The organism is Caulobacter sp. GW456-12-1-14-TSB4, from assembly GCF_059424195.1.
The window spans coordinates 1-56097 of record NZ_JBWKZF010000026.1; the positions used below are offsets into that span (position 1 = coordinate 1).

52 protein-coding genes and 1 pseudogene are annotated in these 56097 nt (G+C 68.1%); 32 read left to right on the forward strand and 21 right to left on the reverse strand.

From position 1 onward, the window contains the following. Positions 1-732: helix-turn-helix transcriptional regulator (locus AC07YH_RS20260; protein WP_494748761.1), on the reverse strand; the 732-nt coding region annotated here is incomplete at its 3' end. Positions 733-824: 92 nt separating this feature from the next. On the opposite strand from AC07YH_RS20260, the gene AC07YH_RS20265 reads away from it, so the two are divergent. Further along, the gene (locus AC07YH_RS20265) at positions 825-2009 is read left to right on the forward strand and encodes an acyl-CoA dehydrogenase family protein (RefSeq protein ID WP_494748762.1); all 1185 of its coding nucleotides are present in this window, start codon (positions 825-827) and stop codon (positions 2007-2009) included. On the opposite strand, the pseudogene AC07YH_RS20270 reads toward AC07YH_RS20265, so the two are convergent. Beyond that, positions 2005-2119 (reverse strand): annotated as a pseudogene (locus AC07YH_RS20270) (hypothetical protein); the annotation flags it as partial. The gene AC07YH_RS20265 and the pseudogene AC07YH_RS20270 sit on opposite strands and share 5 nt — an antisense overlap. 90 nt (positions 2120-2209) lie before the next feature. On the opposite strand from AC07YH_RS20270, the gene AC07YH_RS20275 reads away from it, so the two are divergent. After that, positions 2210-4639, forward strand: a complete 2430-nt coding sequence (locus tag AC07YH_RS20275; RefSeq protein WP_494748763.1) for a TonB-dependent receptor — start codon at positions 2210-2212, stop codon at positions 4637-4639. A gap of 180 nt (positions 4640-4819) precedes the next feature. Here the strand turns inward: AC07YH_RS20275 and modB are convergent, their stop codons facing one another. Together modB and modA are read right to left on the reverse strand one after the other, a co-directional pair. Further along, positions 4820-5494 carry a molybdate ABC transporter permease subunit gene (gene modB / locus AC07YH_RS20280; protein WP_494748764.1) on the reverse strand — a complete coding sequence of 225 codons (675 nt, stop codon included), beginning with the start codon at positions 5492-5494 and terminating at the stop codon, positions 4820-4822. A gap of 2 nt (positions 5495-5496) precedes the next feature. Continuing rightward, positions 5497-6246 (reverse strand): molybdate ABC transporter substrate-binding protein, encoded by a 750-nt coding sequence (gene modA, locus AC07YH_RS20285; protein WP_494748765.1) that lies wholly within the window; start codon positions 6244-6246, stop codon positions 5497-5499. A 39-nt stretch (positions 6247-6285) separates the two neighbouring features. On the opposite strand from modA, the gene AC07YH_RS20290 reads away from it, so the two are divergent. Continuing rightward, positions 6286-7074 carry a TOBE domain-containing protein gene (locus tag AC07YH_RS20290; protein ID WP_494748766.1) on the forward strand — a complete coding sequence of 263 codons (789 nt, stop codon included), beginning with the start codon at positions 6286-6288 and terminating at the stop codon, positions 7072-7074. On the opposite strand, the gene AC07YH_RS20295 is transcribed toward AC07YH_RS20290, so the two are convergent. Beyond that, a complete protein-coding gene (locus AC07YH_RS20295) occupies positions 7071-7520 on the reverse strand; it encodes a MarR family winged helix-turn-helix transcriptional regulator (RefSeq protein ID WP_494748767.1) in 450 nt (149 codons plus the stop codon). The two genes, AC07YH_RS20290 and AC07YH_RS20295, sit on opposite strands and share 4 nt — an antisense overlap. Positions 7521-7620: 100 nt before the next feature. On the opposite strand from AC07YH_RS20295, the gene AC07YH_RS20300 reads away from it, so the two are divergent. Together AC07YH_RS20300 and AC07YH_RS20305 are read left to right on the forward strand one after the other, a co-directional pair. Continuing rightward, the gene (locus AC07YH_RS20300) at positions 7621-9075 is read left to right on the forward strand and encodes an FAD-dependent oxidoreductase (RefSeq protein ID WP_494748768.1); all 1455 of its coding nucleotides are present in this window, start codon (positions 7621-7623) and stop codon (positions 9073-9075) included. A 38-nt stretch (positions 9076-9113) separates the two neighbouring features. Continuing rightward, entirely contained in the window at positions 9114-9722 is a 609-nt protein-coding gene (locus AC07YH_RS20305) for a hypothetical protein (protein ID WP_494748769.1), read from the forward strand. An 11-nt stretch (positions 9723-9733) separates the two neighbouring features. Here AC07YH_RS20305 and mtgA read toward each other — a convergent pair whose 3' ends face one another. Then, positions 9734-10432, reverse strand: a complete 699-nt coding sequence (gene mtgA / locus AC07YH_RS20310; RefSeq protein WP_494748770.1) for a monofunctional biosynthetic peptidoglycan transglycosylase — start codon at positions 10430-10432, stop codon at positions 9734-9736. A gap of 85 nt (positions 10433-10517) precedes the next feature. On the opposite strand from mtgA, the gene AC07YH_RS20315 reads away from it, so the two are divergent. Continuing rightward, complete coding sequence (locus tag AC07YH_RS20315) at positions 10518-11180, forward strand: nitroreductase (RefSeq protein ID WP_494748771.1); 663 nt, start codon at positions 10518-10520, stop codon at positions 11178-11180. Here AC07YH_RS20315 and AC07YH_RS20320 read toward each other — a convergent pair. Next, positions 11177-12211, reverse strand: coding sequence for a WD40 repeat domain-containing protein (locus AC07YH_RS20320; protein WP_494748772.1), 1035 nt, complete (start codon positions 12209-12211; stop codon positions 11177-11179). The two genes, AC07YH_RS20315 and AC07YH_RS20320, sit on opposite strands and share 4 nt — an antisense overlap. Before the next feature lie 263 nt (positions 12212-12474). On the opposite strand from AC07YH_RS20320, the gene AC07YH_RS20325 reads away from it, so the two are divergent. Further along, a complete protein-coding gene (locus AC07YH_RS20325; RefSeq protein ID WP_494748773.1) occupies positions 12475-12924 on the forward strand; it encodes a biopolymer transporter ExbD in 450 nt (149 codons plus the stop codon). A gap of 148 nt (positions 12925-13072) precedes the next feature. Beyond that, a complete protein-coding gene (locus AC07YH_RS20330) occupies positions 13073-13510 on the forward strand; it encodes an ExbD/TolR family protein (RefSeq protein ID WP_494748774.1) in 438 nt (145 codons plus the stop codon). 63 nt (positions 13511-13573) lie between these two features. On the opposite strand, the gene AC07YH_RS20335 is transcribed toward AC07YH_RS20330, so the two are convergent. Continuing rightward, positions 13574-14704: a CobW family GTP-binding protein gene (locus tag AC07YH_RS20335; RefSeq protein ID WP_494748775.1), complete on the reverse strand. Its 1131-nt coding sequence runs from the start codon at positions 14702-14704 to the stop codon at positions 13574-13576. Positions 14705-14744: 40 nt separating this feature from the next. Continuing rightward, the gene (locus AC07YH_RS20340) at positions 14745-15374 is read right to left on the reverse strand and encodes a hypothetical protein (RefSeq protein ID WP_494748776.1); all 630 of its coding nucleotides are present in this window, start codon (positions 15372-15374) and stop codon (positions 14745-14747) included. A 203-nt stretch (positions 15375-15577) separates the two neighbouring features. Here AC07YH_RS20340 and rplU point away from each other — a divergent pair, with 203 nt between their 5' ends. The 3 genes from rplU to AC07YH_RS20355 all read left to right on the forward strand — a co-directional run bounded on the left by rplU (position 15578) and on the right by AC07YH_RS20355 (position 17168). Then, positions 15578-16144, forward strand: a complete 567-nt coding sequence (gene rplU / locus AC07YH_RS20345; RefSeq protein ID WP_494748777.1) for a 50S ribosomal protein L21 — start codon at positions 15578-15580, stop codon at positions 16142-16144. Between the two features lie 31 nt (positions 16145-16175). Next, positions 16176-16445, forward strand: a complete 270-nt coding sequence (gene rpmA / locus AC07YH_RS20350) for a 50S ribosomal protein L27 (RefSeq protein WP_099581738.1) — start codon at positions 16176-16178, stop codon at positions 16443-16445. Positions 16446-16634: 189 nt separating this feature from the next. Beyond that, complete coding sequence (locus AC07YH_RS20355) at positions 16635-17168, forward strand: GNAT family N-acetyltransferase (protein WP_494748778.1); 534 nt, start codon at positions 16635-16637, stop codon at positions 17166-17168. Positions 17169-17295: 127 nt separating this feature from the next. Here the strand turns inward: AC07YH_RS20355 and AC07YH_RS20360 are convergent, their stop codons facing one another. Further along, on the reverse strand, positions 17296-18255 hold the full coding sequence (locus AC07YH_RS20360; RefSeq protein WP_494748779.1) for a hypothetical protein: 960 nt from the start codon (positions 18253-18255) through the stop codon (positions 17296-17298). Positions 18256-18472: 217 nt separating this feature from the next. Here AC07YH_RS20360 and obgE point away from each other — a divergent pair, with 217 nt between their 5' ends. The 9 genes from obgE to AC07YH_RS20405 all read left to right on the forward strand — a co-directional run bounded on the left by obgE (position 18473) and on the right by AC07YH_RS20405 (position 27529). Beyond that, the gene (gene obgE / locus AC07YH_RS20365; RefSeq protein ID WP_494748780.1) at positions 18473-19537 is read left to right on the forward strand and encodes a GTPase ObgE; all 1065 of its coding nucleotides are present in this window, start codon (positions 18473-18475) and stop codon (positions 19535-19537) included. Then, entirely contained in the window at positions 19534-20664 is a 1131-nt protein-coding gene (gene proB / locus AC07YH_RS20370) for a glutamate 5-kinase (protein ID WP_494748781.1), read from the forward strand. The genes obgE and proB overlap by 4 nt, the downstream gene beginning before the upstream one ends. An 11-nt stretch (positions 20665-20675) precedes the next feature. After that, positions 20676-22205: a UbiD family decarboxylase gene (locus tag AC07YH_RS20375; RefSeq protein WP_494748782.1), complete on the forward strand. Its 1530-nt coding sequence runs from the start codon at positions 20676-20678 to the stop codon at positions 22203-22205. A 47-nt stretch (positions 22206-22252) separates the two neighbouring features. Beyond that, positions 22253-22819, forward strand: a complete 567-nt coding sequence (locus AC07YH_RS20380; RefSeq protein ID WP_494748783.1) for a hypothetical protein — start codon at positions 22253-22255, stop codon at positions 22817-22819. Between the two features lie 58 nt (positions 22820-22877). Further along, the gene (locus tag AC07YH_RS20385) at positions 22878-24638 is read left to right on the forward strand and encodes a M14 family metallopeptidase (RefSeq protein WP_494748784.1); all 1761 of its coding nucleotides are present in this window, start codon (positions 22878-22880) and stop codon (positions 24636-24638) included. 89 nt (positions 24639-24727) lie between these two features. Next, a complete protein-coding gene (locus tag AC07YH_RS20390) occupies positions 24728-25129 on the forward strand; it encodes an MAPEG family protein (protein WP_492836449.1) in 402 nt (133 codons plus the stop codon). 38 nt (positions 25130-25167) lie between these two features. Then, positions 25168-26499 carry a TldD/PmbA family protein gene (locus AC07YH_RS20395; RefSeq protein ID WP_494748785.1) on the forward strand — a complete coding sequence of 444 codons (1332 nt, stop codon included), beginning with the start codon at positions 25168-25170 and terminating at the stop codon, positions 26497-26499. Beyond that, the gene (locus AC07YH_RS20400) at positions 26496-27275 is read left to right on the forward strand and encodes a 3'(2'),5'-bisphosphate nucleotidase CysQ (protein WP_494748786.1); all 780 of its coding nucleotides are present in this window, start codon (positions 26496-26498) and stop codon (positions 27273-27275) included. The genes AC07YH_RS20395 and AC07YH_RS20400 overlap by 4 nt, the downstream gene beginning before the upstream one ends. 20 nt (positions 27276-27295) lie before the next feature. Then, positions 27296-27529 (forward strand): DUF4170 domain-containing protein, encoded by a 234-nt coding sequence (locus AC07YH_RS20405; protein ID WP_492102113.1) that lies wholly within the window; start codon positions 27296-27298, stop codon positions 27527-27529. A gap of 124 nt (positions 27530-27653) precedes the next feature. Here AC07YH_RS20405 and AC07YH_RS20410 read toward each other — a convergent pair whose 3' ends face one another. Next, positions 27654-28319, reverse strand: a complete 666-nt coding sequence (locus AC07YH_RS20410) for a fused DSP-PTPase phosphatase/NAD kinase-like protein (RefSeq protein ID WP_492815649.1) — start codon at positions 28317-28319, stop codon at positions 27654-27656. A gap of 144 nt (positions 28320-28463) precedes the next feature. Here AC07YH_RS20410 and AC07YH_RS20415 point away from each other — a divergent pair, with 144 nt between their 5' ends. From AC07YH_RS20415 to lpxK, 5 genes are read left to right on the forward strand one after another with little or no spacing between them, the layout of a single operon-like run. Next, complete coding sequence (locus AC07YH_RS20415) at positions 28464-30269, forward strand: ABC transporter ATP-binding protein (RefSeq protein WP_494748787.1); 1806 nt, start codon at positions 28464-28466, stop codon at positions 30267-30269. Further along, positions 30266-30967: a lysophospholipid acyltransferase family protein gene (locus AC07YH_RS20420; protein WP_494748788.1), complete on the forward strand. Its 702-nt coding sequence runs from the start codon at positions 30266-30268 to the stop codon at positions 30965-30967. The genes AC07YH_RS20415 and AC07YH_RS20420 overlap by 4 nt, the downstream gene beginning before the upstream one ends. A 31-nt stretch (positions 30968-30998) precedes the next feature. Then, positions 30999-31994, forward strand: coding sequence for a cation diffusion facilitator family transporter (locus tag AC07YH_RS20425; RefSeq protein WP_494748789.1), 996 nt, complete (start codon positions 30999-31001; stop codon positions 31992-31994). Next, on the forward strand, positions 31964-33229 hold the full coding sequence (locus AC07YH_RS20430; protein WP_494748827.1) for a 3-deoxy-D-manno-octulosonic acid transferase: 1266 nt from the start codon (positions 31964-31966) through the stop codon (positions 33227-33229). The genes AC07YH_RS20425 and AC07YH_RS20430 overlap by 31 nt, the downstream gene beginning before the upstream one ends. Beyond that, on the forward strand, positions 33226-34233 hold the full coding sequence (gene lpxK / locus AC07YH_RS20435) for a tetraacyldisaccharide 4'-kinase (protein ID WP_494748790.1): 1008 nt from the start codon (positions 33226-33228) through the stop codon (positions 34231-34233). Before AC07YH_RS20430 ends, lpxK begins: the two co-directional genes overlap by 4 nt. 111 nt (positions 34234-34344) lie before the next feature. On the opposite strand, the gene AC07YH_RS20440 is transcribed toward lpxK, so the two are convergent. Both AC07YH_RS20440 and AC07YH_RS20445 read right to left on the reverse strand, forming a co-directional pair. Continuing rightward, entirely contained in the window at positions 34345-35646 is a 1302-nt protein-coding gene (locus tag AC07YH_RS20440; RefSeq protein ID WP_494748791.1) for a metal-dependent hydrolase family protein, read from the reverse strand. 5 nt (positions 35647-35651) lie between these two features. Then, positions 35652-36734, reverse strand: coding sequence for a phosphotransferase (locus tag AC07YH_RS20445; protein ID WP_494748792.1), 1083 nt, complete (start codon positions 36732-36734; stop codon positions 35652-35654). 153 nt (positions 36735-36887) lie between these two features. Here AC07YH_RS20445 and AC07YH_RS20450 point away from each other — a divergent pair, with 153 nt between their 5' ends. Further along, positions 36888-37271, forward strand: coding sequence for a hypothetical protein (locus AC07YH_RS20450; RefSeq protein WP_494748793.1), 384 nt, complete (start codon positions 36888-36890; stop codon positions 37269-37271). 12 nt (positions 37272-37283) lie between these two features. Here AC07YH_RS20450 and purD read toward each other — a convergent pair whose 3' ends face one another. Both purD and AC07YH_RS20460 read right to left on the reverse strand, forming a co-directional pair. Beyond that, positions 37284-38567 carry a phosphoribosylamine--glycine ligase gene (gene purD, locus AC07YH_RS20455; protein ID WP_494748794.1) on the reverse strand — a complete coding sequence of 428 codons (1284 nt, stop codon included), beginning with the start codon at positions 38565-38567 and terminating at the stop codon, positions 37284-37286. Positions 38568-38615: 48 nt separating this feature from the next. Further along, positions 38616-39278: an HNH endonuclease gene (locus AC07YH_RS20460; RefSeq protein WP_494748795.1), complete on the reverse strand. Its 663-nt coding sequence runs from the start codon at positions 39276-39278 to the stop codon at positions 38616-38618. Between the two features lie 123 nt (positions 39279-39401). Here AC07YH_RS20460 and AC07YH_RS20465 point away from each other — a divergent pair, with 123 nt between their 5' ends. The 4 genes from AC07YH_RS20465 to AC07YH_RS20480 all read left to right on the forward strand — a co-directional run bounded on the left by AC07YH_RS20465 (position 39402) and on the right by AC07YH_RS20480 (position 43679). Continuing rightward, positions 39402-40085 (forward strand): DUF2306 domain-containing protein, encoded by a 684-nt coding sequence (locus AC07YH_RS20465; RefSeq protein WP_494748796.1) that lies wholly within the window; start codon positions 39402-39404, stop codon positions 40083-40085. 23 nt (positions 40086-40108) lie between these two features. Further along, positions 40109-40921 carry a LytTR family DNA-binding domain-containing protein gene (locus AC07YH_RS20470; protein ID WP_494748797.1) on the forward strand — a complete coding sequence of 271 codons (813 nt, stop codon included), beginning with the start codon at positions 40109-40111 and terminating at the stop codon, positions 40919-40921. Between the two features lie 112 nt (positions 40922-41033). Continuing rightward, positions 41034-42674: an ATP-binding protein gene (locus AC07YH_RS20475; protein ID WP_494748798.1), complete on the forward strand. Its 1641-nt coding sequence runs from the start codon at positions 41034-41036 to the stop codon at positions 42672-42674. Positions 42675-42788: 114 nt separating this feature from the next. Continuing rightward, a complete protein-coding gene (locus AC07YH_RS20480; RefSeq protein WP_494748799.1) occupies positions 42789-43679 on the forward strand; it encodes a DUF3800 domain-containing protein in 891 nt (296 codons plus the stop codon). A gap of 159 nt (positions 43680-43838) precedes the next feature. Here the strand turns inward: AC07YH_RS20480 and phoB are convergent, their stop codons facing one another. From phoB to pstC, 5 genes are read right to left on the reverse strand one after another with little or no spacing between them, the layout of a single operon-like run. After that, positions 43839-44531: a phosphate regulon transcriptional regulator PhoB gene (gene phoB, locus AC07YH_RS20485; protein ID WP_492102126.1), complete on the reverse strand. Its 693-nt coding sequence runs from the start codon at positions 44529-44531 to the stop codon at positions 43839-43841. 21 nt (positions 44532-44552) lie between these two features. Further along, positions 44553-45245 (reverse strand): phosphate signaling complex protein PhoU, encoded by a 693-nt coding sequence (gene phoU, locus AC07YH_RS20490; RefSeq protein ID WP_494748800.1) that lies wholly within the window; start codon positions 45243-45245, stop codon positions 44553-44555. Between the two features lie 16 nt (positions 45246-45261). After that, on the reverse strand, positions 45262-46104 hold the full coding sequence (pstB, locus tag AC07YH_RS20495) for a phosphate ABC transporter ATP-binding protein PstB (protein WP_494748801.1): 843 nt from the start codon (positions 46102-46104) through the stop codon (positions 45262-45264). 58 nt (positions 46105-46162) lie between these two features. Beyond that, positions 46163-47461 carry a phosphate ABC transporter permease PstA gene (gene pstA, locus AC07YH_RS20500; protein ID WP_494748802.1) on the reverse strand — a complete coding sequence of 433 codons (1299 nt, stop codon included), beginning with the start codon at positions 47459-47461 and terminating at the stop codon, positions 46163-46165. Beyond that, on the reverse strand, positions 47454-48887 hold the full coding sequence (gene pstC, locus AC07YH_RS20505) for a phosphate ABC transporter permease subunit PstC (protein WP_494748803.1): 1434 nt from the start codon (positions 48885-48887) through the stop codon (positions 47454-47456). Before pstC ends, pstA begins: the two co-directional genes overlap by 8 nt. A 386-nt stretch (positions 48888-49273) precedes the next feature. Between pstC and AC07YH_RS20510 the strand changes: the two genes are divergently transcribed. Then, positions 49274-51055: a methyl-accepting chemotaxis protein gene (locus tag AC07YH_RS20510; RefSeq protein WP_494748804.1), complete on the forward strand. Its 1782-nt coding sequence runs from the start codon at positions 49274-49276 to the stop codon at positions 51053-51055. Between the two features lie 6 nt (positions 51056-51061). Here AC07YH_RS20510 and AC07YH_RS20515 read toward each other — a convergent pair whose 3' ends face one another. Continuing rightward, positions 51062-52474, reverse strand: a complete 1413-nt coding sequence (locus tag AC07YH_RS20515) for a sensor histidine kinase (RefSeq protein WP_494748805.1) — start codon at positions 52472-52474, stop codon at positions 51062-51064. Between the two features lie 162 nt (positions 52475-52636). On the opposite strand from AC07YH_RS20515, the gene AC07YH_RS20520 reads away from it, so the two are divergent. Beyond that, positions 52637-55894, forward strand: coding sequence for an autotransporter family protein (locus AC07YH_RS20520; protein ID WP_494748806.1), 3258 nt, complete (start codon positions 52637-52639; stop codon positions 55892-55894). The last annotated feature ends 203 nt before the right edge of the window (positions 55895-56097 follow it).

A 56097-nucleotide genomic window follows, 5' to 3' on the forward strand; every position in this document is an offset into this window, starting at 1 on the left:
GATATACCCCAGCCCCGCCGCGCGGTGGATGGCCTGCGCCCTCCCCGCCACCCGCAGCTTCAGCGCCGCGTTCTGGACGTGGAAGCGGACGGTCGGGCCTGAAATGCCGATGATCTGGGCGATGTCGGCGTCGGTCTTGCCGGCCGCCGCCCATTTCAGGCACTGGACCTCGCGCTTGGTCAGCCGCACCGGCGGAGCGTCGTCGCCCAGGCCGTCGCGATAGGCGCAGACCAGCCGCAACGCCGCGCCGTGCAGCTCATCCGCCCGCGCCGCGTACAGCGCCGGCAGGTCCGCGACCGGCTTGGACGAGGCCCAGACCACCGCCCCGATCACCCCGCCGGTTAGGTAGGTCGGCGCGATGATCGCCGCCTCGATGCCGAAGGCCTGGGCCGCCTCGCGCACCTCGATCGCCTCCAGCCGCGCCAGAGGCCGCCAGCTGGCGAACCGGCCCTCGTGATAGAAGAACGGCTCAGCCGAGTAGCGCGCGGCCAGGATGAACGGGGCCCGCAGCGCGAAGGCCCGGTCGCGCCAGTAGCGCACCGCGTTGTCCAGCCACTCGAAGGTCGTCTCGGCCAGAGGCTTGCCGTCCGCGCCCAGCATCGGCTCGGGACTGGAGATGTCGGCGCTGGCCGCCACGTACGGCAGACCGATTTCGGCCCCGAGGTCGCGGACCCGCTCGGCCAGGATCGTGACCCGTTTCAGGCGTTCGATGTCGTCCGCCTTGCTGAGCATCGAGACCGCTTCCCCTATCGGTTCCGATAGCTTGCGCGCCGCCCCCGCCCCTCCGCAAGTTTCCCCGACGATGCTGGCGGAAGGAAACGCGGGTGGATCTGGAACTGTCGCCTGACGACCTGGCCTTTCGCGACGAGGTCCGCGCCTTCCTGGATGCGAACCTGACGCCGCCGCTGCGCGAGGCCGGCCGGCGGATGACCAGCGTCTTCTGCGACAAGACCCATAGCCTGGCCTGGCAGAAGATCCTGCACGCGCGAGGCTGGGCCGCCCCGACCTGGCCAGTCGCGTACGGCGGCCCCGGCTGGAGCGACATCCAGCGCCACGTCTTCTTCGCCGAGTGCGCCCGCGCCGGCGCGCCGAACCTGGCGCCGATGGGCCTGCGGATGGTCGCGCCGGCGATCATGGCGTTCGGCACGCCCGAGCAGAGGGCTCGCTACCTGCCGCGCATTCTGTCGGGCGAGGACTACTGGTGCCAGGGCTATTCCGAGCCGGGCTCGGGGTCGGACCTGGCGTCCCTGCAGATGCGCGCCACGCCCGACGGCGACGACTACCTCCTCAACGGCTCGAAGATCTGGACCACCCACGCCCACTGGGCCAGCCACATGTTCTGCCTGGTCCGCACCTCCGCCGAGGGCAAGCCGCAGGCCGGCATCACCTTCCTGCTGATCGCGATGAACCGGCCGGGCATCAAGGTCGATCCGATCGTCACCCTGGCTGGCGAGCACGAGGTCAACCAGGTGTTCTTCGACGACGTCCGCACGCCCCAGGTCGACCGCCTGGGCGCGGAGAACCAGGGCTGGACGGTCGCCAAGCACCTCCTGGAATTCGAACGCGGCGGCGGCTACGCGGCCGGGCTGCACGCGGGGCTGGAGCGCCTGCGGAGCATGGCGCAGGCGGAAGACATCCTCGACGACGTCCACCATCGCCGCCGCCTAGCCGAGGCCGAGATCGGAGCCCTGGCCATCGATATCACCGAGCGCCGGGTGCTCTCCGCCCTGGCCGCCGGCGGCAAACCCGGCCCGGCCTCGTCGATCCTCAAGCTCCAGGGCTCAGAGCAGCTCCAGCGCCTGGATGAACTGGGCGTCGAGGCCCTGGCGACCTACATCGCCCCACACCAGCCCAAGGCCCGCGAGGCCGGCTCGAACGAAAGCCCCGTCGGCCCCGAGCACGGCCTGACGACCATGGCCCGCTACCTCAACAACCGCGCGGCCTCGATCTATGGCGGCTCCAACGAGATCCAGCGCGACATCATCGCCAAGCTGGTCTTGGGGCTCTGAGGGGCCGCCCTCGTCCTTCGACAGGCTCAGGATGAGGGCTACTGAAGCGCTCGAGTAGAAACCTCATCCTGAGCTTGTCGAAGGACGAGGTTTCGGTCCGTCCCTATCATTTCCGATAGCTTGTTACGCGAGTAAGGGACCCGCACGCTCCCCGATAGAGCCAACGCCCAATGCAGGCGCGGCCAAGAGGGAGGTAGACGATGCCAGGACCCACGCGCCTGACTGTGAGCGTGTCGGCGCTCGCCCTGCTGATGGCGGCCCCCGCCATGGCGCAAACCCAGGCGCAAAAGCCAGACGACAGCCTGACGATCGACACCTTGGTGGTCACGGCCCAGCGCCGCGAGGAAACCGCCAACAGCGTCGGCATGCCGATCCAGGCCTTCAGCGGCCAGGCCCTGCAGCAGCTGCGGGTCACCGACCCCAAGGACCTCTCCACCGTCGCCCCCAGTTTCACGGTCAGTCAGAGCTATCAGGGCGTGCCGACCTATACGCTGCGCGGCATCGGCTTCAACACCATCAACCTGTCGGCCACCTCGACCGTCGGCACCTATTGGGACGAGGTCGCCTACGCCTATCCGTTCATGAACACCGGCCCGATCTTCGACCTGGAGCGGGTCGAGGTGCTGAAAGGCCCGCAAGGCACGCTCTATGGCCGCAACACCACCGCCGGCCTGATCGACTTCGTGACCAACAAGCCGACGCAGGAGTTCGAGGGCGCCCTCACGGCGGAAGTCGGCAACTACAAGACCCACAATTTCGAGGGCATGGTCAGCGGCGCGCTGGGCGAGCGTGTCCAAGGCCGCCTCGCCTTCCGCACCGAGGACAGCGACAAGGGCTGGCAGGTCAGCAACACCCGCGGCGAGCACCTGGGCGAGAACCACCGCGACGGCTGGCGCGCCTCGCTGGCCTTCCAGCCGACCGACAAGGTCGACATCGACCTCTCGTACTCGGGCTGGCGCAACAAGTCCGACACCGTCGCCGCGCAAGGCATCGGCTTCACGCCCGCCACCGCCGCCAGCCCGTTCAACGCGCCCGGCATCGTCAGCTACATCGCCAATAACAAGCCGACCAAGGCCAGCCAGGCCGACTGGGCGCCGCTGTCGGTGCGCGGGACGGACGCCGGGGCAGGCGTCGGCATCCGCGATCCCTACCGCGAGGACGACAAGTTCGACGCCGGCAAGCTGCGCATCGCCTGGGACGTCGCCGACCATGTCACGCTCGTTTCGCTGACCAGCTACAACAAGCTGACCCGCGACGCGGTCTTCGACTGGAGCGGCGCGCCCTACGAGATCCTGATCCAGAAGGCCCACGGCGAGATCGAGTCGACCGCCGAGGAGCTCCATCTGGAAGGCGTCACCGACAAGGGCTCGTGGCTGGTCGGGGGCTATGTCGCCCACGACAAGATCCTCGACATGAACCGCACCCTGCTGGGCCAGAACGCCAATGTCGGCACGATCCGCTATGTCGGCTCGACCCTGCTGGCCACGCCGTTCAACAGCTTCGGCTACACCGCCCTGCAGATGAGCCAGGCGTTCCGCACCTATGAGGACGTCGGCAATATCGAGACCGACACCTGGAGCCTGTTCGCCAACGCCGACCGCCAGCTGGCGCAGGACCTGAAGCTGACCCTGGGCATCCGCTACAGCCAGGACAAACAAGACTATGTCGGCTGCTCGCGCGACTACAACGGCTCGATGCTGGTCAACGTCAATGTCGTCAACCGGGCCCTGTTCGCCGGCGCCTATGGCCTGGTGGCGCCGATCACGACCAACGGCTGCAACACCTTCGACCCGGCGACCAAGAGCTTCGGCCTGGTGAAGTCCAAGTTGGATGAGGACAACCTCGCCTGGCGCGTGGCCCTGGACTGGACGGCCTCGGAGACCGTGCTGGTCTACGGCTCGGTCTCGCGCGGGGCCAAGGCCGGCGCGACCCCGATCAACGCCGCCAACATCTCGACCCAGAACGCTCCAGCGACGCAGGAAATGCTGACCGCTTACGAGGTGGGCGTGAAGGCCGGCCTCTTCGACCGCCGGGTCCAGGCCAACCTGTCGGCCTTCTATTACGACTACCAGGACAAGCAGCTGTCGGTCTATTTCGCCGACCCGATCTATACCGCCCTGGCGCGGCTGGCCAACGTGCCCAAGGCCGAGGCCCATGGCCTGGACGGCGACATCACCTGGCGCGCCAGCCGGGCCCTGACCTTCATCGCCTCGGCCACCCTGCTGCACACGGAAGTGAAGGGCTACACGGGCATCAACGCCGCTGGCCAGACCCAGAGCTTCGACGGCGCGCCGTTCCTCTACAGCCCGAAGTTCCAGGGCGGGTTGACGGCCCTCTTCCACCAGCCGATCGGCGGCGGACTGGAGCTGAACGCCGCCCTGAACGGCCGCTACCAGTCCAAGTCGCAGGCCGATCTCGACGGCAATCCGCTGTTCGTGATCGACAGCTACGGCCTGCTGAACGCCAGCCTCGGTATCGGCAATCCCGACAAGGGTTGGGACCTGTCGATCTGGGGCCGCAACATCACCGACGAATATTACTGGAGCGCGGTGAGCAGCAACGCCAACGTCGTCGTCCGCTTCCCCGGCAAGCCGACGACCTGGGGGGCGAGCCTCAACTGGAAATTCTGATGAGCCGGAAACCTCGTCCGGAGTTCATCCTCGGGCCGACCTTCGGTCGGACCCGGGGGACAGGCTCAGGATGAGGTTTCCTACTGAACCGCCGTAGTCCTCACCCTGAGCTCGTCGAAGGGCGAGGACGGGCCCTCGATCTCGGTCCCTGGAGCGCGGCGGCGACGTCGCGCTCCTTTTTTACGTCCGGGTCCGCAGCAGGATCTTGGACCGGGCCTCGAGCCCCAGCAGCGTGAACAGCACCACGAACGCGAAGGCCAGCAGCAGCAGCGACAGGCGATGCGCCTCGCCCCACTCCAGCCCCTCGACCAGACGGAAGATCTCGGTCGACAGTACAGTCGTCTCGCCGGGGATATTGCCGCCCAGCATCATCACCACCCCGAACTCGCCCACCGTATGGGCGAAGACCAGGATCGCGGCGGCGACATAGCCCGGGATCGACAGCGGCAGGGCCACCCGCCAGAACCGCTGCCAGGGCGTGGCCCCCAGACAGGCGGCGGCCTCCAGCGGCTCGTCGCCGATGGCCAGGAAGGCGTTACGCAGCGGCTGCACCGCGAACGGCAGCGAATAGATCAGCGAGCCGATGACCAGGCCCTCGAAGGTGAAGGCCAGGGTGCGGATTCCGAACGGCTGGAACAGCACCATCAGCGGGCTCTTTGGCCCCAGGGCGATCAGCAGGTAGAAACCCAGCACCGTCGGCGGCAGCACGATCGGCAGGGCCACCAGCGCCGTCACCGGCGTGCGCAGGGGCGAGCGCCCGCGCGCCAGCCACCAGGACAGCGGCGTGGCCAGGGCCAGCAGCAGGATCGTGGTGATCCCCGCCAGCTTGCCCGTCAGCCACAGGACCTCTGTCACGATCAGCGGACCTCGTAGCCGTAGCGCTTGATGATCGCCTTGGCGTCGCCGCTCTTCAGGAACTTCAGGAAGGCCTTGGCCGCCTCGCTGTTGGCCCCGGTCTTCAGCAGCACGGCCTGCTGGTCGATCGGGGTGTGGTTGGCCGCCGGCACCACCCAGCGCGAGCCGCCCTGCTCGGTGATCACCTGCGACAGGGCCACGAAGCCCAGCTCGGCCGCGCCGGTCTGGACGTACTGGAAGGCCTGGGTGATCGAGGTCCCCTGGACGATCTTGGGCTTCAGCGTGTCGTACAGCTTCAGCTTGGTCAGGGTCTCGACCGCCGCCTGGCCGTAGGGCGCGGCCTTGGGGTCGGCGATCGACAGCTTCTCGAACTTGCCGGTCTTCAGCACCGCGCCCTTGCCGTCCACCAGGCCGGGGGTCTTGCTGTAGAGCACCAGGCGGCCGGTGGCGTAGGTGAAGCGCGAACCCGGAACCGCCAGGCCCTCGGCCTCGGCCTTCTGCGGACGCTCGACATCGGCCGACAGGAACACCTCGAACGGCGCGCCATTGGCGATCTGGGTGTAGAACTGGCCCGACGAGCCGAAGCTCAAGGTCGCGTCGTGGCCGGTCTTGGCCTTGAACTTGGCGGCGATCTCCTTGGCCGCCTCGGTGAAGTTGGCGGCCACGGCCACCTTGGTCTCGCCGGCGAAGGCGGTCCCGCCCAGCGTCAACGACAGAAGCGCGGCGATCAACATCGGACGGCGGGCGATCATCTGATAATCCTATGGGGGCGCTGCGGTTATGTAGCTCTCATGCATAACGGTGAAACAGTGGCTCGCGAAGACGATTTCAGCGCCTCCCTGATCCTCAAGCGCGGCGGCCTGGCCCGGGTGGGGCTGGAGCGCATCGCCCTCTTGGAAGCCGTCGCGGCCCTGGGCTCGATCAGCGCCGCCGCCAAGCAGGTCGGCCTCTCGTACAAGGGCGCCTGGGACGGGGTGCAGGCGCTGAACAACCTGTTCGACGCGCCCCTGGTCAGCGCCGCGCCGGGCGGCAAGAGCGGCGGGACGGCCGAGGTCACCCCACGCGGCCAGGCGGTGATCCGCGCCTTCCGCGCCGCCGAGCGCGAGGTCGGCGCGGCCTTCGCAAGGCTGGAGGCGGACCTGTCGGGCGACGCCGAACTGCTCTGGAGTTTGGGCCTGCGCACCAGCGCCCGCAACGCCTTGCGCGGTGTGGTGACGGCGGTGGAGGGCGACGGCGTCACCGCGACCGTGACCCTGTCGCTGGCCGAGGGCCTCGTCCTCCACGCCTCGATCACCCAGCGCAGCGTCGAAGACCTGGGCCTCGCGCCCGGCCGGGCGGCCATCGCCCTGATCAAGTCCAGCTTCGTGCGGATCGGCGAGGGCGACGCCGACAACCGCCTGGCCGGCGAAATCGTCGACCGCGAGGCCGGCGAGACCTCGGCCGAGGTGACGATCGCGCTCTCTGCGGGGAAGTCGCTGGTGGCGACGCTGAGGCCGGAAGACGCGGCGTGGGCGCTGACGGTCGGCGCCAAGGTCGAGACCCAGATCGCGGCAGCGGATGTGATCTTGGCGGTCGACTAGGTCTTCAGCGTTTCATTCGCCTCATCGACGAACTTGCGCAGCAGGCGGGCCAGTTCCTGCAGGTCCCAAGCGCTCCACTGGTCCAGCATCGGCTTGGCCAGCCGCTGACGCGCCGCATCGAGCGCGTCAGCGTACTCCTGCCCCTTCTCCGTCACCACCGCCTCGCGCACGCGCTTGTCGGTCGCGTTCGGACGGCGCTCAACCAGGCCCAGACTCTCTAGCTTGGCGACTTGGCGGCTGACCACGGAATGGTCCCGGCCGGCTAGGTCTGCAAGATCGACCACACCGATGGGGCCCTTACGCTCGATGCGCACCAGGAGCGGGAAGAGCGCCCTATCCAGCGACACGCCCGCTTCGCGCAGCAGGACATCATCGACCTGGGGGCGATTGAGGAGCCCGGCGAGGTCCATCATCGCCAAGTGGATGTCTCGATACACGGTGACCATGGGTGCATTTTGCACGTTTTATGTTGACGCCGTCCAGTCCTGGATTTATGTGCTTTTTGCACACGATATATGTGCATAGCGCACACGACAGGAGATGCGGATGACCTCTTCCCAATCCACTCCCGACACCACCAACATCCTGATCGCCGGCGCCGGTCCGGCCGGCCTGACCCTGGCCATCGACCTGGCCCGCCGGGGCGTCGCCTTCCATCTGATCGACAAGGCCCCGCAAGCGTTCCGGGGCTCGCGCGGCAAGGGCCTCCAGCCGCGCAGCCTGGAGGTGTTCGAGGACCTCGGCGTCCTGGCCCCGATGCTGGCGACGGGCGGTCCCTATCCGCCGGTGCGCAACTACGCCCCGGACGGCAGCTTCGAGGAGACGGCGATCGGCGAAGGCGCGACGCCCTCCCCCGCCGAGCCCTACGCCGCGCCGCTGATGCTGCCGCAGTTCATGACCGAAACCATCCTGCGCCAGCGCCTGGCCGACCTGGGCCACACGCCCGAATACGGCGCCGAACTGATCGGGATCGACCAGGACGCCGAGGGCGTCACCGCGACCCTGGCCGATGGCCGCACGCTCCGCGCCCGCTGGCTGGTCGGGGCCGACGGCGGCCGCAGCTTCGTGCGCCATGCGCTGGATATCGGCTTCCCGGGCAAGACCATGCCGGGCCAGGCGATGGTCGCCGACACCAGGCTGACGGGCCTGTCGCGCGACGCCTGGCACGTGTTCGGGACCCGCGAGACGGCCCAGGTGTCGTTCTGCCCGCTGGCCGGGACCGACCTCATGCAGATCCAGGGCCACGCGCCGAAGGACGGCGAGGCGGGGCTGACGGTCGAGGGCCTCAACGCCTTGATCCGTGAACGGACGGGTCGCGAGAACATCGTGGTCCAAGAGGTGTTCTGGACCTCGGTGTACGGCCTCAACGCCCGCCTGGCCGACCGCTACCGGGTCGGGCGCGTGCTGCTGGCCGGCGACGCGGCGCACATCCATCCACCGACCGGCGGGCAAGGCCTGAACACCAGCATCCAGGACGCCTACAATCTCGGCTGGAAGCTGGCCGCCGTGCTGGCCGGCGCGCCGGAGAGCCTGATCGACACCTACGAAGCCGAGCGCCGCCCAATCGCCGCCGGCGTGCTGGGCCTCTCCACCGACCTGCTGGCCAAGGCCATAACCCGTCAGGGCATGAAGCGCGGCCGCGAGGCTCGGCAGCTGGACCTCGGCTACGAAGGCTCGGCTCTGTCGCTGGACCTCGGCGTCGAGGCCAAGGTCGCGCCCGGCGACCGCGCCCCGGATGCACCGTGCCAAGGTCGGCGCGTGTTCGAGGTCCTCGCCGGCCCGCACTGGACCCTGCTGGGCAAGACCACCATCGCGCCGCGCCCCGGCCTGGTCGTCGCCGAGCTAACGGACACCGACGGTTGGTTCGCCGACGCCTACGGCCTGCCGCCCGGCGGTTTCGTGCTGATCCGCCCGGACGGCTACATCGCCACGATCGGCCGAGCGGGCGACGAGGCGGCGGTCGAAGCCTATCTCTTGGAAACCACGGCGAAGCTACCTTAGATAGCCCCGCGCGCCAGGGACGCGCACGGGGGCCTTCCATGACGTTCGTGATCTACGCCTTGATCATCCTGTGGATTCCGGCCTGCGTGGCGGCGGTGGTGTTCATCATCCGCCCCAGCCGGCGCTGGCCGGTCTTCGGGACGCGGCTGCGCGCGTTCCTGATGCTGCTGGCGTTCTTCTTCGGCGTTCCGATCTTCATCGCCCTGGCCGCGCCCGACAGCATGCGCGTCAAGCCCGGGCAGGAGAACAAGCCCGCGCCGGCCGCCGCCACGCCGACCGCCGAGACCAAGCCCGCCCCCGCCGCGCCGCCGCCTCCGGCGACCGTCGACGCCGAGGATGTCGCCCGGAATCCCCAGCGCTACATGGAGCTGAGCGACATCCAGACCACCAAGGGCCATGGCGGGACGGTCCTGCTGAGCGGCAAGATCTTCAACGGCGCCGACGTCACGGTCCGGAACCCGAAACTGAAATGCTACCTCTCGGTGGGCCGCGAGAACGCCGGGACCGTGTCCGGCGTGCTGCGCCGCGCCATCCCGGCCGGCGAGGAGGTCGCCTTCTCGGACCTCGACATGGGCGACGCCGATCTCGAATGGCGCCACCAGGTCTGCGAGATCGCCGGCGCCGAGGTCGCCGGCAAGAAGCGCTAGCCCACGAAGCCCTAGCCCACGCAGGCGGCCAGGCCGTCGCGGCGCACCGTCCCCGAGGCCTTGCCGATCTTCTGGGTGCGCTTGGCCACGTACTTGCCCGGCTTGATCACCCGCCACTTCAGCGGGCTGGGCAGGATCGCGGCCAGCCGCGAGGCCTGGGCCTGGGTCAGCTTGTCGGCGTCGACGCCGAAATAGCGCTGCGAGGCGGCCTGGGCGCCATAGATGCCCGAGCCGAACTCGATGGAGTTCAGATAGACCTCCATGATCCGCTCCTTGCCCCACAGCAGCTCGATCAGCACCGTGAACCAGGCCTCCAGGCCCTTGCGGACATAGGAGCGCCCCGGCCACAGGAAGACGTTCTTGGCCGTCTGCTGGCTGATGGTCGAGCCCCCGCGGATCTTCCTGCCGGCCTCGTTGTTGGCATAGGCCTTCTGCAGGGCGTTGAAGTCGAAGCCGTGATGCTCGCAGAATCGGGCGTCCTCGGCGGCGATCAGGGCGCGCGGCAGGGCCGGGGCGACCTTGTCGATCGACATCCAGCGGTGATCCAGGCCCCGCCCCTCGACGGCGCGGATGACCATCAGCGGCGTCACCGGCGGCGGGACGAAGCGATAGAGAATCACCGTCACCACCGGTCCGGCCACCAGCACGATGAACAGAGCCAGCGCGATATTCCGCAGAAGCCGCCGCACGTAACGCCCCCAGAAGTCCACTTGTCTTGACCTTGCGGACGGATGCTAACCAGAGCGACCGTCGCTGTCGCGCGGCATAAATGCACACGGGTTAAGGGAGCCTTCGATGGACGTGATCGACGCCGTCAACCGCCGCATGTCGGTGCGCGCCTTCAAGCCCGATCCGGTCGATGGGGCCGTGGTCCGCGAACTGCTGGAAGCCGCCGCCCGCTCGCCGTCCGGCGGGAACCTTCAGCCCTGGCGGGTGCAGGCCGTCGCCGGCGAGCCGCTGGAGAAGCTGAAGGCGACCATGCTGGCCCGCGTCGCCGCGCCCGATCCGACCGAATACGACGTCTATCCGGCCAATCTGTGGGAGCCGCTGCGTACGCGCCGCTTCCAGGTCGGCGAGGACATGTACGGCGCGCTGGGCATCCCGCGCGAGGACAAGGTCCAGCGCCTGATGTGGTTCTCGACCAACGGCCAGGGCTTTGGCGCGCCCGTGCAGCTATTCTTCTCGATCGACCGCCGCTGCGGCCCGCCGCAGTGGAGCGACGTCGGCATGCTGATGCAGACCTTCATGCTGCTGGCCGTCGAGCGGGGCCTGGACACCTGTCCGCAGGAGTTCTGGTCGCACTACAACAAGATCGTCGACGACCATGTCGGCCTGCCGGAGGGCCACATGCTGTTTTCCGGCATGGCCCTGGGCTATCGCGACGAGGCCGCGCCAGTGAACAACTTCCGCTCCCAGCGCGCCCCGTTCGAGGAGTGGGGGGAGCTGAAGGGGTTCTAGCCGCCCGCGAACTGCCTCGGCCCGCTGAGGTCCGGGATCTCGATCACGCCGGCCTCGCCGCTCTCGTCGCCCCAGGCGAAGAACTTGCCGTCGGCGCTGGTCGACAGGGCGCTGATCGGGGCGCCCTTCTCGGCCTTGAGGGTCTCGATGCGGCCGTTGCGCATGTGGGCGGCCCAGATCTTGCCGTTGTCCTGGCCGGCCAGGCAGACCGGCTGGACGTCGATCCCCGCCACGCGGACGACCATCGAATCACGCGAGAAGCCGATCTCGGCGGCTTCCTTGCCCATCGGGCCGTTGGCGCCGGCGAACGGCCAGATGACCGCGCCCGAGGCGCCGGCCGTGGTCAGCAGGGCGCCCTTGTCGAAGAAGGCCACGCTCTTGATCTTGGACGGATAGCCGCCCATCCGCATGTCCTTGCTGTCCGACAGCCGCCAGCCGTGCAGCTGGTTCTCCTGCATCGACGAGATCAGGAACTTGCCGTCCGGGCTGAATTCCACGGCGATATGGCTGCCGGCCCACTTCAGGACGGTCGGCTTCTGGTCGGCGATGCGGGCGTACCAGAGATAGGCCCCGCCGTAGGAGGCGCTGGCGAGGCGCCGGCCCTTGGGCTCGAAGGCCAGGCCCGACACCGTCTTCTCATGCGTGAAGGCGCGGGCGAAGGCCGGATCGGCGACGTCGCGGACATGGACCTCCTTGCCGGCCGTGAAGGCGATCAGGCCCGAGGCGGCGCTGGTCGCCACATGCTCGATCCACTTGTTCTTCACCTCGGCGATCAGGGTGGCGACCACCTCGCCGCCCTCGATTCGGCTCCAGACCACCTTGCCGTCGTCGCCGCCGGTGACGACGCCATTGCCGCTGGGGTGGACGGCCGAAGCCAGAACGGCCGCGCCCATAGGGCCGCCGTGGGCCTCGACGGTGACGAATCCCTCCGGCGTCTGGAGGCGGACGGTGCCGTCGCCCAGGGCGAACAGGGCGCGGCCCGAGCGGTCGAACAGGGCGTCGGTGACGAAGGCGTCGAAAGAAAAGATCATGCGCGCGAGATAAGACACGAGAGCCCCGACGACCAGACTCTTTCCAAAAGCCCGCCCCGTTGGCGCATTTCGCGCCCCAGGCGAACCCATACCCATGAAGCTGCACGTTCGAACGGCGTTCGGTCAAAAAGAGTCGAAAAGGGGGTTGCCATTGCAATGCGTCGTCGGGCTTTACTTCCGCGCCCGTCTACGCCAGACGTGGCGAGGTAACGACATTTCAGGCGCGCCCGTGTTGGCGCGGCCTTCTGGGAGACAGTCAGGCTATGGCGGCTAAACTTGCTGGCGGCGGCGGTGGCCGTTATTCGCTGGGCCAGAATTCCGAAATCAACGTCACGCCCTTCGTGGACATCCTGCTGGTTCTGCTGATCATCTTCATGGTCGCGGTTCCCATGGCCGTGACTTCGATCAAGATCGACCTTCCGCCGGCGGTTCCGCCGCCCCCGAACGCGCCGAAGCCGAAGGAACCGGTCTTCATCTCGATCCAGAAGTCGGGCGCGATCTTCATCGCTGAGAAGCAAACCAGCCTCGACGGCCTGGAAGCCGATCTGAACGCCAAGTTCGCCGCCAACGGCCAATCGGGCCCGAAGGACGATCAACGCGTCATGATCCGCGCCGACGCCGACGTGCTGTACGCCGACTTCATGGGCGTCCTGAACCAACTCCAGACCTCGGGCTGGTTCAAGGTCGGCCTGATCAACGAAGACCTGCACTAGCAGCTTCGGCGATCTCGAAAATCAGGGGCCCGGCGGCGACGCCGGGCCCCTTTTTCGTGTCCAAATCCCTACGGCGCACTCGCGACTTTACAATTGTAGAAACAAGCGCAATCTACAAACGTAACTTCGAAACGAGGAGGGAAAGACCATGGCGGTGAAACTCTCGGGCGGCGGTGGCGGCCGCTATGCGGTGCGCCAGAACGCGGACATCAACGTCACGCCCTTCGTCGACATCCTGATGGTGCTGCTGATCATCTTCATGGTCGCCGTGCCGACGGCGGTGACCTCGATCAAGCTGGACCTGCCGCCGCCTTCGGATGAGGCCTCGCCCAGCAAGCCGGTGGTGATCTCGATCCAGAATTCCGGCGGGCTGTTCCTGGCCGGCCAAGCGACGCGGCTGGACACCCTGGCGGCGGACCTGAACGCCCGCTTCAAGGCCAGTGGCGAGACCGGAGCGCGCGGCGAGCAGCGGGTGATGATCAGCGCCCAGGCCGACGTGCCCTACGAGGCGCTGATGGGCGTCATCAACGCGGTCCACGACAACGGCTGGACCAAGGTCGGCATCGTCAACGAAGACCTGCACTGAGAAACAAGAAAGCCCCGGAGCACAGGCTCCGGGGCTTTTTGCTTTGCGGACTGAAGGGGCCCCTTAGGCCGCCGTCGCCTCGAAGCCCTTGCGCAGCTCGGCCTCGTCCAGGTCGCGGCCGATGAACACCATGCGGCTGTAGCGCTTGTCCTTGTCGGTCCATTCGCGCTGGAAGTCGCCTTCCAGGATCATGTGGACGGCCTGGAACACCAGACGCTTGTTCTCGCCCTTCACGTCGATGATGCCCTTGGCGCGCAGGATGTCCGGACCGCGCTTGGCCAGCAGGTCGTTGAGCCAGGCGGTGATCTTCTGGCCGTCGACGGGCTTGTCGAGCGTCAGGGAGACGCCCTTGACGCCGTCGTCGTGGATGGCGCTGGCGTGACCATGGTCATGGCCATGATCGTGGTGGTCGTGACCGCAGTGTTCGTCGTGGACGTGCCCGTGGTCGTGATCATGGTGGTGATGGTCGTGGCCGCAGTGCTCGTCGTGCACGTGGCCGTCCTCGCCGTGGGCCGGGTTCAGGAACGACGGCTCCAGCTCGGTGATCCGCTCCAGGTCGAAGCTGTGCTTGCCCAGGATGGCGTCCAGCGGGACGTTCGAGCGTTGGGCGCGGTGGATCGGGGCCAGCGGGTTGATGCGCTTGATGCGGGCTTCCACGTGGCGCAGGTCGTCTTCCGAGACTAGGTCGGTCTTGTTCAGCACGATCTGGTCGGCGAAGGCGATCTGCTCGACGGCTTCCTTGCTGTCGCCGAGACGCAGCAGGATGTGCTTGGCGTCGACCACGGCGGTGACCGAATCGAGCGCCGTGCGGGCCTTGACGTCGTCATCGACGAAGAAGGTCTGGGCCACCGGGCCGGGATCGGCCAGGCCGGTCGTTTCCACGATGATGGCGTCGAAGCCGCCCCCCTTTCCCTTAGTAGGTTGGCGCTTCATCAGCCCCTGGAGGACGCGGATCAGGTCGCCGCGCACCGTACAGCAGACGCAGCCGTTGTTCATCTCGAACACTTCTTCGTCGGCCCCGACCACCAGGTCATTGTCGATGCCGACCTCGCCGAACTCGTTGACGATCACGGCGTACTTCTTGCCGTGCTCCTCGGTGAGGATGCGGTTGAGCAGCGTGGTCTTGCCGGCGCCGAGATAGCCGGTCAGCACGGTGACGGGGATCTTGCCGGAGGCGGGAGCGGTCTGGGTCATGGCCGCTATTTAGGAGGCCGTGAGGCGGAGTGAAAGCCGCTTACGTCTTGAAGAACGCAACAGCCAGGCCGACCAGCACCAGGGCCACGCCCAGGATGGTCTCCTCGTAGCGCTCGACCCACTGCAGGCCCAGGCGCTTGAAGCCGGCCAGGGACAGGCTGGTGAAGATCAGCATGCCGGCCGAGGTGGCGGCCATCAGCACGCCGCTCAGCACCAGGAAGGCCTGCCAGCCGTGCTGCATGCCCGCCAGATAATAGGGCAGGAAGGCCTCGCAGGGCGACAGGGTCAGCAGGGTGACCAGGGCGATGATCGCGGCGCGGTCCGAGGCGTAGGTCCGGCGACCGGCGTCCGGCAGGGCATGGTTGTGACGGCCGCGCGCCATATAGAAGAGGCCCACGGCCACCATCAGGCCGCCGACCACCCAGTGGAACAGGCCGCCCAGCTTGGGCTCCAGCGCCAGGCCCGCGACCACCAGGCCCAGGCCCAGCGCGATCGTCAGGCCCACATGGCCCAGGCCGGCCAGCAGGGTGACGCCCAGCGTCCGCCCCGTCGACCACTTCTGGGCGCGACCGACCAGCACGAACGGCAGCCAGTGAGTCGGCAGGGCCGCGTGCAGGAAGGCCACGACGAAACCGGTGACGGCGATAGAGGTGAAGAAGGTCGAGTTCACGTCACGGCATATAGCGCGTTATAAAGTAACAACCCAGAGGGCGTGGCCGCCTAATCGCACTTAAGCGCCGTGGTCGGCTGAATCCGCCCTAACGGCGTTGACTCCCGGCCTTCTGGCTGTATAAGTCGCGCCCTCTTCGCCCGCCGGGTTTCCGAGCGGGCGTTCCCTATTTTGCGAACGCACGTTTTTAAGGCGCTAAACCTATGTACGCGGTGATCAAAACCGGCGGCAAGCAGTACCGGGTTCAAGCCGGCGACCTGCTGGTTGTCGAAAAGCTCGAAGGTGAACCCGGCGCTGCCGTGGCCTTTGGTGAAGTCCTGATGCTTGGCGAAGGCGAGGCCGTGACGGTCGGCGCCCCTCTCGTGGACGGCGCTGTCGTCTCGGGCACGCTTATCGAAACCCGCAAGGGTGAGAAGGTGAAGATCTTCAAGAAGATCCGTCGCCAGGGCTATCGCCGCACCCGCGGTCACCGCCAGTTCGAATCCGTCGTGCGCGTCACGTCGGTCGTCGGCGCTGGCCAGGAAGCCAAGTGGGAAGGGTCGATCGACCTGACCCCGAAGGTCATCCTGAACGCCCGCGCTCGTGGCCTCGGCGACGCCGCCGTGCCGTTCAGCATCCCGACCTCGACGGAAGCCGCTCCGGCTCCGAAGAAGGCCGCGAAGGCTCCGAAGGCTGCTGACGCCGCCGTCGAAGCGACCGCTGAAGCCGCCCCGAAGAAGAAGGCCGCCCCTAAGAAGGCCGCCGCCACCACGGAGGAAGGCGAAGCCTAAGGGCGACGCCTTCTAAAGGTAGGAGAGCAAGATGGCTCACAAGAAATCAGGCGGCTCGTCCAGCAACGGTCGCGACTCAGAATCGAAGCGCCTTGGCGTGAAGAAGTTCGGCGGCGAGAAGGTTCTCGCCGGCAACATCCTCGTGCGTCAACGCGGCACGAAGTTCTATCCGGGCGCCAATGTCGGCATCGGCAAGGACCACACCCTCTTTGCCCTCGTGCAAGGCGCTGTGGGCTTCGTGACCAAGAAGCATGACCGCACGTACGTGACGGTGACTCCGGCCGCGCAACCGGCCGAGTAAGCACGAACCAGAGTTCATTCGGGTCGTGCTTCTTACCAAGAAGACGATCCGGACAGACGATCTCTAGCGGGGAGTCCGGAACGCCGGGCTCCCCGCTTTTGTTTTGTCTCGCCGCCAAATCAAACGAACTTCGCCATGGCGGCGTCACGGTCTCCGATCAAGAGAGGCCGGAAACTCTGGGAGGCGCCGATGAGCGCTATCAAGGAAAGACCCGTCATCGCGACGCAGCGGCTGACCCTGCGCGCCCCGGCCAAGGCCGATGTCGGGCGCGTGGCCAGCTTCTGCGTCGATCCTGACGTGGCGCGCATGACCACGCGCATGCCCTCGCCCTATACCCGCGACCACGCCGAGGATTTCGTGGCCCGCTGCGGCGCGCAGGACCGCTCGCGCGACAACACCTTCGCCATCGCGCTGGAGGGCGAAGGCCTGGTCGGCGTCATCGGCATGTTCACCACCGCTGAGAACACGGTCGAGCTGGGCTACTGGATCGGCCGGCCCTACTGGGGCCAGGGCTTCGCCACCGAGGCGGCGCGCGGCGCGCTGGACTGGGCCCGGGCGGCCTGGAAGAAGCGCTATGTCGTGGCCGGCCACTTCGCCGACAACGACGCCTCGGGCCGCGTGCTGGTCAAGGCCGGGTTCCTGTACACCGGCGTCGTCGAGCACAAGCCCTCGATCGCGCGCGGCGAACCGGCGGCGACGCGGATGATGGTGTGGCTGGCCTAGGGCTTTAGATCCTCCCCCTCTGGGGGAGGTGGCCCAGAGGGCCGGAGGGGGCAGCGCGGCCTAGACCGAGATGGCCCCCTCAGTCGGCTTCGCCGACAGCTCCCCCAGCGGTGGAGCATCTTTGTTCTTAAGCCGCCCGGTGCGTGTGGATCACCTTCTGCGGGCCTTCGCGGAAGCGCTTCTCGGCGACGACAATCCGCTCGCACAGGGCGTCCAGGTCGCTGAGCAGCGAGTAGGTCGCGTAGATGGGGATCTCCATCAGCGCCACCTGAGCCCGCGGCATGAACTCGGTGTACTTCTTCCAGGACACGTGGCTGTCGCGAGCCGCCATGGCCCGCTGGCCCAGCGGGTTCCACAGGTCCAGGTCCATCAGCTCGTCGCGGCACTGCTTCATGACCGGCAGGGCGATGTAGAGGAACAGGAAGGTCGGGGTGGCGGCGCGGCCGAACTGCGGCTGCACCTGCAGGTGCCAGATGCGGTAGGCCTCGAAGAAGCCGGCCTTGCGCGCCGGGTCCGGCGGCAGCCAGGTGGCCTGCTCGTTGATCAGCTCGCTGACCACGGCCGAGCGCTTGACCAGTTCGTCGGCCGAGGTGCCGGCCGGCATGGTCTTGGAGAGGGCCGCAACCGGGATGGCCAGCTTGCGGGCGACATCGGTGAAGGCCACGTGCTTGCCGGCCATCGGCGTGAACTGGCCGAACGACGGCGCGCCCGGCGCGCTGGCGCGCTTCTGGGCGGCGGCCTGGTGCATCACCAGCTGTTCTTCACGCTGCTTTTCAGCGCGCAGGCGGTCGAATTCGATTTCGTGAGCGGCCTGCTCCTCGGCGGTCATCCAGCGGGCCCGGCCCGGACCGTAGGTGCGCTCGTAGCGATTCAGCAGGACGAGGGTGTGCTCGGAGGACGGCTTGACGCCGACCTCGGCGACGAAGGCCTTGAAGTCGCGCCATTGAGGGGCGATGCCCGTGCCGCGCGCGATCAACATGTTGCGGTGGACCGAAGCCTCGGCGCTATACTTACGGTGAAGCTCCTGCGTCGACAAATCGCGCAGATCCCCCGCCAGTATCGCCTTGCTGTCTTCTGCCGTAGCCAAGGTCAGCCTCCCACTCCGCCGAGATATTACGGCGGTTACGCTGCCAAGACACTTTGTCGCACCATCTGTTTTAACATTTCGTCACGACGACGAACAGCGGTCACGCTTTTCATAGCGGCCAAGCGTCACACTTCGAAGACCCGGTGTGGATGCCGTTACGTAAGGCCAGGAGCCATTTTGGCTCGACGCGCGGGACCCCTTGGGACTAAAGAGCGCCATGAAATTCTTGGACCAATGCAAGATCTACATCCGCTCCGGTAACGGCGGCGGCGGATCGGTGTCGTTCCGCCGCGAGAAGTACATCGAGTACGGCGGCCCGGACGGCGGCGACGGCGGCCGCGGCGGCGACGTGTGGATCGAGGCCGTCGAGGGCCTCAACACCCTGATCGACTACCGCTACCAGCAGCACTTCAAGGCCGGCACGGGCATCCACGGCATGGGCCGCGCGCGCCACGGCGCCGCCGGCGACGACGTGCTGCTGAAGGTTCCGGTCGGCACCGAAATCCTCGAAGAGGACAAGGAGACGCTGATCGCCGACCTGGACCACGTGGGCGCGCGCCTGCTGCTGGCCAAGGGCGGCAACGGCGGCTGGGGCAACCTGCACTTCAAGGGCCCGGTCAACCAGGCGCCGAAATACGCCAATCCCGGACAGGAAGGCGAGGAACGCTGGATCTGGATGCGGCTGAAGCTGATCGCCGACGTCGGCCTGGTCGGCCTGCCCAACGCGGGCAAGTCGACCTTCCTGGCCGCCGCCAGCGCCGCCAAGCCGAAGATCGCCGACTATCCGTTCACGACCCTCACGCCGAACCTCGGCGTCGTGGACCTGTCGACCAGCGAACGCTTCGTCATCGCCGACATCCCCGGCCTGATCGAGGGCGCGTCGGAAGGCGCAGGGCTAGGCACCCGCTTCCTGGGTCACGTCGAGCGTTCGGCCACGCTGATCCACCTGATCGACGGCACGCAGGACGACATCGCCGGCGCCTATGAGACGATCCGGGGCGAGCTGGAAGCCTATGGCGAGGACCTGGCCGACAAGGCCGAGATCCTGGCCCTGAACAAGATCGACGCCCTCGACGAGGACACCCTCGCCGAGAAGATCGCCGAGCTGACGCAGGTGTCGGGCATCAAGCCGTTCCTGGTCTCGGGCGTCTCGGGCCAGGGCGTCACCGAGCTGCTGCGCGCCGCCTACAAGCAGGTGCGCATCCGCAAGGGCGATCTCGAGGCGGATATCGACGAGGACGAGGATCATATCGAGGAGACCCCCGGGGGCTGGACGCCGTGAGCCAGGCCGCCGAGGCTTTCTCGAAAGCCCGCCGCATCGTGTTCAAGGTCGGCTCGGCCCTGCTGGTCGACGCCGAGACGGGGGCCGCCAACCGCGCCTGGCTGGAGGCGTTCTGCGCCGACGCCGCGGCCTTGCGCGCTGACGGCAAGCAGGTGCTGGTGGTCTCGTCGGGCGCTGTCGCCCTCGGAAGGCGCCGCTTGGGCCTCTCCGGCCGCAAGGCGACCCTGCCCGAGAAGCAGGCCGCCGCCGCCGCCGGCCAGTCCCTGCTGATGCGCGCCTGGGAAGAGGCCTTCGAGCCGCACGGCGTCGGCGTCGCCCAAATCCTGCTGACCCGCGACGACACCGAGACCCGCCGCCGCTGGCTGAACGCCCGCGCCACCACCGAGACCCTGATGGGCCTGGGCGTCGTGCCGGTGGTCAACGAGAACGACACCGTCGTCACCGAGGAAATCCGCTACGGCGACAATGACCGCCTGGCCGCGCGGGTGGCCCAGATGGCCGGCGCCGACCTGCTGGTGCTGCTGTCCGACATCGACGGCCTCTACACCGCCGATCCGCGCAAGAACCCCAACGCCGCGCACATCCCGCTGGTGACCGAGATCACCAACGAGATCGCCGGCATGGCCGAGGGCGCCAACGCCGCCGCCGGGGTCGGCACCGGCGGCATGGCCACCAAGATCGCCGCCGCCCGCATCGCCCGCGCCGCCGGCTGCGCCACGCTCATTACGCTGGGCTCGCGCCCGCGCCCGCTGGCCGCCATCGCCGACGGCGAGAAGGCCACCCTGATCGAGGCTGGGGCCAGCCCCGCCGCCGCCTACAAGGCCTGGATCGCCGGCTCGCTGGCCCCGCAGGGCTGGGTGACGGTCGATGCCGGCGCCGCCAAGGCGCTGACCACCGGCAAGAGCCTGCTGGCCGCCGGGGTCCGCGCTATCGAAGGCCCGTTCGAGAAGGGCGACGCCGTCCGCGTCCGCGACGAGACCGGCGCCGAAGTCGCTCGGGGCCTGGTCCGCTACGACAGCGCCGACGCCCACCGCATCGCCGGCCTGCGCTCCGACGCCATCGAGGCCGAGTTGGGCTTCACCGAAGGCCCGATGATCCACGCCGACGACCTCGCCGTCGCGAACTGACGAGTATCCCCATGGCCTATCGTTCCTTGCGCGAATTCATCGACGTCCTGGAGGCCAAGGGCGAGCTGGTGCGTGTCACCGAGCCGGTCTCCAGCGTGCTGGAGATGACCGAGATTCAGACGCGCCTGCTGGCCACCGGCGGCCCGGCCGTGCTGTTCGAGCACGTGCTGCTGCCCGACGGCTCGCGCTCGGCGATGCCGGCCCTGGCCAACCTGTTCGGCACGGTCAAGCGCGTGGCCATGGGCGTCACCCTGGGCGGCGAACCCCGCACCACCGCCGGCGAGCTGCGCGAGGTCGGCGAGCTGCTGGCCTTCCTGCGCCAGCCCCAGCCGCCCAAGGGCCTGAAGGACGCCATCGACATGCTGCCCCTGGCCAAGACGGTCATGAGCATGCGTCCCGGCACGGTGAAGAAGGCGCCCGTGCAGGAGGTCGTCCTGACGGGCGACCAGATCGACCTGACCAAGCTGCCGGTCCAGACCTGCTGGCCGGGCGAGCCGGCGCCGCTGATCACCTGGCCGCTGGTCGTCACCAAGGGTCCGGGCAAGGACCGCGAGGACGACTTCAACCTCGGCATCTACCGGATGCAGGTCCTCTCCAAGGACAAGTGCATCATGCGCTGGCTGGCCCATCGCGGCGGAGCCCAGCACTACGCTCGCCACAAGAAGGCGGGCAACAAGGATCCCCTGCCCGCCTGCGCCGTGCTGGGGGCCGATCCCGGCACCATCCTGGCCGCCGTGACGCCTGTGCCCGACACCCTGTCGGAGTACCAGTTCGCCGGCCTGCTGCGTGGGGCCAAGGTCGATCTGGTCCCGGCCAAGACCGTGCCGCTGATGGTCCCGGCCCACGCCGAGATCGTCATCGAGGGCCACGTCCTGCTCGATGAGTTCGAGGACGAAGGCCCGTACGGCGACCACACCGGCTACTACAACAGCGTCGAGAAGTTCCCGGTCTTCCAGGTGACGGCGATCACCATGCGCAAGGACCCGATCTATCTCACCACCTTCACCGGCCGGCCGCCGGATGAGCCCTCGGTGCTGGGCGAGGCGCTGAACGAGGTGTTCATCCCGCTGATCCGCCAGCAGTTCCCCGAGATCGTCGACTTCTGGCTGCCGCCCGAGGGCTGCAGCTACCGCATCGCCGTGGTCTCGATGAAGAAGGCCTATCCCGGTCACGCCAAGCGCGTGATGCTGGGCGTCTGGAGCTATCTGCGCCAGTTCATGTACACCAAGTGGGTGATCGTCGTGGACCACGACATCAACGCCCGCGACTGGAAGGACGTGATGTGGGCCATCAGCACCAAGATGGATCCCGCCCGCGACATCACGGTGATCGAGCACACCCCGATCGACTATCTCGACTTCGCCAGCCCCGAGAGCGGCCTGGGCTCCAAGATCGGCCTGGACGCCACCGACAAGTGGCCGCCCGAGACCAAGCGCGAGTGGGGCGAGGAGATCCGCATGGACCAATCGGTGATTGAATCCGTTACGGAAAAATGGGCTCGCCTGGGTTTGCCGGGAGACGGGACCCCGATCTGGAAGTAGCGTTTCCACGAGTCGGCGCTCGCAAGAGCGCCGAGGCTGGGGGGCCAATGGACGCTATCGAGATCTTCTTCGCCGCCTATGGCGCGCTGCTGGCGTTGGCCATCGCCAAGGTCATGTCCTCGGCCGTGCGGCTGATCCGCCATCGCGAAAGCGTGCGGATGGGCTGGCACACCCCGCTGCTGATGCTGCTGGTGGTGCTGGACATCTGCAGCTTCCTGAACAGCGCGTCCAAGATCATGGGCCAGGCGGACCTGGGCTTGGGCATGGTCACCAACGGCATGCTGGCCTGCGGCGCCTACTACCTGATCGCCAGCCTGGTCGCGCCGGACGACCTGACCGCCTGGCCCAACCTCTCGGCCTATTACGACAAGCACAAGCCGCTGGTCGTCGGCGGCATGATCGTGGCCAGCCTGCTGGGCTTCGAGGTCACCTCGATCCTGGTCCGCGGCTTCATGGAGACCGTCCAGGTGCGATGGATGGGCCTGCACGCCACCCTGCTGCTGGCCTTCTACAGCCTGATCGTGGCGCTGTTCTTCGTGCGCAACCGGACGGTCAACCTGATCCTGTTGGCCATGCTGAACGCCATCTTCGTCGTGGTGATGTTCACCTTCTAAGGCTTGCCAGAAAGGCCTTGAGGCGCGACGACAGCGGCCTGCTTGTTTGGAGCCTCGCATGTCCTCGAAAGCGCCTTGGGATCAGCCCTTCCTGCCGCCGGCCCCGCACTGGCAGGGCGCCAGTCAGGGCCTGATCCGCGACGCCTCCGATCCGTGGATCACCGCCTTCGAGGCCGACGCCGAGCACGACTTCTCGCCCAACTATGTCGACACTCGCGCCTGGTTCGATCGCCTGGATGCGGCGTCGGACCTGGTCCGCGTCGAGGATTTCGGCGTCTCGCCCCAAGGCCGGGCGATCTTCGCGGTCATCGCCACCAAGGACGGCGACACCCTTGATCCCAAGAAACCGCTGCTGTTCGTCCAGTGCGGCATCCACCCCGGCGAGATCGACGGCAAGGACGCCGGCATGATGCTGCTGCGGGACATGGCGTTCCACGGCAAGGACGGGCTGCTGGACAAGGTCAACCTGCTGCTGCTGCCGATCCTGTCGGTCGACGGCCATGAGCGTGCGTCCGCCTATTCGCGCCCCAACCAGCGCGGGCCGCGCATCCAGGGCTGGCGCAACACCGCCACCAACCAGAACCTCAACCGCGACTTCATGAAGCTGGACCAGCCGGAGATGCAGGCGCTGAAGCGCCTGCAGGCCAAGTACAAGGCCGATCTCTATGTCGACGTCCACGTCACCGACGGCCTCGATTACCAGTACGACGTCACCTACGGCTTCAATGGCGAGAACGGCGTCTGGTGTCGCTCGCCGGCCATCGCGAAATGGCTGGACGACGTGCTGAAGCCGACCCTGAACGCCAGCCTTGAGGCCGAAGGTCATATCCCGGGCGAGCTGGTGTTCGGCATCGACGATCAGAACCCCAAGGCCGGTTTCAACGACGGCGGCCTGGGCGAGCGCTTCTCGAACGGCTGGGGGGCCGCGGCCCACGTCCCGACCATCCTGATCGAGAACCATAGCCTCAAGCCCCACGCCCAACGCGTGCTGGGAACCTACGTTTTCATCGAGACGGCGCTGAAGCTGCTGGCGGAGAAGGGCGGCGACCTGCGCACGGCCATCGCCGCCGACAGCGCCCTGCGCCCGGCCGAGGTGCTGGCGAACTTCGTGTCCGACCCGAAGCCCGCCTACACCCGCCACTTCAAGGGCATCAAGTACGAGACCTACGACAGCCCCGCCTCGGGTCGGCGGGAGATCCGCTGGCTGGGCGAAGCCGATCCGGAACTGTGGTCAGCGCCATTCTACGGCTCGCATTCGAGCCTGAGCCTCAAGCGCCCGGTCGCCTATTACGTCCCGAGCTACCGCGCTGACCTGATCGAGCGGCTGAAGCTGCACGGCGTGACGCTCGAGACCCTGGCGGCCGACACGGTCGTGAATGTCGAGATGATCCGCCTGGTCGATCCCAAGCTGGCCGACCGCGCCAACGAAGGCCACGTCCAGATCAGCGTCGAGACGGTGACGACGGAGACCCGCGACTGGACCTTCCCCAAGGGCTCGGTCCGCGTCCCCACCGACCAGCCGCTGGGCGACCTCGTGGTGCTGCTGCTGGAGCCGCAGTCCAGCGAGAGCGTCTTCGCCTGGGGCATGGTCCCCGAGGTGCTGAGCCGGGTCGAATATATCGAATCCTACGCCATCGCCCCGCTGGCCGAGGCGATGATGGCCGCCGATCCGGCGCTGAAGACCGAGTTCGAGGCCAAGCTGGCCGCCGAGCCCAAGTTCGCCGCCGATCCGGACGCCCGCCTGGCCTGGTTCTACGAGCGCACGCCCTTCTACGACGACCACTATCTGCTTTACCCGATCGCCCGCGAAATCGCGTGATAGGCGGGTCGGCTTGCCGACCCTGTGCGGAACGTTTCATATGAGCGTTCGCCGGGGGGCGGGATTAGTCACTAGGGCTTGGGTTACCGATGGATACGATTGCTTCCGGCCACGCCGCCGCGCTGTGGGCCGGTCTTCACCTGTTCCTGCTGCTGATCCTGTCGCTGCTGGTCGTGCGCCTGCGCCAGAAGCACAAGGTCGCGCTGGGCGACGAGGGCATCCCGGAACTGGCCCGCGCCATCCGCGCCTTCGGCAACGCCACCGAATACGTGCCGACCGGCGTCGCGGCCCTGGCCGTGCTGGCCGTGGCCGGCGCCTCGCCGCTGGCCATCCACGTGGTGGGCTTCATCCTGTTCGCCGGCCGCGCGATCCACGCCTTCGGCCTGTCGACCAACGGCGGCGCCTCGATCGGCCGCTCGGTCGGCATGGTGGCGACCTGGCTGGCCTACATCTTCGCGGGCGTGGCCCTGCTGCTGTCGGCCATCGGGTAGCGCTTGCCCCGTTAGGGGAGCCTCGTCCATAAGACCGCATGGACGATAATCTGCTGCATGATGTGGTCGCCGCCGCGCGCAAGGCCGGGGCGGACGCCGCCGAAGCCGTCTTCGCCGAGCGTCAGTCGCTCTCCGTCTCGGTCCGCCTGGGCGCGCTGGAAGAGGTCGAGCGCGAGGAGGCCCGGGACCTGGGCCTGCGCGTGTTCATCGGCAACCGCAGCGCCACCGTCTCCGGCTCCGACATCTCGGCCGACGCTCGCGCCAAGCTGGTCGAGCGCGCCGTGGCCATGGCCCGCCTGGCCCCGGAAGACCCCTATGCCAGCCTCGCGCCCAGCGAGCGCCTGGCCAAGGGTCCGTTCCCCGAACTCGACCTGATCGACGCCTACGAGCCCACGGCCGAAACCCTGGAGACCCAGGCGCGGATCGCCGAGGCCCACGCCCGCGAGGTCAAGGGCGTGACCAATTCCGACGGCGGCTCGGGCAGCTGGTCCTCGTCCAAGTGGGCGCTGGTCACCAGCGAGGGCTTCCACGGCGTCCACGCCGCGACCGGCCACTCGGTCTCGGCCTCGGCCATCGCCGGCGAGGGCGCGGGCATGGAACGCGGCGGCGAAGGCCGCTCGACCCGCCACTTCGGCGACCTGCCGGCCGCCGGCGACATCGGCATGGAGGCCGGCCGCCAGGCGGTGGCGCGCCTCAACCCGCGCAAGATCGCCACGACCACCGCCCCGGTGATCTTCGAGAACCGCCTGGCCATGAGCCTGATCGGCCCGCTGCTGGGCGCGATCTCGGGTCCCTCGATCACCCGCGGCTCCTCGTTCCTGAAGGACAAGCTGGGCCAGCAGATCTTCGCCAAGGGGATCAACCTGACCGAGGACCCCCACCGCGTGCGCGGCCTGGGCTCGGCCCCGTTCGACGACGAGGGCGTGGCCACGCAGGTCCGCAGCCTGATCGACGACGGCGTGCTGACCACCTGGCTGCTGAACAGCTCCTCGGCCAAGCAGTTGGGCCTGACCACCACCGGTCACGCCTCGCGCGGCCTCGCCGGTCCCTCCAGCGTCTCGACCCACAACCTGACGCTCCAGCCGGGCGCCCAGGACCTGGAAGGCTTGATGAAGGACGCCGGGACGGGCCTCCTGGTCACCTCGATGTTCGGCCCCTCGCTGAACGGCAACACCGGCGACTGGTCGGTGGGCTGCTCGGGCGTCTGGTTCGAGAACGGCGAGAGCACCGGCCCGGTCACCGAGATCACCGTGGCCGGCAACCTGATCGACATCTACGCCCGCCTGGTCCCCGGCTCGGACCTGCAGTTCCGGGGCGCCAGCAACAGCCCGTCGATCCTGGTCGACGCCCTGGCGATCGCGGGCAAATGAACGACCTCGACCTGATCCTCCAAGCCGCCAAGGAGGCCGGCGAGCTGGCGCTCTCGGCCCGCGAGGGCGGCTTGAAGGTCTGGTCCAAGGAGGGCGGCTCGCCGGTCACCGACGCCGACCTGGCCGTCGACACCCTGCTGAAGACCGAACTCGGCGCCGAGCGCCCCGACTACGGTTGGCTGTCGGAAGAGACCGCCGACGATCCGGCCCGCCTCACCACGCGTCGCCAGTTCGTGGTCGACCCGATCGACGGCACGGTGGCCTTCATGAAGGGCAAGCCGTGGTTCGCGGTCTCGATCGCCGTGGTCGAGAACGGCCAGCCGATCGCCGGCGTCGTCCACGCCCCGGCCTTGAACGAGACCTACGCCGCCACGGCCGACGGCCCGGCCACCCTGAACGGCGTGATCATCCAGCCCAGCGCCACCGAAGCGCTCGAAGGCTCGGCCATGCTCGGCGACGCCAAGATGTTCGCCCACCCGGCCTGGCGCGAGCCGTGGCCCACGATGCGCATCGAGAGCCGCAACTCGATCGCCTACCGCATGTGCCTGGTGGCCTCGGGCGCGTTCGACGCCGCCATCGCCCTGTCGCCCAAGAGCGAGTGGGACGTCGCCGCCGCCGACCTGATCTGCCGCCGCGCCGGCGCCTGGCTCAGCGACCACAAAGGCCGACATTTCGCCTATAATCGCCCCGTTCCGCTGGTTCCGAGCCTGGTTTGCGCCAATCGGGCGCTCGCCCCATTGATCCTGTCACGCGTCGGGCATATCGAGCTGCCATAAACATAATTCCTCGCAGGAACATGCTCCAAATGGTCGATAAGCAGCTTCTTCACATCGTGGTTGGCGGCGAACTGAAGGATGTCGCCGGTATCGAATTCCGCGACCTCAGCAAGGTCGAGTTCGTCGGCGCCTATCCCAGCTACGAAGACGCCCACAAGGCCTGGAAGGCCAAGGCCCAGGCGACGGTGGACAACGCCCACGCGCGCTACTTCATCATCCACGCCCACAAGCTGCTGGATCCGAGCGAGGGCTAAAAGCCCGAGCGTCTCCTCCCCCTCTGGGGGAGGTGGCCCGCAGGGCCGGAGGGGGCAGCGCGGCCTAGGCGGAGAAGCCCCCTCAGTCGGCTCCGCCGACAGCTCCCCCAGCGGGGGAGCAGCTTTATTCCCGCCGCAGGATCTTATCCGTCAGCACCTTCCCCAGCATGTTCGCCCGGAAGGTCTTCTTCATCTCGACGGGATTGTAGTCGTCGCTCTCGACCCACTCGCTGAAGGTCAGGCCCTTCGGCTCCCCGACCTCCAGATACTGCTCGAACACGTAGTCCAGCACGCCGGTGTTGCCGTGCTTGATGTGCAGGTAGCGCGGCGACAGCTGCTCGACCGCCTCGCGGATCGGCAGGCCCAGGCGGTAGTGGGCGTAGAACACGCTCATGATCCCGGCCCGGTCCGCGCCCGACTTGCAGTGCATCAGCGCCGGGTACTCGATCTTTTCGAACAGCTCCTTCGCCCCCCGCACCCGCTCGCGGATCGGCACCTCGCGCGAGGTGATCGTGAAGTCGACGAAGTTCAGGCCCAGGCGCTCGCAGGCGTCCTTCTCCAGCGCGTAGAAGCTGCCGTCGAAGCCGCCGCGCAGGTTCACGATGGTCTTGATGCCACGCTTCTTCCACCAGGCCAGCTGGAACGGCCACGGCTGGTTGGCGCGGACCATCTCCGGGCTGATCCAGTGGGCGTTCGAGAAGCCCAGGCGCAGATAGGCGTGGTCGTTCCACAGATAGTGGAGATAGGTCTTGAACCGGCCCCAGGGCGTGGCGAGGTCGAACTTGGCCAAGGCGGCGCTTTCCTTCGGGATTTCGCCGCCTAGGTAAGGGTATCGGCCCCGAAAGGCAAAAGCCGCCCTCATGGTGTCGCTTTTACGGGCGAGTGCGTCCGCCACGTCCTTGACAGCCCTCGCGCGAAATCCGACCCCTCCGACATGACGAACACGGACGCTCAGCCCTCGAACCGCGCCCTGATGGGCCGGATGTGGCGCGAGTTCCTCAAGCCCCGCTGGAAGGGCCTGGCGGTCTCGATCGTCAGCGCGGCCATCGTCGCGGCTCTGTCGGTCAAGCTGGCCAAGATCATCGAGCCGGCCATCGACCAGCTGATCACCCATCCGCGCGCCGGGGCGATCTGGGCCATCCCGCTGACCATCGCGGGGCTGGCCATCGCGCGCGGCGTGTTCCAGGTGATCCAGGCCCAGGTCATCAACCGCATCGGCAACGGCGTCGTGGGCGACATGCAGGTGCGGCTGTTCGGCCGCCTGGTCCGCTCGGACCTGCAGCGCCTGCGCGGCGCCCACTCGGGCTCGTACGTCGCCTCGGTGCTCTACGACGCCGGCCTGATCCGGGAAGCGGCGACCACGGGCGTGGTCAACTATGTCCGCGAGTTCCTGACCGTGGTCGGGGCCCTGGCGGCGATGTTCACCCTGGACCCGCTGCTGGCGGCCGGCGTGCTGGTCATCGCGCCGCTGGCCAGCCTGATCATCAGGAGCTTCTCGAAAAAGACCACCAAGGCCGCCAAGGGGGCCATGGGCGAGACCTCCAACCTGTCGACCGCGATCATGGAGAGCCTGGACGGGGTCAAGATCGTCAAGATGGAGAACCGCGAGGCCTATGAGGAGGCCCGTGTCGCCGCCGTGGTCGAACGCCGCCAGCGCCACCTGATCAAGGGCAGCAACGCCCGCGCCATGGCCGCCCCGGCCACAGAGACCTTCACCACCGCCATCGTCGCCGTGGTCTTCGCCTATGCCGGCTGGCGAGCGACCAGCGGCGTGCTGAGCCTTGGCCCCTTCACCCTGTCGCCGCTGACGGCCGGGGTGTTCTTCGCCTTCATGACCAGCCTGCTGATGGCCGCCCAGTCGCTGCGCCAGGTGGCCAACCTGCAGACCGTGTTCAGCGAGGGCCTGACCGCCGCCCGCCGCCTCTTCGCCGCGCTGGATGTCACGCCCGCTATCGTCGATCCCGCCGACGCCAAGGCCCTGACGGCCGGCGACAGCGCCATCGCCTTCGACCATGTCAGCTTCGCCTATGGCGAGGACGCCCCGGCCCTGTCCGACGTTTCGCTGACCGCCAACAAGGGCGAGACCGTCGCCCTGGTCGGCCCCTCGGGCGGCGGCAAGAGCTCGATCCTGAATCTGATCCCGCGCTTCTACGACGTGACGGCCGGTGCGGTGACCATCGATGGCCACGACGTCCGCTCGGTGACCCTGGCGAGCCTTCGCGACCGCATCGCCCTGGTCACCCAGGAGCCGTTCCTGTTCGACGACAGCATCCGCGCCAACATCGCCTATGCCCGCCCCGGCGCCAGCCAGCTGGAGATCGAGGCCGCCGCGCGCCAGGCCGCCGCCCACGACTTCATCCAGGACCTGCCCGAGGGCTACGACACCGTCGTCGGCGAGGCCGGGGCGCGCCTGTCGGGCGGCCAGCGCCAGCGCATCGCCATCGCCCGCGCCTTCCTCAAGGACGCCCCCATCCTGCTGCTGGACGAGGCCACCAGCGCCCTGGACACCGAGAGCGAGGCCCAGGTTCAGGCGGCGCTGGAGCGGCTGATGGCCGGCCGCGCCACGATCCTGATCGCCCACCGCCTGTCGACCGTGAAGAACGCCGACCGTATCTACGTCATCGACAAGGGCCGGGTCGTCGAGACCGGGGCCCACGCCGAGCTGGTCCGCGCCGGCGGCCTCTATGCCCGCCTGGCCAAGGCCCAGGACCTCGACCACGTTCCGGAGGCTTCCGCTTGAGGCCCCTGCGTTCGCCGTTCGTGATCTGGCTGCTGTCCTCGATCTTCGCCGGCTATTCCAAGCTGGTGTTCCGCACCCTGCGCATGACCGAGGAAGGCCGCGAGCAGGCCGAAGCCGTCTGGGCCCAGGGCCGCGAGACCGGCGCGGGCGCGATCCTGTGCTTCTGGCACTCGCGCATCCCGATGTCGCCGCTCAGCTGGCCGCAGGACCTGACGACGCGCCAGGACATGCGCGCCCTGATCTCGCGCTCCAACGACGGCGAGTTCATCGCCCGCACGGTCGAGAAGCTGGGCTTCCCGTCGATCCGCGGCTCGTCGGCCAAGAAGACGGACCTGGCCAAGAACAAGCACGGCGAAGAGGCCTTCCGCGACATGGTCCGGTGGGTCAAGGACGGCGGCGGCGTCGCCATCACCCCCGACGGCCCGCGCGGCCCGGCCGAGCACATGGAGAAGGGCACGCCCTCTCTCGCTCGCGTCACCGGCGCGCCGGTGATCTTCGTGGGCCTGGCCGCCAAGCCCTGTCTCCGCCTGGGCTCGTGGGACCAGACGATGATCCCCGTACCCTTCGCCAAGGCCGCCATGGTCTGGGACGGTCCGACCGGCGCGGGCCGAGGCGACGACCCCGACCAGCTGGTCGAAAGCTGGGCCCAGCGCCTTTCCGCCGTCACCCGCCGGGCCGAAGCCCTGGTGCAAGATTGATCAGACCCGTCCTTGGTGGGATGTAGAGCCCATGCCCCACGATCACGGCCATTCGCACGACCATCACGACCATGATCACCACGATCATGACCATGGGCACGGGCATGGCCATCACCACGGCCACGGACATCACGGCCACAGCCACGCGCCCAAGGACTTCGGCCGCGCGTTCGCGATCGGCACGGCGCTGAACCTGGGCTTCGTGGTGGTCGAGGCCGGCGCGGGCCTGATGACCCACTCGCTGGCCCTGCTGGCCGACGCCGGCCACAATCTGTCGGACGTTCTGGGCCTGCTGCTGGCCTGGGGCGCGGCCGTGCTGGCCAAGCGCGCGCCCAGCGCCCGCCGCACCTATGGCCTGCGCAAGGGCACCATCCTGGCCTCGCTGGGCAACGCCGCCCTGCTGCTGATCGCCATCGGCGCGATCAGCTGGGAAGCCATCCGCCGCTTCGCCTCGCCCGAGCCGATCCAGACCGGCGAGGTGATGATCGTCGCGGCCATCGGCATCGTCATCAACACCGCCACGGCCCTGCTGTTCATGAAAGGCTCCAAGGAGGACCTGAACATCCGGGGCGCCTATCTGCACATGGCGTCCGACGCCGCTGTCTCGGCCGGCGTGGTCGTGGCCGCCTTCGCCATGAGCCTGACCGGCTGGCTGTGGCTGGACCCGGTGGTCAGCCTGGTCATTTCGGTGGTCATCGTGCTGGGCACCTGGGGCCTGCTGCGCGACAGCCTGGACATGGCCCTGGACGCCACGCCGCGCGGCATCGACACCGACAAGGTCCGCGCCTGGCTGGCCGCCCGCCCAGGCGTTTCCGAGGTCCACGACCTGCACATCTGGGCGATGAGCACGACCGAAACGGCCATGACCGCCCACGTCGTCCGCCCGCTGGACGAAGGTCACGACCAGTTCCTGCACGACGCCTGCTCGGAACTGGCGGCCAAGTTCAAGATCGGCCACGTGACCATCCAGGTCGAGACCAGCCACGGCGCCCACGCCTGCGCCCTGGCCGCCGAAGGCGCGGTGTGACCCTGTCCCTGGGCCTCTACCGGGCCGCCACGGGGCTTCTGGAGCCCCTCGTCCCCAGCCTGCTGGCCGGCCGCGCCCGCAAGGGCAAGGAGGACCCGGCGCGGATCGCCGAGCGCCTCGGCCGCGCGAAGGTCTTGCGCCCCGATGGCCCGCTGGTCTGGCTGCACGGCGCCAGCGTCGGCGAGAGCCTGTCGATCCTGCCGCTGGTCGAGCGCCTGCGCGCTGAACGCCCCGACGTCACCGTGCTGGTCACCTCGGGCACCACCACCTCGGCCGCTCTGCTGGCCAAGCGCCTGCCGGCCAGGGCGATCCACCAGTACGTCCCGGTCGACGCCCCCGGCGCGGCGCGGCGATTCATCGCCCGCTGGAAGCCCAGCCTGGCCGTCTTTGTCGAGAGCGAGCTGTGGCCCAACTTGCTGCTGGAGGCCAAGGCCGCCGGCACGCGCTTGGCGCTGGTCTCGGCGAAGCTGTCGGACCGCAGCTTCGCCAGCTGGAAGAAACGCCCGGACGCCGCACGGAAGCTGCTCTCCGGCTTCGACCTGATCCTGGCCCAGGACGCCCGCGCCCACGAGCGCTTCGAGGCCCTGGGCGGCAAGGTCGCCGGCGAGGCCGACCTGAAGTTCGGCGCCGCGCCGCTGCCGCCCGTGGTTCCGGACATCAGCTTCGGCCGCCTCCCCTTGCTGATCGCCAGCACTCATTCGGGCGAAGACGAGATCGCGCTCGACGCCATCGTCGCCCTGCCGGACCGTCCGCCGGTCATCCTGGCTCCGCGTCACATCGAGCGCGGCCCGGCCATTGTCGAACTCGCCAAGGCCCGAGGCCTCTCGGCCAGCCTGCGCAGCCAGTCGCGTGAGCCCGCCGACATCCTGGTCGCCGACACCCTGGGCGAGATGGGCCTGTGGTTCCGCCTGGCCGGGACCTCGGTCATCGCCGGCAGCCTTGTCCCCGCCATCGGCGGCCACAACCCGCTGGAGGCCGCGCGGCTGGACTGTCCGGCGATCAGCGGCCCGTTCGTCGAGAACTGGGCCTCGGCCTTCGAGGGCCTGGAAGCGGCCGGCGGCGTGGTCATGACGACGCCGGACAAGCTCCGCGACGCGATCGCCGCCGATCTCGCCGATCCCGCCGCCGCCAAGGCCCGCGCCGCCCGCGCCCGCGCCTATGTCGACACCCGCGACGCCGAGGCCCGCGCCGGCCTCTCCCGCATCCTTGAGCTCGTCCCCGAGATAGTCCCATGAAACTCGGCACGCCTCGCTGGTGGTACGTGAAGAGCGGCGGCCCCGCCCCGCTGACCCGCGCCCTGCTGACCCCGCTGTCGTGGATCTGGGCCGACGCCACCCGCCGCCGCATCGCCCGCACCCGGTCCGCCATCGTCGGCGCGCCGGTGATCTGCGTCGGCAACGTCACCATGGGCGGGGCGGGCAAGACCCCGATCGTCCGCGAACTGCTGCTGACCCTGAGCCAGCGCGGCGTCGACGCCCACGGCCTCTCGCGCGGCTATGGCGGCAAGCTGAAGGGACCGGTCCAGGTCGATCCGTCCCACCACACGGCCAAGGACGTCGGCGACGAGCCGCTGATGCTGGCCCAGGACTTCCCGATGTGGGTGGCGGTGGACCGTGTCGCCGGGGCCAAGGCCGCCGCCGGGGCGGGGGCTCAGGCCATCGTCATGGACGACGGCCACCAGAACCCGACCGTCCGCAAGGCGCTGTCGCTGGTCGTGGTCGATGGCGAGACGCGCGGCGGCGAGTGGCCGTTCGGCGACGGCCGCGTCTTCCCCGCCGGCCCGATGCGCGAGCCGCTGAAGGTGGGCCTCTCACGCGCCGACGCGGTGATCGTGCTGCTGCCGGTCGACATGCCCCAGCCCGACTTCGACCTGCTGGTCCAGTTTGGCGACATGCCGGTGCTGGTCGCCCGCCTGGAGGCCGCCGCCCCCGTGCCCAAGGGCCCGCAGGTCGGCTTCGCCGGCATCGGCAAGCCTTGGAAGGTCGAGAAGGCCCTCACCGCCGCCGGCTGCCAGCTCGTGGACTTCGCCCCGTTCCCGGATCATGGGGACTATGACGAAGCCACGCTGAAGATGCTGGAGAGCCGCGCCCAGGCCTATGGCGCGGGGCTGGTCACCACCGAGAAGGACTGGGTCCGCCTGCCGGCCAAATGGCGCGAGAAGGTCACGCCCTGGCCCGTGCGGGCGCGCTTCGACGACATGGCGGCGGTCGAGGAATTGCTGGCGAAGGCGGGGCTTTAAGATCCTCCCCCTTTGGGGGAGGTGGCCCAGAGGGCCGGAGGGGGCCAGCTCGGCCTAAGCCGCATTAGCCCCCTCAGTCGCTCCGCGACAGCTCCCCCAACGGGGGAGCATCTACTTATAAACCACCCCGCCCTTGATCACCGACGTCACGTGCTGCAGCACCGTCACATCGCTCAAGGGGTCGCCCTTCACCGCGATCAGGTCCGCCGACTTGCCAGGGGCCAGGCTGCCGATCTCGCTCGACAGCGAGAAGTGGTCGGCCGCATTGACGGTCGCCGTCTGGATGGCCTCCAGCGGCGTCAGGCCCGCCTTGACCAGCAGCGCGAACTCGCCGGCGTTGTCACCGTGGGCCGAGACTCCGGTGTCGGTGCCGAACGCGATCTTGACCCCGCCCTGGTGAGCGCGGCGGGCCATGTCGATCATCTTCGGACCGGCTTCCAGGGCCTTGGCCGTCTGGGCCGGGGTCAGGAAGTTGTTCGGCCCCGAGGCCACGCGATAGACGAAGTCGCCGGCCATCAGGGTCGGGACCAGATAGGCGCCGCTCTTCTTGAAGAGGGCGATGCTGTCGTTGTCGAGATAGGTGCCGTGCTCGATCGAGTCGCCCCCGGCCCGCAGGAAGCTGTTGATGCCGTCGGTCCCGTGGGCGTGGGCGGTGACTTTGCGGCCCATGCGGTGGGCGGCATCGACGATGGCCTTCAGCTCATCGTCCGAGAACTGCTGGCCCAGGCCCGCGGCGGTGTTCGACAGCACCCCGCCCGTGGCGGTGATCTTGATGATGTCGGCGCCCAGCCAGACCTGTTCGCGGGTGGCGCGGCGGCAATCGTCGGCGCCCGAGCAGACCGAGGTCGGCCGCAGCACGTGCATGACCTCTTCGGCATAGCCGTTGACGTCGGCGTGGCCGCCGTGGATCGACACGGCCGAGCCGGCGGCGATGATCCGGGGGCCGGGCACGTCGCCGCGCTTGATGCCGTCGCGCAGGGCGAAGATCGCCTTGTTGTCGGCCCCGAGGTCCGCGACCGTCGTGAAGCCGGCCATCAGCGTCTTGCGCGCGAAGCCGGCCCCGACCAGCGCCTCGTCGGCCGGGCCGCGGGTGACGGCGTTGAGCCGCGAATTGGGGCTCTGCTCGTGGGTCAGGTGGACGTGGCTGTCGATCAGGCCCGGCAGGACGAAGCTGTCCTTCAGGTCGACGACCTTGCCGCCCGGCTCGGCGACATAGCCGTCGACGATCCTGGTGACCTTGCCGTTTTCCAGCACCAGGGTCTTGGCCGTCTCGACCTTGCCGGTGGCCGGGTCGGCCAGCAGCTTACCGGCCTGCACGAACACCGTCTCTTTTGCCGTGTTTTGGGCGCACGCGACGCCGGACAGCGCCCCGGCGATGGCCAGGGCGCAGACGCCCGTCAGCAGCTTCTTCATTCGGACTAGGCCCCCGCCTTCTGCGCGAACGACCAGGCCCCCTTGGCCAGGATCGGCACGCGCGCTTCCATCGTCTGCGCATGGGCGCTGGCGGCGGTGCCGTCACGGACGCGGCCGACGATGCCCTGGCAGATGCCGGCCAGTCTGAAGAGGTTGTAGGCGAAATACCAGTCCAGCTCCGGTAGTCCGTCGCGGCCGGTGGCCTTGCAGTAGCGCTCGACCGCCTCGGGGATGGTCGGCACGCCGTAGCTTTCCAGGTCCGCGATGCCCGACAGGCCGCCGCGCTGGTCGGACGGCATCACCCAGTTCATCAGGAAATAGCTGAAGTCGGCCAGCGGATTGCCCAGGGTCGACAGCTCCCAGTCCAGCACGGCGATCACGCGCGGCTCGGTGGGGTGCAGGATCATGTTGTCCAGGCGGTAGTCGCCGTGGACGATCGAGGTCTTGTCGTCGACCGGACAGCTTTTGGGCAGCCAGTCGATCAGCTGGTCCATCTCGGCGATGATCGTGGTCTCGGACGCCTTGTACTGCTTGGTCCAGCGGTCGATCTGGCGGGCGAAATAGTTGCCCGGCTTGCCGTAGTCGCCCAGGCCCACGGCCTCGTAGTCGACGTTATGCAGCGCCGCCAAGGTGTCGATCTGGGCCTCGTAGATCGCCCGGCGCTCGGCCGGCTGATAGTCCGGCAGGGTGCCGTCCCACAGGATGCGGCCCTCGACGTTCTCCATGACGTAGAAGATCGTGCCGATGACGTCCTCGTCCATGCACAGCGCGTAGGCCTGGGCGACGGGGAAGTCGGCCTTGTTCAGGCCGGAGATCACCTTGTACTCGCGGTCGACGGCGTGGGCGCTGGGCAGCAGCTTGCCCGGCGGCTTGCGGCGCAGGACGTAGCGCTTGCCCGGCGTGACCAGCTGGTAGGTCGGGTTCGACTGGCCGCCCTTGAACTGGCGCACCTCCAGCGGCCCGGCATAGCCCTCGACATTGGCCTCCAGCCAGGCGGCCAGCTTGGCTTCGTCGATCGCGTGGCGCGGGTCGACGGGCTTAGTGCCGGAGTTCAGGTCCTGGGCGGACTGTTCGGCGGCTTCGGCCATGGCGCTTCTCCCCAACGCTTGTTTGAACTGGGAGTTTAGAGAGCCGAGCGCAGGTGGCAAGTCACACGGTGAAATGCCGATCACTCAACCATGCTTTGAAATGCAATCTTAAGACGCATTCGCTTCGTTCGCCTTCCAGACAAGGAAAACGACATGGCGACTAACGACACCCGTGCTGACGATCTCCGCGCGCTCATCAATCAAAGCGACAACGCCGCAAAACGCATCTTCGACACGCTCGCGCGGATGACGGCTGTCTGCGTGCTCGTTCAACTCGCCAACGCCACGCGCAATCCCTGGCTCTACGCGACAGCCTCCGCCGCGGGAGTGACGTTCTTCGCCTGGCTGACGATCTGGTTCTATCTGGGGCGTCTTGAGGTCATGGCGCGAAAGGGCTTTCCCGACCGCTCGCATAACTTCCCGGCCGCCTTCTCTTTCACGGTCCAGGTCTTGCTGATCGGGTTGGCGCTCTGGGGCTTGTGGACCGTGACACCCGAAGTCATGCGGGCGCTTGTCGCCACAGCCCTGGCCAAATAGCGCGACGGCCGACTAGCGCGGCTGCAGCGCCCGCCAACCGATGTCGGTGCGGTAGAAGCCACCCTCCAGCGAGATCGCGCCCAGCGCCGCATAGGCCATGTCGCGAGCCTCGTGCAGGGTCGCGCCCAGGGCGCAGACGTTCAGCACCCGGCCGCCCGATGCCACCAGGCGGCCCTCGAACTCGCGAGCCGTGCCGGCGTGGAACACCACGGCCTCGTCGCCGAAGTCGGCGTCGGCGCCCTGGATCCGGCCGCCGGTCTTGGGGGCGTCGGGATAACCCTCGGCGGCCAGGACCACGCAGATCGCCGCCTCCTCGCGCCACTTGGGCGGCTCGGCCGAGGCCAGTTCGCCCTTGGCGGCGGCCAGCAGGATCGGGACGATGTCGCTCTCAAGGCGCAGCATCAGGGTCTGGCACTCGGGGTCGCCGAAGCGGGCGTTGTATTCCACCAGCTTCGGCCCCGTCGGCGTCAGCATCAGGCCGGCATAGAGCACGCCGACATACGGATTGCCCTCGGCGGCCATGCCCTCGACGGTCGGGACGATCAGCTCGCGCCAGGCCTGGTCGATCAGGGCGTCCGTCAGGACGGGCGGCGGGGAGTAGGTGCCCATGCCGCCGGTGTTGGGGCCCTCGTCGCCGTCATAGGCGCGCTTGTGGTCCTGGGCCGCGCCGAACAGCACCGCCGTCTTGCCGTCGCAGAGGGCGAACAGCGAGGCCTCCTCGCCGTGCATGAACTCCTCGATCACGACGCGCGCGCCGGCCGAGCCGAAGCGGCCGCCCAGCATGTCGAGCACGGCGGCGTCCGCTTCGGCGCGGTTCGCGGCGATCACCACGCCCTTGCCGGCCGCCAGGCCGTCGGCCTTGATCACGAACGGCGCTTCCAGGGTGTCGAGGAAGACGCCGGCCGAAGCCGCGTCCTCGAACACGCCATAGGCCGCCGTCGGCAGGCCGTGGCGCTGGCAGAAGTCCTTGGTGAAGGCCTTGGACGTCTCAAGCTGCGCGGCGCGCTGGCTGCCGCCGAAGCAGGGGATGCCGGCCTCGGCCAGCTTGTCGGCCAGGCCGACCTCCAGCGCCGACTCCGGACCGACCACGACGAGGTCCGCGCCGATCTCCTGGGCCAGGGCCACGAGGCCGTCGGCGTCGGTCACCTTGACCGCCCGCAGCTCGGCGACGGCTTCGATGCCGGGATTGCCCGGGGCGGCGACGAGGCGCCCGCACAGCGGCGACTGGGCGATCTTCCAGGCCAGGGCGTGCTCGCGCCCGCCGGACCCGACGAGGAGGATGGTCAGCTTTTCCATGAGCGCGGGGTGTGGCGCGCGCGGGGCAGCCGGTCAAGGCGCCAGCGCCTATCGGGGCCTTAGAAGTATCCTCTCCAGGCCATCCCAATCGCTGGAAGGCCGTTCGAAGGTTCTGGGGTCCAGCAGCCCAACCTCCTCGAGCGTATAGCCGACGCGCCCATAGTTGCAGCCGGCGCACGTAATCACGAGATTCTCGATCGCATTGTCCCCGCCTCGGCTGTGCGGGACGATGTGGTCGTACTGCAGCCAGAGGCACTGGAAGGCCGCGTGGCAGGTCGCATTGGTGTTTCCCCAGTAGGCCGCCTGCGGATAGGCCTTCGCGAAGGCCTTGCGCACTTCCGCGCGGATCACCGGGATGCCGCAGAAGCCACAGTGGTGACCGTAGCGGTTCACGACCGCCGCCTTCTCTGAAGCGGATGGCATTCGAACCAGCATGCGCTCGGCCTTTGGAACGAGCGGCGGCGCATTCGCGACTTCACGGACGCGAAGATAGGTCCTCTGCTCCGGATGCTTCTTGGCGCTGCCCCACAGCGAGTCAGTCCACATCCGTACGGCCAGAATGTCAGCCGCTTCGAGACATGCGACCGCCTGCTTGGCCTTGCCGGCCAGATGCGCGTCGGCAGCGGCGCTGAGTAGACGCGCCGCCCGGAAGATTTCCGGAACCGGCTCCCTGAAACATCGGCGCGGCGCCAGGAATGCTTGTGGATCCATCGTGCCCCCTCGCCCCAAAGAAGAGCGAGGCTTGGCGTGTGTAAAGGCGACATTCGCCCCTCCGCGCCGTCGTTCGCCCCTAGCCGGTGGCGCGGCGACCGTCGGCCAACCTTGATGGCGGCCATGGACACGCTCTTCTCCCCCGCCCTCGCCCTGCACGTCGCCTGCGGCTTCGCCCTCGTCGCCGTCGGCGTCGTCCCGGTCCTCAGCCGCAAGGGCTCGCGCCTGCACCGGTGGTCGGGGCGGACATTCGTCGGGCTGATGAGCCTGTTGCTGGCCGCGGCCTGGGTGATGACCGCGCTGCATTTCAACGCCTATTTCGCGGCGCTGTCGGCGACGGCGACGATCACGCTCTTTTCCGGAGTCCGGGTGCTGGGGCGCAAGCGGCCGGACCTCGATCCGCGCCAACGGGCCAAGCCCCTGGACTGGGCGGTCACGCTGGCCCTGGTCGGCATCGGCGCCTGGGTGCTGCTCCTGGTGCTCACCGGCCAGACGGGGAACAAGGCGGCGGTCAGCGCGGCCCTGGTCTATGCGGCCTTCACCTATGGCGGCTGGGATCTGTGGCGCTTCACCCGGCCGACGGCCTGGCCTTTTTCCGCCAACCTCTGGACCTATGAGCACCTGGTGAAGATGTTGAGCGCCTATGGTGCGGTGATCAGCGCCTTCTCGGGTAACTTCCTGACTTTCCTGCCCACGCCATGGAGCCAGCTCTGGCCGACCTTGTTGTTTCAGCCGATGGCCGCGATCTGGATCACGGTCCTGGTCCTGCGGCGCCGCCGCCAGCAGCGCGCGCTCGCCGCCGCCTGAGCGCGATCCCGACGGCCGCCTGGATGTGGGCGTTCACCGCCTATGCCTGGGCGATGACCACGGTCTGCGCCGCCTGGTTCGCCCGGCGGCTGGCGGCCGACCGGGGCCATGTCGTCGGACTGGTCGAGTCGCTGGCCTGGCAGGGCGGGATCTATGCCGCCTGGCTGCCGGCGGCGGGGATCGTCTGGCTGCTGCTGCGCCGCTATGGCACGGGCGCCATCGGCCTGCTGGCGCTCTATCAGGCCGGCGTGCTGGTCGTGCCGCTGGAGGCCCTGATCTCCAGCCTCGTCGACATGGCCTTCGCGCCCGGCGGCGACCTGGCGGTGCGGACCCTGTCCAAGCTGCCGATCGCTCTCCTGCTCTACACCGCCATCATCGCTATCGGCCTGGCCGCCGCCAACCATCAGAAGGTCCGCGAGGAGAAGGCCCGCGCCAAGGCCCTCGAGACCGCCCTCGCCGAGGCTCGCCAGGCCCTGGAGCAGACCGCCCAGGCCGCGCCCGAGCGTCCGGGCCGACGGCTGATGGTCATGGCCGGCTCGCGCCGCGTGCCGGTGGCCCTGGACGAGATCGAACGGTTCGGCGCGGCCGACAACTATGTCGTCGTCCACTGGGCCGGCCGCGAGGGCCTGCTGCGCGCCACCCTGCAGAGCCTGGAAGGTTGGCTGGACCCGCGCGTCTTCGCCCGCTGCCACCGCTCGACCCTGGTCAACCTGGCGCGCGTGCGCGAGACCCAGCCGCTGTCGGACGGCTCCTGGCGCCTGACCCTGGAGAGCGGGGCCGAGGTGGTGACCAGCCGCACCTACCGCGACGACCTGCTGGCGCGACTGCGGCGCTGACCTCAACCGGTCCGTCAGCAACCGTTTGCAACCATGCGGCCTAATGTCCCGCTTGGCCGCATCGGCCAAGGCGACGCTTGTCAGCTCTATCGGCCGCTCGTTTAACGAGCAGATGGCCGCAGATCACGACCACCCGCTCGAAACGCCGATCCCCGATACCTCGCACCCGACCAAGGCCCTGCACTCGCGCGCCTTCCTCGACGCCGTGGTCGAGAGCGTGCCGGCCATGCTGGTGGTCAAGAACGGCAAGGACGGCCGCTTCGTGTTGGTCAACCGCGCCGGCGAAGAACTGCTGGGCGTGCCGCGCGAGACCCTGCTGGGCCGCAACGACGCCGACTTCTTCCCCGCCGACCAGGCCGCCTTCTTCGCCGAGATGGACCGCAAGGTGCTGGAGAGCGACCACGTCTGGGTGATCGACGAGGAGCCGCTGAAGACGCCGCACAACGGCGACCGCTGGCTGCAGACCAAGAAGATCGCCATCCCCGGCGAGGGCGACGAGAAGCTGCTGCTGATCATCAGCGAGGACATCACCGAGCGGAAGCAGTCGGCCGCCGCCCTGGAGGCCGCCCTGCAGAGCGCCCAGGCCGCCAGCATCGCCAAGTCGGAATTCCTGGCCAATATGAGCCATGAGATCCGCACACCCCTGAACGGCGTGCTGGGCATGGCCCAGGTCCTGGCGCAGACTGAGCTGACCGCCCGCCAGCGCGAGATGATGGACGTGATCCTGGGCTCGGGCCAGGCGCTGAACGCCCTGCTCAGCGGCATCCTGGATCTCGCCAAGATCGAGGCCGGCGAGGTCGAGCTGGAGCCCGCGCCGTTCGACCTGCGCGAGGACCTGACGGCCGCCGCCGCCACCTTCGAGGGCCTGGCCCACCAGAAGGGTTTGAGCTTCTCGCTCGATTTCGCCGACGGCTTCCACGACCGCGCGGTCGGCGACGCCCTGAAGATCAGCCAGATCGTCAACAACCTGGTCAGCAACGCGGTGAAGTTCACTTGCGAGGGCAAGGTCTCGGTGAGGGCCGCAACGCACGAGGCTGACGACGGCGCCATCGTGCTGGAGGTCGAGGTCCAGGACTCCGGCGAGGGCTTCGCCCCCGAGGTCCGCGACAGCCTGTTCGAGCGCTTCGTCCAGGGCGACGGCTCGATCACGCGTCGCTTCGGCGGCTCGGGCCTGGGCCTGAACATCGCCTTGCGCTTCGCCAAGCTGATGGACGGCGACATCACCTGCGACTCGACGCCGGGCCAGGGCGCGACCTTCCGCTTCACCGCCCGCCTGGCGAAGGCGGAGGCGGAGGTCCCCGCGCCCGTCCGCCGTCCCACACCGGCTCCGTCGGCCCACCGCCTGCGCGTGCTGCTGGCCGAGGATCACCCGACCAACCAGCGCGTGGTCGAGCTGATGCTGGGCGAGATCGCCGACCTGGTGGTGGCCGAGAACGGCGCGATCGCCCTGGAGGCGTTCGACAGCCAGCCCTTCGACATCGTGCTGATGGACACCCAGATGCCGGTCATGGACGGGCTGAGCGCGATCCGCGCCATCCGGGCCCGCGAGCAGGCCGCCGGGACGGGACGCATCCCGATCATCTCGCTGACCGCCAACGCCATGCCGCATCAGGTCGAGGCGTGCCTGGAGGCCGGCGCCGACCTGCACCTGGCCAAGCCGATCACGGTGGCGGCGCTGTTCGAGAGCATCGCGGCGGCGGGCGACTTAGCTGCACAAGTCGACGACGAAGGGGACCGCACGGCGGAGACCTAAAGGGAACCCATGGGTCAGCCTTGGACGACCGGATCGAGAATTCCGAGGCCAAGCCATTGCCGCCGAAAGCATTGCCATTGACGGAGAGCAATCAAGACGCCCTCATACCTAGCAATGTATGGGGATTCTCGCCCTAAGGACGTCGGCTTTGTCGCCTACATCGACGAAGCTGGCGACCCAGGCATCCGCGGGGTGCAGCCTGTTGACCCAAATGGGGCCAGCGAGTGGTTCGTTGTGTCGGCCGTAGTGGTCCGAGCAGAAAACGACGCGAAATCAGTCGACTGGGTGCGGCAGGTGCGCACTGACCTACGCCTAACTCAGGGACCTCAGCTACACTACAAGACACTTAATCCGACCCGCAGACTTTCGGTGTGCAAGCGCCTAAGCGAACTCGATTGCCGCGTATTCGTTGTAGCGTCCCACAAACCTAACATGCACGGATACAAAAATGACCGCGCGGCGAAAGTCGGCAGTCAAATGCCGTTCTACAATTGGTGCACACGCGTTCTATTGGAACGAGTCACGGCCTATTGCCGACAGAAATCCCTATCTGAATGGGGAAAAGCTCGTCTTATTAAATTAGAACTCTCAAAAGCCGGCGGCCTGAACTACGATCAACTTATAGCTTATCATGAGTATCTGCGCCGTCAGACGCGCCCCTATCTATCGAAAGGGCAAATTGCCTGGGACATGCTGCATCCAGATTTATACCGAGCAGTTAGATCTCATGAGTGTGCCGGTGTTCAAATTGCGGACATCGCAGCAAGCGCATTTTATCAGGCGCTTCACTCAGAGCATTCCGGCTGGGACGTGACTTATGCCAAAGCGCTCGGACCACGGCTGGCCAGGGAAGGCCGCATCATCGCAAATCACGGCCTGACGCTTATGCCTTTTCAATCGGGGCTTCGCCGGCTCAATGAACGCCAGCGCGAAGTGTTCGAATACTTTGGCTTTGAATTTGAAGAAGGGTGGCGGGCCCCGGCCTCTGTTGCACCTCAAAGCTGATAGGACGCCCAACGACGGGCAACCGTCTCTGAAGTTGTCCGCCATGACCTGCCAGCGGACTAAAGGTTTTTCCGGCATATCCCGCCAGCAGCGAATCTGAAGCGCGTCGGAGTCGCTGTCAATTTACAGTCGACCCGAGCGCCCAAACTTCAACCTTAGCTAAGCCGCGTCCAGGTCCAGCGAGTAGCCCGCCGAACGCACCGTGCGGATGGGGTCGCCGTCCGAGGTGCCGTTCAGGGCCTTGCGCAGGCGGCCGATGTGGACGTCGACCGTGCGGGCCTCGACATACACGTCCGAGCCCCAGACGGCGTCCAGCAGCTGTTCGCGGCTGAACACCCGGCCCGGATGCTGCATCAGATAGTCCAGCAGGCGGAACTCGGTCGGGCCGAGGTGGATCTCCTTGCCGTTCCGCTTCACGCGGTGGGCGACCCGGTCGATGATGATGTCGCCGACCGTGATGCGGTCGTCGGCCAGGCCCGGGCGGATGCGGCGCAGCACCGCGCGGACGCGGGCGGTCAGCTCGACCATCGAGAACGGCTTGACCACATAGTCGTCGGCGCCGGTGTCGAGGCCGCGGATGCGGTCGCTCTCTTCACCGCGCGCTGTCAGCATGATGATCGGCACGTTGCGGGTTTCCGACCGGCCGCGCAGGCGGCGGCAGACCTCGATGCCCGAGACCTTCGGCAGCATCCAGTCGAGGATGACCAGGTCCGGGGCCCGCTCGTTGGCCATGATCAGGGCTTCCTCGCCATCTCCGGCCACGCCAACGCGATAGCCTTCCTTGTCGAGGTTGTAGTGAAGCAGGGTGGCCAGGGCGTCTTCGTCTTCGACCACCAGAACGTACGGAGTCACTTCAGGCTGCCTCTAGGATGATTACTGCGAGAGCACGTCCAGCTTCGGGCGCTGCGAGATCAGCTCGTCGCCCGTCAGCTCGAAGTGGATGATTTCGGCGATGTTGGTGGCGTGGTCACCAATGCGCTCGAGGTTCTTGGCCACGAACAGCAGATGAGCGCAGGCGTTGATCGTGCGCGGGTCGCCCATCATGTAGGTGAGCAGTTCGCGGAAGATCGAGTTGTAGTGCTCGTCGACTTCCTCGTCGCGGCTCCACACGCCGATGGCGCGCTGCAGGTCCGAGGTCGTGTAGGCGTCCAGAACGTCCTTCAGGCGGCTCTGCACCAAGCGGCCCATGCGCTCGATCGAGCGGGTCAGGGCCGTCATCGGATCGGCTTCGGTCAGGATCAGCGCGCGCTTGGCGATGTTCTTGGCCATGTCGCCGCAGCGCTCGAGGCTCATCGAGATCTTCAGCGCGGCCACCGAGTGGCGAAGGTCCACGGCCATCGGCTGGCGCAGGGCGATCAGCTTGAAGGCCTTGCGCTCGATCTCGGCCTGCAGGATGTCCAGGCGCTCGTCGCCGGCGACCACGGCCTGGGCCAGCGGCCCGTCGCGGCGGGCGATGGCCACGATGCAGTCGGCCACTTGGCTCTCGACCAGGCCGCCCATGCGGGTGACCTCGGCGGTCAGGTGGGCCAGCTCTTCGCCGTATGACTTGACGGTATGTTCGGTCATCTAGGGATCCCTCCGCTTAGCCGAAGCGGCCGGTGATGTAGTCCTGCGTGCGGCTGTCGCGAGGATTGGTGAACATCTCCTCGGTCGGGCCGCTCTCGACCAGCTTGCCCAGGTGGAAGAAGGCCGTGCGCTGCGAGACGCGGGCCGCCTGGGCCATCGAGTGGGTGACGATGACGATGCAGAACTGGCTGCGCAGCTCGTCGATCAGCTCCTCGATTTTGGCGGTGGCGATCGGGTCCAGGGCCGAGCAGGGCTCGTCCATCAGGATCACTTCCGGCGACACGGCGATCGCGCGGGCGATGACCAGGCGCTGCTGCTGGCCGCCCGACAGACCGGTGCCCGGCTGGTGCAGACGGTCGGCGACTTCGTTCCAGAGACCGGCCTTCTTCAGGCTGCTCTCGACGATGGCTTCCAGCTCGTCCTTGCGCGTGGCCAGGCCGTGGATGCGCGGACCGTAGGCGACGTTCTCGAAGATGGTCTTCGGGAAGGGGTTCGGCTTCTGGAACACCATGCCGACGCGCGAGCGCAGGACCACCGGATCGACGCTCTTGAGGTTGACGTCATTGCCGTCGATCTCGATCGAGCCCTCGACGCGGGCCGAGGGGATGGTGTCGTTCATGCGGTTGATGCAACGCAGGAACGTCGACTTGCCGCAGCCCGACGGGCCGATGAAGGCGGTGACCGACTTGGCCGGGATGTCGATGTTGACGTCGAACAGCGCCTGCTTCTCGCCGTAGAAGACCTTGACGTCGCGCGCCTTGATCTTGGCCTCGCCGACCGAGGCGGCGGCGTGGGCGTGCGGGACGGAGGTGTGGATCACCGGCGTGTGGGCGGTGTCGTCGGGGCTTTGGGTGGTCATGGCGTGTCCCTGGACGAGGGGCGAAGCGTTGGGGTTCAGGATCCGGGTCATGTGAAACCTACCAGCGGCGTTCGAAGCGGCGGCGCAGGATGACGGCCGCGGCGTTCATGACGATCATGAAGACGAGCAGGACGATGATGGCGGCGGCCGTGCGTTCATGGAAGGCCCGCTCGGAAGCGTTCTCCCAGATGAACACCTGGACCGGCAGCACGGTGGCCGCGCCGGTGAAGCCTTCCGGCACGCCGGGCACGAACGAGACCATGCCGATCATCAGCAGCGGCGCCGTCTCGCCCAGGGCGTGGGCCAGCGACAGGATGGCGCCGGTCATCACGCCGGGCATGGCCAGCGGCAGCACGTGGTGGAAGACCGTCTGGGTCTTCGACGCGCCGACGCCCAGGGCGGCTTCGCGGATCGAGGGCGGCACGGCCTTCAGGGCCGAGCGGGTGGCGATGATCACGGTCGGCAGGGCCATCAGGGCCAGCACCAGACCGCCGACCAGCGGCGAGGAGCGCGGCACGTGCAGCCAGTTGATGAACAGGGCCAGGCCCAGCAGGCCGTAGACGATCGACGGCACGGCGGCGAGGTTGTTGATGTTGACCTCGATGATGTCCGTCCAGCGGTTCTTCGGGGCGAACTCTTCGAGGTAGGTGGCGGCCATCACGCCGACCGGCACCGCGATCAGGGCGGTGATGATCAGCATCATCGCCGAACCGACCACCGCGCCCAGCACGCCGGCCTGTTCAGGCTCGGTCGAGTCGGAGTTGGTGAAGAAGGCGAGGTTGAAGCCCGACTTCACCGAGCCGTCCTTCTCGAGCTTGTCCAGCCAGTCCAGCTGCTGGTTGTCCAGCTTGCGGTCGCCCTCGGCGGTCGCGCGCTTGATCTCGCCCTTAAAGTAGAGGTCGGCGTCGGCCTTCAGCGGGCCGGTCACGGTGATCGTCTTGCCGATCAGCGACGGGTCGGCCTTCAGCTTGTTCAGCAGCTGGAAGCCGAAGTCGCGCGACAGCAGGTCCTGGACCTTGCCCGAGGTGGTGCCCAGGTCGTCGTCCTGGACGCCCAGCTTCTTCATCATCGCTTCGGCGACGATGTAGTCGTAGTTGACGCCCGAGAGGTCCGAGCGGTCGATGCGCTCCGGGTTGAGATAGACCGGCACGCTGAGCGTGTGGGTTTCGAAGGTCGTGTAGCCCTGGGCCACGATACGACCGACCAGCACCACCAGGAAGATCAGCGCGACGACGATCGCGGCCAGACCCTGGGCCTTGAAGGTGCGTTCTGCGGCATGGCGCTTCTTCAGCCGGGCTTCCATGGCTGTCGAGGCGGCGGAGCGCGGGGCGGCCGCGCCGAGGGTCGCGTCAGTCATATTGTTCCCGGTACTTCTGGACGATGCGCAGGGCGATGATGTTCAGGCACAGGGTCACCACGAACAGGGTGAGGCCCAGGCCGAAGGCCGACAGCGTTTTCGGGCTGTCGAATTCCTGGTCGCCGGTGAGCAGCGTGACGATCTGGACGGTGACGGTCGTCACCGTGTCGAGCGGGTTGACGGTCATCTTGGCCTGGAGGCCCGCCGCCATGGTCACGATCATGGTCTCGCCGACGGCGCGGGACACGGCCAGCAGCATGGCGGCCATGATGCCCGGCAGGGCGGCCGGCAGGACGACCTTCTTGACCGTTTCCGACTTGGTGGCGCCCATCGCGTAGCTGCCGTCGCGCAGGCTCTGCGGCACCGAGTTGATGATGTCGTCCGACAGCGAGGAGACGAACGGGATCAGCATGATCCCCATCACCACCCCGGCCACCAGGGCCATCTGGTTCTGGACTTCCATCAGGTAGGTAGCGATCGGGCCGGGCGGCAGGGCCGCGCCGATGGCGTTGAAGCCGGCGCGGAACAGCGGGCCCACCGTCAGGGCGGCGAAGAAGCCGTAGACCACGGTCGGGACGCCGGCCAGGATCTCCAGCAGCGGCTTGACCACGCCGCGCGTCGTGCGGTTGGCGTATTCCGACAGGTAGATGGCCGAGTAGAGGCCGACCGGGGCCGCCACCAGCATGGCCAGGAACATGATCAGGAAGGTGCCGGCGAACAGCGGCACGGCCCCGAACGCGCCCGCCGAGGCGACCTGGTCGGCGCGCATGGCGATCTGCGGGCTCCACTCGGTGCCGAACAGGAACGAGAACGGGTTGACGCTCTGGAAGAAGCGCCAGCTTTCCCAGACCAGCGAGAGCACGATGCCCAGGGTGGTCAGGACCGCCGCGATCGAGCAGCCCAGCAGCAGGATGCTGGTCCAGCCCTCGACCCGGTTGCGGGCGCGGAAATCGGCGTTGATGCGCGGGAAGGCCAGCAGGAAGCCGGCCAGGGCCAGCACGCCGGCGCCAGCCAGCATGCCGACGTTCAAGACCGTTTCGATGCGGCGGGCTTCGGCGACCTTGGCGTCCAGGGCGACCTTCAGGTCGCCTTCGTAGGTGACTTCCGACGGGGCCTGCTTGGCCGCGATCGCGTGGGCGTCGCTGAAGAAGACGTTCTGCCGGTCCTTGTCCAGGCTCGCGATGGCGGCCGGGCGCGTGGACTGCAGCATCGCATCCTCGATGCGGCCGCCGAACGCGGTGCCCAGCAGCAGCAGCAGCGCGGCGGGGATGCCGGCCCACAGGGCCGCGTAGGTCCCGTAGTAGTCCGGCAGGGAGTGGAGGACGCGGGCGCGGCCTCCAGCGGCGGTCACGGCGCGGCGGCGTCCGGCGGCGAAAGCCAAGCCGGAAAACAGCGCCAGGACGATAAGCGAGAGCCAGGTCAGCATGCGTGAGGCTAATCTTGCGGCAAGTGTGTCGAAGGCCCCGCAGGATCGCGCGCCTTCCCCCGCAGAAATCTATGACCGCCGGGCGCTGTGCTTATGCGACGAATATATGACAGTTTGACGACAGGGTCCGGCCCAGCCTCGCCGGTGCGTCCGACCAAGGATCACCCAGCCTCGCCGGACGATATGTCGCACAGGTTTCAAGCTTGGCGAGAAACCGTGATTTCCCATTACTGTTCAGATACTTGATGCGAACCGACTGACACTCCGCCGGACTCTCGCCCCACGGTGGGGATTCCACATACCGGCGGTTCAGGAGTTGTTGACGGGCGCAACCCTCAGTGTGCTCGCACCTCGCAACCGCACTCATAAGGAGTCGTGACGGCGTCATGTTCAAGCGTTCGCATGTCCATGCCCAGGAGACCCTGGCCGCCCTCGACAAGTCCCTAGCGACGATCGAATTCGACCCGAGCGGCAAGATCCTCTCGGCCAACGCCAACTTCTGCGCGGCCATGGGCTACAAGCTCGACGAGATCGTCGGCCGCCATCACAGCCTGTTCGTCGAGCCGGCCTACGCCGCCAGCGAAGACTATGCCGCCTTCTGGCGCAAGCTGGGTCGCGGCGAGTTCGACGCCAAGGAATACCTGCGCCTGGGGCGCGGCGGGGTCGAGGTCTGGATCCAGGCCTCCTACAACCCGATCCGCAACGGACGCGGGCAGGTCACGCGCATCGTCAAGGTCGCCTCGGTGATCACCGAGCAGAAGCGCCTGGCCGCCGAAGAGTATGGCAAGATGGAAGCCATCAGCCGCGCCCAGGCCGTCATCGAATTCACGCCCGACGGCGAGATCCTGACCGCCAACGAGAACTTCCTGGCCGCCGTCGGCTATTCGCTGGGCGAGATCCAGGGCCGCCATCACCGCATGTTCGTCGATCCGGCCTACGCCGCCTCGCCGGACTACGTGATGTTCTGGAAGCGCCTGAACGGCGGGGAATTCCTGGCCGACGAGTTCAAGCGCGTCGGCAAGGGCGGCCGCGAGGTTTGGATCCAGGCCTCGTACAATCCGATCTTCGACCACAAGCGCCGCATCGCCAAGGTCGTGAAGTTCGCCACCGTGGTCACCGGCCGCGTCAACGCCGTCAACGAGATCGCCGCCGGCCTGGAGCACCTGGCCAACAACGACCTCACCTACCGCATCGACAACACGGTCGCTCCGCAGTTCGACAAGGTGCGCAGCGACTTCAACACCGCCATGGCGTCGCTGGACGAGGCCATGGGCGTGGTGGCCAGCGCCACCGACGGCGTCAGCGTCGGGGCCCAGGAGATTTCGCAGGCCTCCGAGGACCTGGCCCAGCGCACCGAACAGCAGGCCGCCAACCTGGAGAAGACCGCCGCCGCGCTTGACGAGATCACCGCCACGGTCAACCGCAGCGCCACCGGCGCCAGGCAAGCGTCCGAGGCCGCCACCGCCGCCCGCGCCGACGCCGCCCGCTCGGGCGAGATCGTCAGCGACGCCGTGGCCGCCATGGGCGAGATCGAGGCCAGCTCGACCAAGATCACCAGCATCATCGGGGTGATCGACGAGATTGCCTTCCAGACCAACCTCCTGGCCCTGAACGCCGGGGTCGAGGCCGCCCGCGCCGGCGAGGCCGGTCGCGGCTTCGCCGTGGTCGCCTCGGAAGTCCGGGCCCTGGCCCAGCGCTCGGCGGAAGCGGCCAAGGAGATCAAGGCCCTGATCGCCAGCAGCACGGCCCAGGTCGCGCGCGGCGTCCGCCTGGTCGGCGACACCGGCGAGGCCCTGTCGACCATCGCCGTGAAGGTCGGCCAGATCGACGGCCTGATCTCGGAGATCGCCGAATCCTCGCGCGAGCAGGCCATCGGGCTCTCGGAGGTGAACACCGCGGTCAACCGGATGGACGAGACCACCCAGCGCAACGCCGCCATGGTCGAGGAATCCAACGCCGCCTCGGCCAGCCTTCGGCAGGAAGCCAGCGAACTGACCGACCTGGTCGGCCGCTTCTCGACCACCGCCGCCGCCAAGGCCTCGGTCCCGCACCGGCCCGTGTCGCGCCCAGCGGCTCGAGCCCCGGCCAGAGCCCCGGTCCGCGCCCCAGCCCAACGACCGGGCGGCGCGGCCCTGGCGGTCAAGCCCGACGAGTGGACGGAGTTCTAGGCGGCCTTACGCTTCGGTGACCACCGGCGGGGCCGGGGCGGCCTCGACCCCGGCCTTGGCCATGGGCAGGTAGACCCCGAAGGTCGCGCCTTCGCCCTGGACGCTCTCGACCGTCAGCCCGCCCCGGTGGCGGTTCATGATGTGCTTGACGATGGCCAGGCCAAGGCCCGTGCCCGAGCGGTCGCCGCTCTTCTGGCCCTCGACTCTATAGAAGCGCTCGGTCAGGCGCGGCAGGTGCTCGCGGGCCAGGCCCGGGCCCCTGTCGGTGACCCGCAGCACCGCGTAGCGCTCGGCCGTGTCGTGGTCCGGAGTCAGCAGCGACATGCGCGAGGCCGCCGGATCGCGGGCGGCGGCGGCGGCTTCGGCGGTCAGGCCGGGGAAGATCTCGATCCGCACCGTGCCGCCCTTGGGCGTGTACTTCATGGCGTTGTCGATCAGGTTCTGGACCACCTGGATGATCTGGTCCCGGTCGCCATCGACCACCGCGCCGCCGCGCGGCGGCAGGACCGGGTCGAAGCTCACCTGCTTCTCGCGGGCCTGCGGGGCCAGGGCGTCGATGACATCGACGGCGGCCATGGCCAGGTCCACCCGGCCCAGCGGCGCGATGTGCTCGTTCAGCTCGATCCGCGACAGGCTCATCAGGTCGTCGATCAGGCGCGACATCCGCTCGGCCTGGGCCAGCATGATGGCCAGGAACTTGTCGCGCGCGCCCGGATCGTCCTTGGCGTGGCCGCGCAGGGTCTCGATGAAGCCCGACAGCGAGGCCAGCGGCGTGCGCAGCTCGTGACTGGCGTTGGCCAGGAAGTCGGCGCGGGTGCGCTCGCTGCGGCGGGCGTCGGTCTCGTCGCGCAGGGCCAGCAGGGCCAGGCGCGAGCGGCCGCCGGTCTCGCGCAGCGGCCGGGCATAGGCCAGCCAGGCCCGGCCTTGCGTGCCGCCGGTCTCGAACTCGGCCACGCCCTCGACGCCGCCGAACAGGGCCTCGTCCACGGCCTCCAGCACGCGCGGATTGCGCACGGCGGTGACCAGCAGGCCGCCCTGGGCCTGGATCTTGAACAGCTCGCGCGCGGCGGCGTTGGCGAACAGGAAGCGGCGGCCCGTCAGATCGTCGGCCTCCTCGGCGGCGATCACCATCAGGGGATCGGGCAGGCGGTCCAGGATCGCGGCGAACGGCGGCGCGTCCTCGTCGGCGGCCAGGGCCTGCGCCGCGCCCGAGATCGGCGAGACCAGGGCCCGATCCAGCCGGCGCAGGCTCATGAACCCCGCCAGGGCCGCGACCGAACCGGCCAGCAAGGCCGGGCCCAGCTCGGCCGCGCCGGTGGCGGCCAGGCCCAATATGGCCGCCGGCCCCACGATAACGGGCCAGAAGACGCGCAATGAGACGCTGTCGTGTCTGTCCGGGGGCGTCTGAGCCAGCGGCATGGGAAGGACTCTTCGATTCAAGCGAGAGGCGATTCGTCGATCCAGATATGGCGCCCCGCCATGCCATGCGATAGACGGTTGGCGCCTTAGTACGTGTCGCGAGCGGGACTCACCGCAATTTCGCCGCATCGTGACTCGAATTAATGCGCCGGTTTCTATGGGGTGTCGTTCGTAATGCAGCGCAAGGTCCTGGTCGCGACGGTCGCGGCCGCTCCTCTTCTGGCCATGGGTTTCGCCGCGTTGGCGGAAACCTCGGTCACCACCGCGCGGACGACGCCGATCGCCACCAGCACGGCCACGGGCACGGCCGCGGACGATATCCGGATCACCGCCGACGGCTCGATCAAGCCGGGCGCCGCGGGCGCGATCGTCACGCTGGACAGCAACAACAAGGTGGTCAACGCCGGCACCCTGCAGGTCACCGGCCAGAACAACAGCGTCGGCGTGCTGGTCATCGGCGGCAAGACCGGCTCGGTCACCAACTCGCTCGCGATCACGCTGGACGAGGACTACACCCCCACCGACACCGATTCGGACGGCGACCTGGACGGCGCGTTCGCTCAAGGGTCGAACCGCTACGGCATCCGGCTGACCAACGCCGGGACCTTCACCGGCGACATCATCAACGACGCCGCCGGCACGATCACGATCGAGGGCAACAACTCGGCCGGCATCCTGCTGGAAGGCCCGGTGATCGGCAACGTCACCCACCTGGGCGCGATCAACGTCACCGGCGACAACGGCTACGGCGTGCGCATCGCCGCCCCGGTCACCGGCAAGGTGACGCTGGGCGGCTCGACCACGGTGCAGGGCGCGGGCTCGGTCGCCCAGGCCATCGACGCCAACGTCAACGGCGCCCTGGTCCTGCAAGGCAGCGCCACCGCCACCGGCTACCGCTACACCTCGCGCCCGACCACGGTCGACGCCCTGAGCAAGCTGGACGCCGACGACCTGCTGCAGGGCGGCCCGGCCGTCCGCATCGCCGGCGACGTCACCGGCGGCGTGCTGATGCAGGGCACGAACTATTCGACGAAGGTCGGCACGGACGGCAACACCGTCGCGACCACGATCACCTCCACCAGCACCGGCTCGTCCAGCATCAGCGTCTTCGGCTCGGCCCCGGCGCTGCAGATCGGCTCGACCACGCAGAACGTCACCCTGGGCGCCGTCGGCGCCGGCGACCTGGCCTACGGCCTGATCACCAAGGGCGCGATCGCGGCGGCCGGCGTCTATGACAAGGTCACCGCCACGGGCGTCTCGATCGGCGCGGGCGGCGGCCAGACCACCACCATCGTCGGCGGTCTCCGCAACGACGGCACGGTGGCGGCCACCACCTACGAAGCCGACTCCACGGGCCTGATCCTGAACTCGGGCGCCAATGTCGGCGAGATTCTGAACCGCGGCTCGATCTCGGCCAGCGCCGCCTCGTTCGCCAGCTCGGGCGTCACCGCCAATGCGCGGGCCCTGGTGCTGAGCGCCGGCTCGACCACCACCGCCATCAACAACAGCGGCGCTCTGGTCGCCACCCGCACCGGCGAGACCGGCGACGCGGTGGCCATCCTCGACCAGGCCGGCACGCTGAAGACCATCACCAACACCGGATCGATCCGCGCCGCGCTGACCGCGCCGGGCTTCAAGGCCGACGGCACCACGGCGACGACCACCGCCACCGGCCAGGCGATCGCCCTGGACCTGCGGGCCAACAATTCGGGCGTGACCTTCACCCAGAAGGGCCCGACCGACTACACCTCGACCACGACCTTCCCCAGCACCGACACGGTCACCAGCACCGACACCACCTCGACCACCGTCGCGCCGGTGATGGTCGGCGACGTGCTGTTCGGCGGCGGCAACGACACCCTGAACCTGTGGAGCGGCACCCTGGTGGGCGCCATGTCGTTCGGCGCGGGCCAGGACCGCCTGTCGATCGACGGCGGCGGCGTGGCCTTGGGCAAGCTGACCGACAGCGACGGCAAGCTGGACATCGCCGTCGCCAACGGCAGCCTGGGCATCGTCAACACCGACACCATCAACGTCACCAGCCTGAACGTCGGCGCCAAGGGCAAGATCCTGTTCTCGGCCGACCCAGCCGCCGGCGTGAACACCAAGCTGGTCGTCTCGGGCGCCACCAACATCGCCACTGGCGCCGAGCTGGGCATCCGCCTGGCCAACCTGGTCAAGCAGCCCACCACCTTCACGGTGATCCAGGGCAACAACATCAATGTCGGCACGATCGGCTCGGGCCTGCTGGCCCAGGCGCCGTTCATGTACGCGGCCACCAGCCGCGCCGACGCCAACAACGTCTATATCGACGTCCGCCAGAAGACCGCCGCCGAGATCGGCCTGAACCGCGCCGAGACCTCGGCCTATGACGCGGTCTACCAGGCTCTGGGCAAGGACTCGGCCCTGGCCGGCACGTTCCTGAACCAGACCACGCGCGACGCCTATCGCGACCTCTACGACCAGATGCTGCCCGACCAGGGCGAGGGCCTGTTCGCGTCTCTGCAGTCGGTCACCCAGCAGATCTCGGCCGCCACCATGTACCGCCCCGATCCGGGCGATCGCTATGGCCCCGACAGCATCTGGGTGCAGGAGATCACCTCGCTGACCCGTCGCGACACCGGCCAGACCCTGGGTTCGGACACCCAGGCCTTCGGCTTCGTCGCCGGCTATGAGGCCATGGGCGACGCGGGCGGCGCGCTGGGCCTGACCCTGGCCTATACCAGCGTTGAGGAACACGACACCGTCGCCAAGGTCGGCGAGCAGACCACCGCCTCGTTCATCCAGACCGGCGCCTACTGGCGTCGTTCGATCGGCGGCCTGCGCATGAACGCCGGCGGCGGCCTGGGCTACGGCTTCTTCAAGGGCGATCGCCGTTTCATCTCGCCGGACGACAATGCCGACGGCGTCGCCGACCTGATCCTGAAGAACAACGCCGACTGGAAGGGCCTGACGGCCAACGCCTTCGCGGGCGTCGCCTACGAGCAGAAGTTCGGCCGCTTCTTCGCCCGCCCCGAAGGCCGGGTGGACTATGTCTGGCTGCGCGAAGGCAAGCGCGCCGAAACCGGCGGCGGCGACGGCTTCGACCTGACCGTCAACAAGCGCACCTCCAGCAACCTGTCGGGTGAAGTGGGCGTGGTGCTGGGCGCCGACTTCGGCAAGAACGTCTGGTGGCGTCCGGAAGTCCGGGTCGGCTATCGCCAGACCCTGGCTGGCTCGGTCGGCGACACGGTCGCGGCCTTCAAGGGCGGCAACCCCTTCACCCTGGCCGCGCTGAACGACAAGGACGGCGCGGTGACCGCCGGCTTCGCCCTGCGCGCCGGCACCCCGATGTCCTATCTCGGCATCGAAGGCGGCGTCGAAGCCACCAAGAAGCAGAAGCGCTACAACCTGCGCCTCGCTGGCCGGGCGATGTTCTAAGGGCTCACAACCCCCTCAAAATCGTCCGAAACCGTTCAAAAGCCGTCCTGGGAAACCAGGGCGGCTTTTTCCGTGAACGGAACCTTTACCGTTCAAGCTTCTGATATCGCTGAAGATTCGCAGCGTATTTCGCGACACTTTGCCGCGCCTCCAGAAAAACTCACGGCCGGCTTTCCGAAATCTCGATTCCGGAGCTAGGGATA

Coding starts and splice junctions, on each gene's coding strand:
- AC07YH_RS20290 (WP_494748766.1), top strand. CDS start 6,286: ATGCATAACGGTGAAACAGTGGCTCGCGAAGACGATTTCAGCGCCTCC.
- AC07YH_RS20440 (WP_494748791.1), bottom strand. CDS start 35,646: ATGAAGAAGCTGCTGACGGGCGTCTGCGCCCTGGCCATCGCCGGGGCG.
- AC07YH_RS20475 (WP_494748798.1), top strand. CDS start 41,034: ATGGCCGCAGATCACGACCACCCGCTCGAAACGCCGATCCCCGATACC.
- lpxK (WP_494748790.1), top strand. CDS start 33,226: ATGAAACTCGGCACGCCTCGCTGGTGGTACGTGAAGAGCGGCGGCCCC.
- AC07YH_RS20460 (WP_494748795.1), bottom strand. CDS start 39,278: ATGGATCCACAAGCATTCCTGGCGCCGCGCCGATGTTTCAGGGAGCCG.
- AC07YH_RS20445 (WP_494748792.1), bottom strand. CDS start 36,734: ATGGCCGAAGCCGCCGAACAGTCCGCCCAGGACCTGAACTCCGGCACT.
- AC07YH_RS20470 (WP_494748797.1), top strand. CDS start 40,109: ATGTGGGCGTTCACCGCCTATGCCTGGGCGATGACCACGGTCTGCGCC.
- AC07YH_RS20515 (WP_494748805.1), bottom strand. CDS start 52,474: ATGCCGCTGGCTCAGACGCCCCCGGACAGACACGACAGCGTCTCATTG.
- rplU (WP_494748777.1), top strand. CDS start 15,578: ATGTACGCGGTGATCAAAACCGGCGGCAAGCAGTACCGGGTTCAAGCC.
- AC07YH_RS20395 (WP_494748785.1), top strand. CDS start 25,168: ATGGACGATAATCTGCTGCATGATGTGGTCGCCGCCGCGCGCAAGGCC.
- AC07YH_RS20510 (WP_494748804.1), top strand. CDS start 49,274: ATGTTCAAGCGTTCGCATGTCCATGCCCAGGAGACCCTGGCCGCCCTC.
- AC07YH_RS20325 (WP_494748773.1), top strand. CDS start 12,475: ATGGCGGCTAAACTTGCTGGCGGCGGCGGTGGCCGTTATTCGCTGGGC.
- phoU (WP_494748800.1), bottom strand. CDS start 45,245: ATGACCGAACATACCGTCAAGTCATACGGCGAAGAGCTGGCCCACCTG.
- AC07YH_RS20385 (WP_494748784.1), top strand. CDS start 22,878: ATGTCCTCGAAAGCGCCTTGGGATCAGCCCTTCCTGCCGCCGGCCCCG.
- AC07YH_RS20450 (WP_494748793.1), top strand. CDS start 36,888: ATGGCGACTAACGACACCCGTGCTGACGATCTCCGCGCGCTCATCAAT.
- purD (WP_494748794.1), bottom strand. CDS start 38,567: ATGGAAAAGCTGACCATCCTCCTCGTCGGGTCCGGCGGGCGCGAGCAC.
- modA (WP_494748765.1), bottom strand. CDS start 6,246: ATGATCGCCCGCCGTCCGATGTTGATCGCCGCGCTTCTGTCGTTGACG.
- AC07YH_RS20315 (WP_494748771.1), top strand. CDS start 10,518: ATGGACGTGATCGACGCCGTCAACCGCCGCATGTCGGTGCGCGCCTTC.
- AC07YH_RS20400 (WP_494748786.1), top strand. CDS start 26,496: ATGAACGACCTCGACCTGATCCTCCAAGCCGCCAAGGAGGCCGGCGAG.
- AC07YH_RS20355 (WP_494748778.1), top strand. CDS start 16,635: ATGAGCGCTATCAAGGAAAGACCCGTCATCGCGACGCAGCGGCTGACC.
- AC07YH_RS20405 (WP_492102113.1), top strand. CDS start 27,296: ATGCTCCAAATGGTCGATAAGCAGCTTCTTCACATCGTGGTTGGCGGC.
- AC07YH_RS20335 (WP_494748775.1), bottom strand. CDS start 14,704: ATGACCCAGACCGCTCCCGCCTCCGGCAAGATCCCCGTCACCGTGCTG.
- AC07YH_RS20300 (WP_494748768.1), top strand. CDS start 7,621: ATGACCTCTTCCCAATCCACTCCCGACACCACCAACATCCTGATCGCC.
- AC07YH_RS20375 (WP_494748782.1), top strand. CDS start 20,676: ATGGCCTATCGTTCCTTGCGCGAATTCATCGACGTCCTGGAGGCCAAG.
- AC07YH_RS20415 (WP_494748787.1), top strand. CDS start 28,464: ATGACGAACACGGACGCTCAGCCCTCGAACCGCGCCCTGATGGGCCGG.
- AC07YH_RS20275 (WP_494748763.1), top strand. CDS start 2,210: ATGCCAGGACCCACGCGCCTGACTGTGAGCGTGTCGGCGCTCGCCCTG.
- AC07YH_RS20390 (WP_492836449.1), top strand. CDS start 24,728: ATGGATACGATTGCTTCCGGCCACGCCGCCGCGCTGTGGGCCGGTCTT.
- AC07YH_RS20330 (WP_494748774.1), top strand. CDS start 13,073: ATGGCGGTGAAACTCTCGGGCGGCGGTGGCGGCCGCTATGCGGTGCGC.
- AC07YH_RS20480 (WP_494748799.1), top strand. CDS start 42,789: ATGTATGGGGATTCTCGCCCTAAGGACGTCGGCTTTGTCGCCTACATC.
- AC07YH_RS20295 (WP_494748767.1), bottom strand. CDS start 7,520: ATGGTCACCGTGTATCGAGACATCCACTTGGCGATGATGGACCTCGCC.
- AC07YH_RS20425 (WP_494748789.1), top strand. CDS start 30,999: ATGCCCCACGATCACGGCCATTCGCACGACCATCACGACCATGATCAC.
- AC07YH_RS20465 (WP_494748796.1), top strand. CDS start 39,402: ATGGACACGCTCTTCTCCCCCGCCCTCGCCCTGCACGTCGCCTGCGGC.
- AC07YH_RS20380 (WP_494748783.1), top strand. CDS start 22,253: ATGGACGCTATCGAGATCTTCTTCGCCGCCTATGGCGCGCTGCTGGCG.
- pstA (WP_494748802.1), bottom strand. CDS start 47,461: ATGACTGACGCGACCCTCGGCGCGGCCGCCCCGCGCTCCGCCGCCTCG.
- rpmA (WP_099581738.1), top strand. CDS start 16,176: ATGGCTCACAAGAAATCAGGCGGCTCGTCCAGCAACGGTCGCGACTCA.
- AC07YH_RS20320 (WP_494748772.1), bottom strand. CDS start 12,211: ATGATCTTTTCTTTCGACGCCTTCGTCACCGACGCCCTGTTCGACCGC.
- AC07YH_RS20305 (WP_494748769.1), top strand. CDS start 9,114: ATGACGTTCGTGATCTACGCCTTGATCATCCTGTGGATTCCGGCCTGC.
- pstC (WP_494748803.1), bottom strand. CDS start 48,887: ATGCTGACCTGGCTCTCGCTTATCGTCCTGGCGCTGTTTTCCGGCTTG.
- pstB (WP_494748801.1), bottom strand. CDS start 46,104: ATGACCACCCAAAGCCCCGACGACACCGCCCACACGCCGGTGATCCAC.
- obgE (WP_494748780.1), top strand. CDS start 18,473: ATGAAATTCTTGGACCAATGCAAGATCTACATCCGCTCCGGTAACGGC.